Annotated in this window: 65 protein-coding genes (2 of these 65 running past the window's edge); 31 read left to right on the forward strand and 34 right to left on the reverse strand. The window is 61.1% G+C overall.

What is annotated here, in order from left to right:
- Positions 1-25 carry the 3' end of a hypothetical protein gene (locus Q1A91_RS16355; protein WP_299879823.1) on the forward strand. 602 nt of this gene lie to the left of the window's left edge, so only the last 25 of its 627 coding nucleotides appear in the window; its start codon lies beyond the left edge, outside the window; the stop codon is at positions 23-25.
- An 88-nt stretch (positions 26-113) separates the two neighbouring features.
- Here the strand turns inward: Q1A91_RS16355 and Q1A91_RS16360 are convergent, their stop codons facing one another.
- On the reverse strand, positions 114-566 hold the full coding sequence (locus Q1A91_RS16360; RefSeq protein ID WP_299879826.1) for a DUF4174 domain-containing protein: 453 nt from the start codon (positions 564-566) through the stop codon (positions 114-116).
- A gap of 168 nt (positions 567-734) precedes the next feature.
- On the opposite strand from Q1A91_RS16360, the gene Q1A91_RS16365 reads away from it, so the two are divergent.
- From Q1A91_RS16365 to Q1A91_RS16390, 6 genes are read left to right on the forward strand one after another with little or no spacing between them, the layout of a single operon-like run.
- Entirely contained in the window at positions 735-1,688 is a 954-nt protein-coding gene (locus Q1A91_RS16365) for a hypothetical protein (RefSeq protein ID WP_299879829.1), read from the forward strand.
- Positions 1,645-3,774: a methylmalonyl-CoA mutase gene (scpA, locus tag Q1A91_RS16370; protein WP_299879832.1), complete on the forward strand. Its 2,130-nt coding sequence runs from the start codon at positions 1,645-1,647 to the stop codon at positions 3,772-3,774. The genes Q1A91_RS16365 and scpA overlap by 44 nt, the downstream gene beginning before the upstream one ends.
- Positions 3,758-4,258: a GNAT family N-acetyltransferase gene (locus Q1A91_RS16375; RefSeq protein WP_299879835.1), complete on the forward strand. Its 501-nt coding sequence runs from the start codon at positions 3,758-3,760 to the stop codon at positions 4,256-4,258. The genes scpA and Q1A91_RS16375 overlap by 17 nt, the downstream gene beginning before the upstream one ends.
- Positions 4,259-4,289: 31 nt before the next feature.
- Positions 4,290-4,970: a molecular chaperone DjiA gene (locus Q1A91_RS16380; protein ID WP_299879837.1), complete on the forward strand. Its 681-nt coding sequence runs from the start codon at positions 4,290-4,292 to the stop codon at positions 4,968-4,970.
- Complete coding sequence (locus Q1A91_RS16385; RefSeq protein ID WP_299879840.1) at positions 4,970-5,995, forward strand: endonuclease/exonuclease/phosphatase family protein; 1,026 nt, start codon at positions 4,970-4,972, stop codon at positions 5,993-5,995. The genes Q1A91_RS16380 and Q1A91_RS16385 overlap by 1 nt, the downstream gene beginning before the upstream one ends.
- 19 nt (positions 5,996-6,014) lie before the next feature.
- Positions 6,015-6,383 (forward strand): hypothetical protein, encoded by a 369-nt coding sequence (locus Q1A91_RS16390; protein WP_299879843.1) that lies wholly within the window; start codon positions 6,015-6,017, stop codon positions 6,381-6,383.
- A 10-nt stretch (positions 6,384-6,393) separates the two neighbouring features.
- Here Q1A91_RS16390 and ppx read toward each other — a convergent pair whose 3' ends face one another.
- The 6 genes from ppx to Q1A91_RS16420 form a co-directional block, all read right to left on the reverse strand.
- A complete protein-coding gene (gene ppx / locus Q1A91_RS16395) occupies positions 6,394-7,983 on the reverse strand; it encodes an exopolyphosphatase (protein ID WP_299879845.1) in 1,590 nt (529 codons plus the stop codon).
- Positions 7,984-8,056: 73 nt separating this feature from the next.
- The gene (locus Q1A91_RS16400; RefSeq protein WP_299879848.1) at positions 8,057-10,240 is read right to left on the reverse strand and encodes an RNA degradosome polyphosphate kinase; all 2,184 of its coding nucleotides are present in this window, start codon (positions 10,238-10,240) and stop codon (positions 8,057-8,059) included.
- Between the two features lie 41 nt (positions 10,241-10,281).
- Positions 10,282-10,977 (reverse strand): chromosomal replication initiator DnaA, encoded by a 696-nt coding sequence (locus Q1A91_RS16405; RefSeq protein ID WP_299879850.1) that lies wholly within the window; start codon positions 10,975-10,977, stop codon positions 10,282-10,284.
- The gene (locus Q1A91_RS16410) at positions 10,974-12,044 is read right to left on the reverse strand and encodes an AI-2E family transporter (protein ID WP_299879853.1); all 1,071 of its coding nucleotides are present in this window, start codon (positions 12,042-12,044) and stop codon (positions 10,974-10,976) included. The genes Q1A91_RS16405 and Q1A91_RS16410 overlap by 4 nt, the downstream gene beginning before the upstream one ends.
- 125 nt (positions 12,045-12,169) lie before the next feature.
- Entirely contained in the window at positions 12,170-12,691 is a 522-nt protein-coding gene (locus tag Q1A91_RS16415; RefSeq protein WP_299879856.1) for a hypothetical protein, read from the reverse strand.
- Between the two features lie 192 nt (positions 12,692-12,883).
- Positions 12,884-13,399 (reverse strand): fasciclin domain-containing protein, encoded by a 516-nt coding sequence (locus Q1A91_RS16420; protein ID WP_299879859.1) that lies wholly within the window; start codon positions 13,397-13,399, stop codon positions 12,884-12,886.
- Positions 13,400-13,577: 178 nt separating this feature from the next.
- Here Q1A91_RS16420 and proS point away from each other — a divergent pair, with 178 nt between their 5' ends.
- The 6 genes from proS to Q1A91_RS16450 all read left to right on the forward strand — a co-directional run bounded on the left by proS (position 13,578) and on the right by Q1A91_RS16450 (position 19,519).
- Positions 13,578-14,918, forward strand: coding sequence for a proline--tRNA ligase (gene proS, locus Q1A91_RS16425; RefSeq protein ID WP_299879862.1), 1,341 nt, complete (start codon positions 13,578-13,580; stop codon positions 14,916-14,918).
- Positions 14,919-14,992: 74 nt separating this feature from the next.
- Positions 14,993-15,949 carry a serine hydrolase gene (locus Q1A91_RS16430; RefSeq protein ID WP_299879865.1) on the forward strand — a complete coding sequence of 319 codons (957 nt, stop codon included), beginning with the start codon at positions 14,993-14,995 and terminating at the stop codon, positions 15,947-15,949.
- On the forward strand, positions 15,946-16,455 hold the full coding sequence (locus tag Q1A91_RS16435; protein ID WP_299879868.1) for a DUF2937 family protein: 510 nt from the start codon (positions 15,946-15,948) through the stop codon (positions 16,453-16,455). The genes Q1A91_RS16430 and Q1A91_RS16435 overlap by 4 nt, the downstream gene beginning before the upstream one ends.
- Before the next feature lie 32 nt (positions 16,456-16,487).
- Positions 16,488-17,783: a lipoprotein-releasing ABC transporter permease subunit gene (locus tag Q1A91_RS16440; RefSeq protein ID WP_299879871.1), complete on the forward strand. Its 1,296-nt coding sequence runs from the start codon at positions 16,488-16,490 to the stop codon at positions 17,781-17,783.
- Entirely contained in the window at positions 17,776-18,459 is a 684-nt protein-coding gene (locus Q1A91_RS16445) for an ABC transporter ATP-binding protein (protein WP_299879874.1), read from the forward strand. The genes Q1A91_RS16440 and Q1A91_RS16445 overlap by 8 nt, the downstream gene beginning before the upstream one ends.
- Before the next feature lie 79 nt (positions 18,460-18,538).
- On the forward strand, positions 18,539-19,519 hold the full coding sequence (locus tag Q1A91_RS16450) for an Ldh family oxidoreductase (RefSeq protein ID WP_299879877.1): 981 nt from the start codon (positions 18,539-18,541) through the stop codon (positions 19,517-19,519).
- Here Q1A91_RS16450 and Q1A91_RS16455 read toward each other — a convergent pair.
- From Q1A91_RS16455 to Q1A91_RS16465, 3 genes are read right to left on the reverse strand one after another with little or no spacing between them, the layout of a single operon-like run.
- Entirely contained in the window at positions 19,516-19,950 is a 435-nt protein-coding gene (locus tag Q1A91_RS16455; RefSeq protein WP_299879880.1) for a DMT family transporter, read from the reverse strand. The two genes, Q1A91_RS16450 and Q1A91_RS16455, sit on opposite strands and share 4 nt — an antisense overlap.
- A 10-nt stretch (positions 19,951-19,960) precedes the next feature.
- Entirely contained in the window at positions 19,961-20,647 is a 687-nt protein-coding gene (locus Q1A91_RS16460) for a hypothetical protein (protein WP_299879883.1), read from the reverse strand.
- 42 nt (positions 20,648-20,689) lie between these two features.
- Positions 20,690-21,091: a PaaI family thioesterase gene (locus Q1A91_RS16465; RefSeq protein WP_299879886.1), complete on the reverse strand. Its 402-nt coding sequence runs from the start codon at positions 21,089-21,091 to the stop codon at positions 20,690-20,692.
- 437 nt (positions 21,092-21,528) lie between these two features.
- On the opposite strand from Q1A91_RS16465, the gene Q1A91_RS16470 reads away from it, so the two are divergent.
- On the forward strand, positions 21,529-21,921 hold the full coding sequence (locus Q1A91_RS16470) for a c-type cytochrome (RefSeq protein ID WP_299879889.1): 393 nt from the start codon (positions 21,529-21,531) through the stop codon (positions 21,919-21,921).
- Positions 21,922-21,971: 50 nt separating this feature from the next.
- Here Q1A91_RS16470 and Q1A91_RS16475 read toward each other — a convergent pair whose 3' ends face one another.
- Both Q1A91_RS16475 and parE read right to left on the reverse strand, forming a co-directional pair.
- Entirely contained in the window at positions 21,972-22,739 is a 768-nt protein-coding gene (locus Q1A91_RS16475; RefSeq protein ID WP_299879892.1) for a hypothetical protein, read from the reverse strand.
- Positions 22,736-24,697, reverse strand: coding sequence for a DNA topoisomerase IV subunit B (gene parE, locus Q1A91_RS16480; protein WP_299879895.1), 1,962 nt, complete (start codon positions 24,695-24,697; stop codon positions 22,736-22,738). Before parE ends, Q1A91_RS16475 begins: the two co-directional genes overlap by 4 nt.
- Before the next feature lie 147 nt (positions 24,698-24,844).
- Between parE and Q1A91_RS16485 the strand changes: the two genes are divergently transcribed.
- Positions 24,845-25,522 carry a dimethylsulfonioproprionate lyase family protein gene (locus Q1A91_RS16485; RefSeq protein ID WP_299879898.1) on the forward strand — a complete coding sequence of 226 codons (678 nt, stop codon included), beginning with the start codon at positions 24,845-24,847 and terminating at the stop codon, positions 25,520-25,522.
- On the opposite strand, the gene Q1A91_RS16490 is transcribed toward Q1A91_RS16485, so the two are convergent.
- From Q1A91_RS16490 to Q1A91_RS16500, 3 genes are all read right to left on the reverse strand, one after another.
- Complete coding sequence (locus Q1A91_RS16490; RefSeq protein ID WP_299879901.1) at positions 25,523-25,903, reverse strand: type II toxin-antitoxin system death-on-curing family toxin; 381 nt, start codon at positions 25,901-25,903, stop codon at positions 25,523-25,525.
- Positions 25,900-26,148: a hypothetical protein gene (locus tag Q1A91_RS16495; protein ID WP_299879904.1), complete on the reverse strand. Its 249-nt coding sequence runs from the start codon at positions 26,146-26,148 to the stop codon at positions 25,900-25,902. Before Q1A91_RS16495 ends, Q1A91_RS16490 begins: the two co-directional genes overlap by 4 nt.
- 169 nt (positions 26,149-26,317) lie before the next feature.
- Positions 26,318-27,232, reverse strand: coding sequence for a DMT family transporter (locus Q1A91_RS16500; RefSeq protein WP_299879907.1), 915 nt, complete (start codon positions 27,230-27,232; stop codon positions 26,318-26,320).
- A gap of 141 nt (positions 27,233-27,373) precedes the next feature.
- On the opposite strand from Q1A91_RS16500, the gene Q1A91_RS16505 reads away from it, so the two are divergent.
- The gene (locus Q1A91_RS16505) at positions 27,374-27,982 is read left to right on the forward strand and encodes a carboxymuconolactone decarboxylase family protein (protein WP_299880535.1); all 609 of its coding nucleotides are present in this window, start codon (positions 27,374-27,376) and stop codon (positions 27,980-27,982) included.
- 159 nt (positions 27,983-28,141) lie between these two features.
- Here the strand turns inward: Q1A91_RS16505 and Q1A91_RS16510 are convergent, their stop codons facing one another.
- Positions 28,142-29,026 (reverse strand): alpha/beta hydrolase, encoded by an 885-nt coding sequence (locus Q1A91_RS16510; protein WP_299879910.1) that lies wholly within the window; start codon positions 29,024-29,026, stop codon positions 28,142-28,144.
- 134 nt (positions 29,027-29,160) lie between these two features.
- Between Q1A91_RS16510 and Q1A91_RS16515 the strand changes: the two genes are divergently transcribed.
- Positions 29,161-30,540, forward strand: a complete 1,380-nt coding sequence (locus Q1A91_RS16515) for an MATE family efflux transporter (RefSeq protein WP_299879913.1) — start codon at positions 29,161-29,163, stop codon at positions 30,538-30,540.
- A 240-nt stretch (positions 30,541-30,780) separates the two neighbouring features.
- On the opposite strand, the gene Q1A91_RS16520 is transcribed toward Q1A91_RS16515, so the two are convergent.
- The 5 genes from Q1A91_RS16520 to Q1A91_RS16540 all read right to left on the reverse strand — a co-directional run bounded on the left by Q1A91_RS16520 (position 30,781) and on the right by Q1A91_RS16540 (position 34,681).
- A complete protein-coding gene (locus Q1A91_RS16520) occupies positions 30,781-31,488 on the reverse strand; it encodes a calcium-binding protein (RefSeq protein ID WP_367278689.1) in 708 nt (235 codons plus the stop codon).
- On the reverse strand, positions 31,485-32,480 hold the full coding sequence (locus Q1A91_RS16525) for a calcium-binding protein (RefSeq protein WP_299879916.1): 996 nt from the start codon (positions 32,478-32,480) through the stop codon (positions 31,485-31,487). The genes Q1A91_RS16520 and Q1A91_RS16525 overlap by 4 nt, the downstream gene beginning before the upstream one ends.
- Before the next feature lie 222 nt (positions 32,481-32,702).
- Positions 32,703-33,104, reverse strand: coding sequence for a hypothetical protein (locus Q1A91_RS16530; protein ID WP_299879919.1), 402 nt, complete (start codon positions 33,102-33,104; stop codon positions 32,703-32,705).
- Position 33,105: 1 nt separating this feature from the next.
- Positions 33,106-33,477, reverse strand: coding sequence for a bleomycin resistance protein (locus Q1A91_RS16535; protein ID WP_299879922.1), 372 nt, complete (start codon positions 33,475-33,477; stop codon positions 33,106-33,108).
- A 1-nt stretch (position 33,478) separates the two neighbouring features.
- On the reverse strand, positions 33,479-34,681 hold the full coding sequence (locus tag Q1A91_RS16540; RefSeq protein WP_299879925.1) for a pyridoxal phosphate-dependent aminotransferase: 1,203 nt from the start codon (positions 34,679-34,681) through the stop codon (positions 33,479-33,481).
- A gap of 102 nt (positions 34,682-34,783) precedes the next feature.
- On the opposite strand from Q1A91_RS16540, the gene Q1A91_RS16545 reads away from it, so the two are divergent.
- The 3 genes from Q1A91_RS16545 to Q1A91_RS16555 are packed head-to-tail and all read left to right on the forward strand — an operon-like array spanning position 34,784 to position 36,004.
- On the forward strand, positions 34,784-35,182 hold the full coding sequence (locus Q1A91_RS16545; protein WP_299879928.1) for a helix-turn-helix domain-containing protein: 399 nt from the start codon (positions 34,784-34,786) through the stop codon (positions 35,180-35,182).
- Positions 35,175-35,444 carry a succinate dehydrogenase assembly factor 2 gene (locus Q1A91_RS16550; protein ID WP_299879931.1) on the forward strand — a complete coding sequence of 90 codons (270 nt, stop codon included), beginning with the start codon at positions 35,175-35,177 and terminating at the stop codon, positions 35,442-35,444. Before Q1A91_RS16545 ends, Q1A91_RS16550 begins: the two co-directional genes overlap by 8 nt.
- A gap of 59 nt (positions 35,445-35,503) precedes the next feature.
- A complete protein-coding gene (locus Q1A91_RS16555) occupies positions 35,504-36,004 on the forward strand; it encodes a winged helix DNA-binding protein (RefSeq protein ID WP_299879934.1) in 501 nt (166 codons plus the stop codon).
- Here the strand turns inward: Q1A91_RS16555 and Q1A91_RS16560 are convergent.
- From Q1A91_RS16560 to Q1A91_RS16585, 6 genes are read right to left on the reverse strand one after another with little or no spacing between them, the layout of a single operon-like run.
- Positions 35,998-36,735 carry a DUF1194 domain-containing protein gene (locus Q1A91_RS16560; protein ID WP_299879937.1) on the reverse strand — a complete coding sequence of 246 codons (738 nt, stop codon included), beginning with the start codon at positions 36,733-36,735 and terminating at the stop codon, positions 35,998-36,000. The two genes, Q1A91_RS16555 and Q1A91_RS16560, sit on opposite strands and share 7 nt — an antisense overlap.
- Positions 36,732-37,445 (reverse strand): DUF1194 domain-containing protein, encoded by a 714-nt coding sequence (locus tag Q1A91_RS16565; RefSeq protein ID WP_299879940.1) that lies wholly within the window; start codon positions 37,443-37,445, stop codon positions 36,732-36,734. Before Q1A91_RS16565 ends, Q1A91_RS16560 begins: the two co-directional genes overlap by 4 nt.
- A complete protein-coding gene (locus Q1A91_RS16570) occupies positions 37,442-38,119 on the reverse strand; it encodes a DUF1194 domain-containing protein (RefSeq protein WP_299879943.1) in 678 nt (225 codons plus the stop codon). Before Q1A91_RS16570 ends, Q1A91_RS16565 begins: the two co-directional genes overlap by 4 nt.
- Before the next feature lie 35 nt (positions 38,120-38,154).
- Entirely contained in the window at positions 38,155-38,589 is a 435-nt protein-coding gene (locus Q1A91_RS16575) for a VOC family protein (RefSeq protein ID WP_299879946.1), read from the reverse strand.
- A gap of 45 nt (positions 38,590-38,634) precedes the next feature.
- Positions 38,635-39,975, reverse strand: a complete 1,341-nt coding sequence (locus tag Q1A91_RS16580; RefSeq protein ID WP_299879950.1) for a surface lipoprotein assembly modifier — start codon at positions 39,973-39,975, stop codon at positions 38,635-38,637.
- Positions 39,975-40,871, reverse strand: coding sequence for a hypothetical protein (locus tag Q1A91_RS16585; protein WP_299879953.1), 897 nt, complete (start codon positions 40,869-40,871; stop codon positions 39,975-39,977). The genes Q1A91_RS16580 and Q1A91_RS16585 overlap by 1 nt, the downstream gene beginning before the upstream one ends.
- 234 nt (positions 40,872-41,105) lie before the next feature.
- On the opposite strand from Q1A91_RS16585, the gene thyX reads away from it, so the two are divergent.
- The 8 genes from thyX to Q1A91_RS16625 all read left to right on the forward strand — a co-directional run bounded on the left by thyX (position 41,106) and on the right by Q1A91_RS16625 (position 45,981).
- Complete coding sequence (gene thyX / locus Q1A91_RS16590) at positions 41,106-42,011, forward strand: FAD-dependent thymidylate synthase (protein WP_299879956.1); 906 nt, start codon at positions 41,106-41,108, stop codon at positions 42,009-42,011.
- Positions 41,981-42,502 carry a hypothetical protein gene (locus Q1A91_RS16595; RefSeq protein WP_299879959.1) on the forward strand — a complete coding sequence of 174 codons (522 nt, stop codon included), beginning with the start codon at positions 41,981-41,983 and terminating at the stop codon, positions 42,500-42,502. Before thyX ends, Q1A91_RS16595 begins: the two co-directional genes overlap by 31 nt.
- A 424-nt stretch (positions 42,503-42,926) precedes the next feature.
- Positions 42,927-43,289 carry a type II toxin-antitoxin system RelE/ParE family toxin gene (locus tag Q1A91_RS16600; protein WP_299879962.1) on the forward strand — a complete coding sequence of 121 codons (363 nt, stop codon included), beginning with the start codon at positions 42,927-42,929 and terminating at the stop codon, positions 43,287-43,289.
- Positions 43,264-43,575 carry a HigA family addiction module antitoxin gene (locus Q1A91_RS16605; protein ID WP_299879965.1) on the forward strand — a complete coding sequence of 104 codons (312 nt, stop codon included), beginning with the start codon at positions 43,264-43,266 and terminating at the stop codon, positions 43,573-43,575. The genes Q1A91_RS16600 and Q1A91_RS16605 overlap by 26 nt, the downstream gene beginning before the upstream one ends.
- A 78-nt stretch (positions 43,576-43,653) precedes the next feature.
- Positions 43,654-43,980: an arsenate reductase family protein gene (locus Q1A91_RS16610; RefSeq protein WP_299879968.1), complete on the forward strand. Its 327-nt coding sequence runs from the start codon at positions 43,654-43,656 to the stop codon at positions 43,978-43,980.
- Positions 43,977-44,300, forward strand: coding sequence for a TraR/DksA C4-type zinc finger protein (locus Q1A91_RS16615; RefSeq protein WP_299879971.1), 324 nt, complete (start codon positions 43,977-43,979; stop codon positions 44,298-44,300). Before Q1A91_RS16610 ends, Q1A91_RS16615 begins: the two co-directional genes overlap by 4 nt.
- Positions 44,301-44,426: 126 nt before the next feature.
- Positions 44,427-45,611, forward strand: a complete 1,185-nt coding sequence (locus tag Q1A91_RS16620) for a cytochrome P450 (RefSeq protein ID WP_299879974.1) — start codon at positions 44,427-44,429, stop codon at positions 45,609-45,611.
- Positions 45,612-45,693: 82 nt separating this feature from the next.
- Entirely contained in the window at positions 45,694-45,981 is a 288-nt protein-coding gene (locus Q1A91_RS16625; RefSeq protein WP_299879977.1) for a hypothetical protein, read from the forward strand.
- Between the two features lie 52 nt (positions 45,982-46,033).
- Here Q1A91_RS16625 and Q1A91_RS16630 read toward each other — a convergent pair whose 3' ends face one another.
- Positions 46,034-46,240, reverse strand: a complete 207-nt coding sequence (locus Q1A91_RS16630) for a cold-shock protein (RefSeq protein WP_299879980.1) — start codon at positions 46,238-46,240, stop codon at positions 46,034-46,036.
- Positions 46,241-46,418: 178 nt separating this feature from the next.
- On the opposite strand from Q1A91_RS16630, the gene Q1A91_RS16635 reads away from it, so the two are divergent.
- Positions 46,419-46,739, forward strand: coding sequence for an arsenate reductase family protein (locus Q1A91_RS16635; protein ID WP_299879983.1), 321 nt, complete (start codon positions 46,419-46,421; stop codon positions 46,737-46,739).
- A 14-nt stretch (positions 46,740-46,753) separates the two neighbouring features.
- Here Q1A91_RS16635 and Q1A91_RS16640 read toward each other — a convergent pair whose 3' ends face one another.
- From Q1A91_RS16640 to thrS, 5 genes are all read right to left on the reverse strand, one after another.
- Entirely contained in the window at positions 46,754-47,299 is a 546-nt protein-coding gene (locus Q1A91_RS16640) for a DoxX family protein (protein WP_299879986.1), read from the reverse strand.
- Positions 47,296-48,054: a DNA-binding domain-containing protein gene (locus tag Q1A91_RS16645; protein ID WP_299879989.1), complete on the reverse strand. Its 759-nt coding sequence runs from the start codon at positions 48,052-48,054 to the stop codon at positions 47,296-47,298. Before Q1A91_RS16645 ends, Q1A91_RS16640 begins: the two co-directional genes overlap by 4 nt.
- Positions 48,051-48,914 carry a DUF692 domain-containing protein gene (locus Q1A91_RS16650; protein WP_299879992.1) on the reverse strand — a complete coding sequence of 288 codons (864 nt, stop codon included), beginning with the start codon at positions 48,912-48,914 and terminating at the stop codon, positions 48,051-48,053. Before Q1A91_RS16650 ends, Q1A91_RS16645 begins: the two co-directional genes overlap by 4 nt.
- A gap of 62 nt (positions 48,915-48,976) precedes the next feature.
- Positions 48,977-49,282 (reverse strand): DUF2282 domain-containing protein, encoded by a 306-nt coding sequence (locus Q1A91_RS16655; RefSeq protein WP_299879995.1) that lies wholly within the window; start codon positions 49,280-49,282, stop codon positions 48,977-48,979.
- A 262-nt stretch (positions 49,283-49,544) separates the two neighbouring features.
- Complete coding sequence (gene thrS, locus Q1A91_RS16660) at positions 49,545-51,491, reverse strand: threonine--tRNA ligase (protein WP_299879998.1); 1,947 nt, start codon at positions 51,489-51,491, stop codon at positions 49,545-49,547.
- A 204-nt stretch (positions 51,492-51,695) separates the two neighbouring features.
- Here thrS and Q1A91_RS16665 point away from each other — a divergent pair, with 204 nt between their 5' ends.
- Both Q1A91_RS16665 and Q1A91_RS16670 read left to right on the forward strand, forming a co-directional pair.
- Positions 51,696-52,511 carry a creatininase family protein gene (locus tag Q1A91_RS16665; protein ID WP_299880001.1) on the forward strand — a complete coding sequence of 272 codons (816 nt, stop codon included), beginning with the start codon at positions 51,696-51,698 and terminating at the stop codon, positions 52,509-52,511.
- A gap of 157 nt (positions 52,512-52,668) precedes the next feature.
- Positions 52,669-52,914 (forward strand): hypothetical protein, encoded by a 246-nt coding sequence (locus Q1A91_RS16670; RefSeq protein ID WP_299880004.1) that lies wholly within the window; start codon positions 52,669-52,671, stop codon positions 52,912-52,914.
- Positions 52,915-52,993: 79 nt separating this feature from the next.
- Here the strand turns inward: Q1A91_RS16670 and Q1A91_RS16675 are convergent, their stop codons facing one another.
- Positions 52,994-53,121, reverse strand: the 3' end of a protein-coding gene (locus Q1A91_RS16675) for an MAPEG family protein (protein ID WP_299880007.1). It continues 310 nt past the right edge of the window; 128 of the gene's 438 nt are visible here — the last part of the coding sequence; the start codon falls outside the window, past its right edge — the gene reads right to left on this strand; its stop codon occupies positions 52,994-52,996.

The following is a 53,121-nucleotide window of genomic DNA, read 5'->3' on the forward strand; positions in this document are numbered from 1 at the left end:
CCCGTCCGACCGGTCAGGGGAATAGGGATGTATGTATCCTTGTCCATTTCTGGTCTCCGTTGGTGGCTTCTTTCATCTCATAACATAGAGATGACGGTGCCTTGGTACAAGGTCTACTGCCCGGCAGCTTCCTTGCTGTCGCGGATTTCGCGTTGCCGCATGGGCATTTTGTCAATGCTGCGCGAAATCTCCCGCACGGACCACGGGAAGGGTTTGCGCAGCTTGATGCCGCCATCCTTGCCCACCAGTACCAGCATGAACCCACGGGGCCGCATTTTCAGCCTCAGCGCACTGCGCGCTGCCGGATCCGTATCGGTCAGGACAATCACATCACGTTCCAGAAGATCATCTTCGCGGGCCTGCAACAGTGACATCTGCTCAATAAAGGCGGGGTCGTTTTCGCTGTCGGCAAAAACAACCACAGGGCGCTTTTTCCAGCGGAACTCGCTCAAATCTTTCATATCTGCGGGCATAAACAGCGCGACCGGGGGCGAGGCATCGCTGGCCTGTGCGGTGCCAGCCGCGCCCATGAGGGCACTAAAAACAAGTGGTATCAAGCGTTTCATCATCACTCCTGTTGTGCATGATATAGCCATGTTGCGCCAAAAAGCGATGCACAGACATGTGCTTTTTTTCATTAAGTCACCTGTAAGAGGTTTTGTCGCATGAAGGGGCCAACCCTCAGCATCCGGCCGACCGGGGCGGCCGTTCCAAGACAGGCAGGATCCGCACAAATGGATGTGACTTTGCATATTGGTGCCCACCGCACCGGCACGACCACCTTTCAACATGGGGTGCGTCAGCATCTTGCGGCGCTGCATGAACACGGCATTGGTGTCTGGGGGCCTGAGCGGACGCGCAAATCCGTGTTTCCGGGGTTGTTCCAGAATTCCACCGCGCCGCGCAAACGCAACCCGGCCCTGCGCGCGCAGGGCCGCGCGCGTATGCTTGCCGCCCGTGCGGAGCAGGACGGCCTCAAACAGCTTCTCGTCAGTGATGAGAACATGCTGGGCAGCTGTGCGCACAGCCTGCGTCACCGCGCGCTGTATCCCGCAGCGGGGGAGCGTATGGCGCGGGTCTCTGCGGCTTTTGCGGGGCGGATCAACCGGATTGTTCTGTCTGTGCGGGCGCAGGATGTCTGGTGGGCCTCAGCGATGGCGCTGGTGGTGGAGCGGGGCCATCCGGTGCCGACGCCCGCGCGCCGCGCGGCAATCTGCAACAGCGCGCGCACATGGCGCGACGTGATCACCGACATCTCCTGCGCTGTGCCGGAGGCGGAGATTTGCGTGCTGCCATTTGAGCATTTCGCAAACCGGCCCCACGCGGTGCTGAGCGCGGCTGTGGGGTTTGATCTTCCCTATGCCAAGGCCCACAAGGTGCCGCGTCTGAATGCGTCCTGGGATCTGCGCAAACTGCGGGCGCTGGTGGCAGAGCAGGCGGGCGATCTGACCCACCTGCCGGATCTGGATGGAAGGTGGCAGCCGTTCACCCCTGAACAACAGGCCAGACTGGCCGAAGACTATGCCGACGACATGCATTGGCTCATTGCCGGTGCAGACGGTCTGGCGACCCTGACAGAAGACACGCTCCGGCGCAAAGTGGAGACACATCCACACCCCGGACAGATGACAAAAGGACATGGATATGACGACCGACAAGGACAATTGGCGCAGTCTGGCGGAGGGTGAGCTGCGCGGGCGCAGCCCTGATGACCTGACCTGGCACACGCTGGAAGGCATCCCCGTGCAGCCGCTTTACACGGCTGAGGACACGGCCGGATTGGACCATTTGGGCGGCATCCCCGGTCAGGCCCCATTCACACGCGGGGTGAAAGCCACGATGTACGCGGGCCGTCCCTGGACGATCCGGCAATACGCCGGCTTCTCCACAGCCGAGGAATCCAACGCCTTCTACCGCCGCAATCTGGCGGCGGGTCAGCAGGGGGTGTCGGTCGCCTTCGATCTGGCCACCCACCGTGGCTATGACAGCGACCACCCCCGCGTTGAAGGGGACGTGGGCAAGGCCGGTGTGGCCATCGACAGCGTGGAGGACATGAAGATCCTCTTCGATGGTATCCCGCTCGACAAGGTCTCGGTCTCCATGACCATGAATGGCGCGGTGATCCCGGTTCTGGCCAGTTTCATTGTGGCAGGGGAAGAGCAGGGGCATGACCGGTCGGTGCTGGCGGGCACAATCCAGAACGACATCCTCAAGGAATTCATGGTCCGCAACACCTATATCTACCCCCCCGAACCTTCGATGCGGATTGTGGCGGATATCATCGAATACACCGCCAATGAGATGCCAAAGTTCAACTCCATCTCCATCTCCGGCTACCACATGCAGGAGGCGGGCGCGAACCTTGTGCAGGAGCTGGCCTTCACGCTGGCCGATGGCCGCGAATACGTACGCACGGCGATTGCCGCAGGCATGGACGTGGACAAATTCGCACCGCGCCTGTCGTTCTTCTTCTGCATCGGCATGAACTTCTTCATGGAAGCTGCCAAGCTGCGCGCCGCGCGCCTGCTGTGGTCCCGCATCATGGATGAATTCAAGCCGCAGAACCCCAAATCCTCCATGCTGCGGACCCATTGCCAGACCTCTGGGGTGAGCCTTGCGGAGCAGGATCCCTATAACAACGTGGTGCGCACCGCCTATGAAGCGATGAGCGCGGTTCTGGGCGGCACGCAGTCGCTCCACACCAACTCGCTGGATGAGGCGATTGGTCTGCCAACGGATCACTCGGCGCGCATTGCGCGGAACACACAGTTGATTTTGCAGGAAGAAACCGGCGTGACCAATGTGGTCGATCCATTGGCCGGGTCCTACTACGTTGAGAAGTTGACCGCCGATCTGGCTGATGCCGCATGGAAGCTGATCGAAGAGGTTGAGGAGATGGGCGGCATGACCAAGGCCGTTGCCTCCGGCATGCCCAAGCTGCGCATTGAAGAGGCGGCAGCGCAGCGACAGGCCAACATCGACAGGGGCGACGAAGTTGTTGTGGGTGTGAACAAATATCGCCGGGATGAGGAAGATCCGATCGACATCCTCGACGTGGACAACATGGCTGTCCGGGACAGCCAAATCGCGCGGCTCAAGACCATCCGCGCCACCCGCGATGAGAGCGCCTGCACCGCAGCGCTCGAAGAGCTGACGCGCCGCGCACGGGACGGCGGCAATCTGTTGGAAGGCGCTGTTGCGGCAGCGCGGGCACGGGCCACTGTGGGGGAAATCAGCATGGCTATGGAAAACGAATTTGGCCGCCACCGGGCAGAAGTGAAAACCCTCGCCGGGGTTTACGGGGCCGCATATGAGGGTGATGCGGGCTTTGCGGACATCCAGAAAGCGGTTGATGACTTTGCCGAAGACGAAGGTCGGCGCCCGCGCATGCTGGTGGTCAAGATGGGGCAGGACGGGCACGACCGGGGCGCCAAAGTGATTGCCACCGCCTTTGCCGACATCGGTTTTGACGTGGATGTGGGCCCCTTGTTCCAGACCCCTGCGGAAGCCGCACAGGATGCGGTGGACAACGACGTGCATGTCATTGGCATTTCCTCTCAGGCGGCGGGGCACAAGACGCTTGCGCCGCAGCTGGTGCAGGCGCTCAAGGACGCGGGTGCGGAGGATATTCTGGTGATCTGCGGCGGCGTTATTCCGCAGCAGGACTACCAATACCTCTATGATGCTGGGGTGAAGGCGATCTTCGGGCCGGGTACGAATATCCCGGCAGCGGCGCAGGATATCCTCAAGCTGATCCGTGCCGCGCGCAGCTGATCTGATCCTCCGCGACGCCCGACAGCAGGACCTGCCTGCTGTCGGCGCCTTGTGGAATGCGATGATTGCAGACACCACCGCGACCTTCACGACCGTGCTGAAAACCGATGCGGACATGCAGGCGCTTCTGACCCGCAGCGCGGATGCGTTTTTGGTGGCAGAGCGGGAGGGCGCGGTGCAAGGGTTCATCACATGGGGGCCGTTTCGCGGCGGCCCCGGCTATGCCCACACGGCGGAACACACGATCATCACGGCACGGCAGGGGCGCGGTGTGGGGCAGGCCTTGATGCAGGCCGCTGAAATCCGGGCCAAGGGGCAGGGCATTCATACCCTCGTTGCTGCCATATCAGGTGAAAACACCGCAGCCATGGCCTTTCACACCCGGCTGGGATTTGCCAAAACCGGGCACCTGCCGCAGGTGGGCCGCAAACAAGACCGCTGGCTTGACCTGATCTTGATGACAAAGACCCTCGATCTGCCCTGACTTTCCTGTTTCAGCCAGATAGGATGCGCTCATGTCGATTTGGACCCGCATCACCGAAGCACTTTCTGCGCTCACGTCTGGCGAAGGGCTGGCGGCGGTCTTTGACCGTCTGCGCACCCCGCCTGAACGCTCTGTCGCCTTCACCATTGCGGTGATTGCGCTGGGGGCGAAGATGGCCAAGGCGGATGGCCTGGTCACCAAGGATGAGGTTACCGCCTTTCGCGAGGTCTTCCAGATTGCGGAGGCAGACGCCGGGCAAGCGGCGAAAGTGTTCAACCTTGCGCGGCAGGATGTGACCGGTTTTGACGACTACGCCCGGCGGATTGCCACGATGTTCGAAGGCCAGCCGCAGATGCTGACCGACCTGATGGAAGGGCTTTTCCACATCGCGATGGCTGATGGGTTCTATCACCCCAATGAAAACGCGTTTCTGGAAGAGGTTTGCGATATTTTCGGTCTGGATGAGGCGGATTTTGCAACGCTGAAGGCGCGCTTTGTGCCCAACAGCTCCCCTCTGCCGCATTCTGTGCTGGGCATCCCGCCGGATGCCACGCGGGCGGACGCGCGCAAGGCATGGCAGAAGCTGGTGCGCGCCAATCACCCCGATGCGCTGATTGCCCGTGGCCTGCCGCCAGAGGCGATCCGTCTGGCCGAGAAACGCATGATCGACATCAACCGCGCCTGGGAAACCCTGTCCGGCAAAGCCGCCTGATGCGGCTTGCGACCTACAATGCCGAATGGTTCACGTCACTTTTTGATGATGATAATCAATTGTTTGAGGATGACGGCTGGTCTGCGCGCTATAACGTAACCCGCGCCCAGCAGACGCAGGCGCTTGGCGTGGTGTTTCAAGCCATGGATGCCGACGCGGTCCTGGTGATTGAGGCGCCTGACACCAGCAAGAAACGCTCAACCGTGCAGGCGCTTGAGACCTTCGCGGCGCGGTTTGATCTGCGCACAACCCATGCCGCAGTTGGTTTCTCCAACGAGACGCAGCAGGAAATTGCGCTGCTCTATGATCCCGAAAAGCTGAGCGTGCGCCATGATCCGCAAGGGGTGTTCACCGGCCCGGAGGGGGCCAGTGGCGCGCCCCGGTTTGATGGGGCGCTCAGGATTGATCTGGATATTGATGCCACCGAAGACCTTGTGGTCTTTTCCAAACCCCCGCTTGAACTGGCGGTTGAGACTGCATCCGGCTTTGCCTTCTGCCTGATCGGCGCGCATCTGAAATCCAAATCCCCCCATGGTGCCACCACGCCTGCCGAAGTGCTGAGCAAACAGGTCGCGAACCGGCGCAAACAATTGGCGCAGGCGATCTGGCTGCGGGGGCGGATTGAGGAACATCTTGCCGCGCAGACCCCGCTTATCGTTATGGGCGATCTGAACGATGGTCCGGGGCTGGACGAATTCGAGAGCCTTTTTGGCCGCTCCTCGGTTGAGATTGTGTTGGGGCATGGGCGGGACAATGCGCTCTTTGACCCTCATGCGCGGCAGGCGTTGTCGCGCAAGCTGGGGGCCATGCCGACCTCCGCCCGGTTCTGGATCCGCCATGAAAAACGGTATCTGCAAGCCCTTCTGGACTACATCATGGTCAGCGACCCCCTGCGCGCCCGCGCGCCGCGCTGGCGCATCTGGCATCCGCTGGATGATCCCGATTGCTGGCAAAGGGCTGACCTGCGCGACGCGCTTGTCACCGCCTCCGATCATTTCCCTGTCACGCTTGATTTTGACGCCTGACCTCGCAATTTCGCGGCAAATGTCCTATCTTCTGACCATGAAACACGCATTTGCCTTTTTCCTGATGCTGCTGCCGGGTCTTGCCGTGGCCGAGGAACACCGCGGGCTCACGCTGATGGAGCGGGGCGCCCAGATGTTCATGGAAGGCATTCTCAAGGAAATGGAACCGGCCATTGATAACTTTGGCGATCTGGCGGACCAGATGGGTCCCGCGTTCAAGAACTTCGCCGAAGAGATGGGACCGCGCCTTGGGGCCTTGATGGAAGAGGTGGAGGATTGGAGCCTTTATGAGGCGCCCGAAATCCTGCCCAACGGGGACATTATCATCCGCCGCAAGCCGGATGCGCCCAAGGAAACGCCCGAAGAAATGCCGCAGGTAGAGCTTTAGCGTCCCGCCCCTAGGCCTCTGCGCGGGCCTTCCGGCGGGTCTTGATCTCCACCTCGGCACCAAGGGATGCGGCCAGCGAATTCAGCCGCGCTTCCGCCACTTCGCCAAACAGGGGCAGCATGTCCTTGGTCAGCACCAGTTGCAGGATCTTCTTTTTGGGGAACCAGCGCAGTTCGCCCCGGTCCTCATCCTTGTTCATCCACAGCATCGCGCCAAATCGCATGGCTTTGCCCAGTATTTCCGCCTCGTGCCGGGTCTTTTCGTCGATCATCTCATAGAGTTCTTCGAAGCGGGTGTTCTCGCGCTTGTTGGAGTAGCGGTGCAGCAGGGCCAGCCCCAGAAAGATCCGTTCAGCGTGTTTCAGCCCGCCCAGATTGGCGCGGGTGGCGTTGTCAAAACAAACCTCTGCCCGGTAATCGGGATGCGCGCGCCAGCTGACGTCGTGCAAGAGGCACGCCGCCTTGATCAGCCGTTTGCGGGGCGCCGGGGCAGATTTGTAGAGCGGTTGGATGAAGGTGTTCAGGATCTTGCCAAATCCGGGCGTGCGCGCGTCCTTGGCTTCGGCGAAGCGGCAGGCCTCGATCAGCGGGTCACGGTCACGCAGACGCTGGGGCATCTGTTCATAGAGCATCCCTTCGCGGATGCCGTAGCTTGAAACGGCGATGTCCTTGGGGCGGAAGGTCTTGACCAACCGGCTGAGGACCGTTGCGGCGTAGGGCACCAAGGCCATCCGCGCGCTGGAGACGCCTGCAATCTGGCGCAGCTCCTCAATATTGGATTTTCTGATGAATTTGACTGTCGCGCTCACGGCGCGTGGCGTCATGCGGTATTCGTGCAGCACATGCAGCGGATAGCCACGCCGCATCATGTCAATCCGTGCAATCGCCCGCCAGGAGCCACCGACAAGGAACAGCCGATCCCGTTGCGGGCCCATCCGGTCGGCGAGTTTTTTCATCACCTCTTTGACATGCGCCTCACGCGCCTTGGCGCCGCCTTTGAGGTCACGCAGTTTCAGCGGGCCAAGTTCCGACGTCACCCGGCGGCCCACGCGCCCGCCGGAAATCTCCGCCAGTTCCATCGACGATCCGCCAATGTCACAGACCAGACCATAGGCACCGGGCCAGCCCAGCAGCACGCCTTGCGCTGACAGTCGGGCTTCTTCCTCACCGTCAATGACCCAGATGCGCAGGCCGGTCTGGTCACGCACTTCCTTGCAGAATGCGGGACCATCGGTGGCATCGCGCACCGCAGCCGTGGCCACGCAGGTCAGCTCGCTCAGGCCCATGCCATCTGCCAGTTTCTTGAACCGGTGCATCGCGGCCAATGCGCGTTCGCGCCCACTGGGGGACAGGTGCCCGGTTTCGGCCATGCCTGCTCCCAGCGCGCACATGATCTTTTCGTTATAGAAGTAAGCAGGCGACCGCGCCGCGCCGTCAAACACCACCAGCCGGACAGAGTTGGACCCGACATCCACCACACCAACCCGCGACAGCCGCCGGGCGGAGGGATCTTCAAACAGCGGTTTGCCAAACAGCCCCAGATCAGCAACCCCGGTTTCGGGGACCGGGACGGGGGCAGAAACAGGCGGGTGATCGTCCATAGCGGGTCCTTGGTCTATGGGGCGTGCGGGGGCAAAATGGGGCAGGGGCGGCTTTGGGTCAATTGTTAACCTCTCAGTAGCCTGAATCCTCGGTATGGGTCAGCTTGGGCACATCGGATGCCCCCGCAGACCCGCGACCTGACAGGGACGGGTTCTCCATGAAGAACCGGTGGCAGCTGAAGGCAAACTGCCCCTCGGCCACGGGCGGGCGTTCGAATTTGCCATCGGGTGTCATCACCCAGCTTTGCGCCACATCCGCAAGGTTGGCTGCCATGATCTGATTGGTGATCTGTGCCTTGACGGTGGCGTTCTCAATCTCCACCAGCGTCTCCACCCGGCGGTTGAGGTTGCGGCCCATCCAATCGGCGGAGGAGATGAACACACGCGCCTTTTTGTGCGGCAAGCCAGACCCATTGCCAAAGCACACGATGCGCGAATGCTCCAGAAACCGGCCGACGATGGATTTGACGCGGATATTGTCCGACAGCCCCGCCACGCCGGGGCGCAAACCGCAGATGCCGCGCACCACAAGGCTGATCTGCACGCCAGCTTGACTGGCGGCATAAAGCGCGTCGATCACCTCACTGTCGATCAGCGAATTCATCTTGGCCCAGATCGCCGCCGGTTTGCCTGCCGCCGCATGGCCAGCCTCCGCCGCGATGAGCTCCAGCAGGCGTGGTTTCAGCGTGGTGGGAGAGATGGCAAGGTTATCAAGGCTTTGTGGCTGCGCGTAGCCTGACAGGTAGTTGAACACCTTCGTTGCATCACGTCCCAACCGCTGATCACAGGTAAAGAGCGACAGATCGGTGTAGATGCGCGCCGTGATCGGGTGGTAATTGCCCGTGCCGTAATGCGTGTAGGTCACCAGTTGCGTGCCTTCGCGCCGCACCACGGTGGAGATTTTGGCGTGGGTTTTCAGATCGAGGAACCCGTAGACCACATGCGCGCCCGCCCGTTCCAGCCGCCGCGACTGGTGGATGTTGGCCGCTTCGTCAAACCGCGCTTTCAACTCTACCAGCGCCGTCACGGATTTCCCGTCTTCAGCGGCCTCACACAGCGCTTCCACAATCGGGCTGTCACGCGACGTCCGGTAGAGTGTCTGTTTGATCGCCACCACATTCGGATCGCGCGCCGCCTGCGCCAGAAACCGCACAACCATGTCGAAGGTTTCATAGGGATGATGCAGCAGCATGTCTTTCTGCCGGATCGCCGCAAACATGTCGCCGTCGTGATCTGTCACCCGTTCCGGCACACGGGGCGTGAACTGCGGCCACAGCAGGTCGGGGCGGGCATCTGTCACCAGCTCTGACAGGTCATCAATGCCGATCATGCCATCGATTTCGATGATGTCGATGTCGGGCACGCCCAGTTCTTCCATCACCACGGCCTTGAGCTTTTCCGGCGCACCGGGCGACATGGTCAGCCGCACCACTTCGCCCCGGCGTCGGCGCTTCAGGGCCACTTCGAATTCGCGCACAAGGTCTTCGGCTTCTTCCTCCACTTCCAGATCGCTGTCGCGCAACACGCGGAATTCAAAGTGGGATTTCAGCCGATAGCCGGGGAAGAGCGCAGGGATATGCAGCACCAGCAGGTCTTCAAGCGGCAGATACCGCAAGGTGCCGGGCTCCGCAGGGAGGGAGACAAAGCGGTCGATCTGTGCGGGGATCGGCAGCAGGGCCTGCAGGGGGCGTTTGTCAGAGGTGCGTTCCAGCTGCAACGCCAGCGCAAAGCCGGTGTTGGGGATAAAGGGAAACGGGTGCGCGGGGTCAATGGCCAGGGGGGAGAGAACCGCGAACACCTGATTGAGGAACACGTCGTCCAGATGGACGCGGTCATCGTCGTTCAGATCGGCAAGCCGTTCCACCATGATGCCGTTGTTGTCCATCTCTGCCAGCAGATCGACCAGCACGCGCTGCTGGGTCATCATCAGGCTGCGGGCGTTTTCATTGATCAGCACCAATTGGTTGGCAGGCGTCAGGCCATCGGCCGCAGGGGTGGTGTTGCCTGCATGTGCCAATTCGCGCAGGCCTGCGACCCGAACGGTATAGAATTCATCAAGATTATCCGCAGAGATCGACAGGAACCGCAGCCGCTCCAGCAGTGGCACACGGGGGTTTTCCGCCTCTTCCAGCACACGCCAGTTGAACCCCAGCCAGCTTAGTTCACGATTGAAGAACCGGCCGGGGCCGGTGAAGTCGAGATCGGGCAGCTCCCGGGCAACCGGAAACGGCGCCTTGAGAAATTCGGCGTGAGACATGGCAGTGGTATGCCTTTGACGTGTAACGGTTTTACGAAGTCTCAATTATCGCCCGCTGGCGGGGTATTGTCCAGCGCGTCAAAGACATCGGCGGCCAATGCGCGGGTCACGGGCCGCTTGCCTGCAAGGCTGGCTGCATCCAGTGCCTGGGTCAGCGCAATTGCCGCGGCATAGGAACGGTCCATGCGGCGCAGAAGATAGGGGATCAGGTTTGCAGATGTGCGCAATTGGCGATCATCCAGCAGTTTGGCCAGCAGTACCGTCAGCAGGACATCGTCAGGTTCCTCGATTGTGATGGCCGTTGTGCCCTCAAGCCGGCTCACCAGATCAGGCAGGCGCAACCCCCAGGCCGCGACCGGCCCGGTGCCCGTCAGCAGCAGGTTCCGGCCATTGGCCAGCACCAGATTGTGCAGGTGAAAAAGCGCCGTCTCTGCCGCTGCATTGCCTGCGATGCGGGGCACGTCTTCGACCGCCACATGCCCTTGGGCGAGGGTGGGGACTTCCGTCTCCGTCAGCGCGGTTGCTTGCAGGATCGTCGCGCCGGAGGCCGCCGCCCAGACATGGGTGAGGTGGGTTTTGCCCGACCCTGTCGGCCCGCTCAACACCAGTTTGCCGCCTGCCCAATCGGGCCAGCGGTCAATCATCGCCAGCGCGACATGGTTACAGGGGGCGGCAAAAAACGCCTCTCGCTCCAATGCGGCACGGCTTGGCAGGTCAAGCCCAAGTTGTTTGGTCACTCGGGGTCCGCGTCGTGGCCGACGCCCTTGTACAGCAGGCTATCGTGGTATTGATTCACGCCAAAACGGATCAGCACGCCAAGGGCCGCCGCCAGCGGCACGGCAACCAGCATGCCGACAAACCCGAAGAGCGTGCCAAAGACTGACAGGGAAAGGATCAGCCACACAGGGTGCAGCCCGATCGAACTGCCCACCAGTTTCGGGGTCAGCACATTGCCTTCGATGGTCTGACCCAGCACAAAGATGCCCGCCACCAGACCAATCGACACCCAGTCCCCCCAGAACTGAAACAGCGCCAGCCCGATGGCCAGCGCGCCCCCCAGCAGGGCACCCAGGTAAGGGATGAAAGTCACAAGGCCTGCAATGAACCCGACCACCAGACCAAATTGCAGCCCGACGATCATCAGCGCGATGGCGTAATAGGTCCCAAGGATCAGGCAAACCGTGCCCATGCCCCTGATGAAAGACGCCAATGTCTGGTCAATCTCACCTGCCAACCGGCGGATGGTCGGCGCATGGTCCCGTGGCAGCAGCTTGTCGATGCTGGCCACCATCCGGTCCCAGTCCAGCAGCAGATAAACGCCCACCACAGGCACAATGACAAACAGAACAATCACGTTCAGCACGGAGGCAAAGGACGACAGGGCCGTTTCCAGCAATTGACCACCCCGTTCCTGCACCGCGACGCCAACAGAGTTGAGCGAGGTCCGCAAGGTAGAGGTTTCATCCAGCAGCGACGGGAAACGTTCGGTCAGGAACCCGCCCAGATCGCGGGCCAGTTGGGGGGCTGTCTCAAACAGGCTGACGGTCTGGCTGATCAATGTCGGGATCACCAAAAGCGCCATGATCACAAACAGCAATACCGCCACAATGGTGATCACGGCGGTTGCCAGTGCACGGCTCAGTCCCAACCGCTCCAGCCTGTCGGCCACGGGATCGAGGAAATAGGCAATCGCCCCGCCCAACAGGAAGGGCAACAGAACATCGCCCATGAACCACAAGGTGATCATCAGCACTGCGGCAGCAATGCCCCAGTATTTCAGTTGATCGCGGATTGGCAGGGCCATGGGATGCTCCATCTTTGGATGGACTTCACATCGCCCATGGGGCGCGGTCTTTCAAGGGCAGGTTGCGGAAAAGAACCCCGATGCCTGCACACCACGCATGTCTGACGCGGGTGGCGCCGTGCTGGTCAGCTTGCCTTCAACTGCGCCGAAAAACCGCCATCGGCAGGCGTCCCGGGCAGATCCGGCGCATGGATCAATGCTCTGCCAAAGCCGTCATCGTCGTTCACACCATACATGTTGTAGATGATCTTCCAGACGTCATCGTGCCGGGTCAGCATGACAAAGGTCGATGGCATATTGTGCACCAATTCGTTCCCATTGAAGAGCAGTGCATCGAACACGCCTTCAATGTTGTCTTCGTCCTTGTAGACGGCATATCGGCAGGACCGGACCAGCCGGTTCACGTCCTGGCTCTTGTGAAAGGTGCGCACGGAAAGGAACAGCGCCTTCAGGTCATCAGCCGTCTTTACGTTTTTCGGCCCCTCGAAGGTCTCAATCACCTGGGGCAGCAGAAAGTGGGGCAGAAAGGTTTCAAAGTCGCCGTCAATCAGGGCCTGACCGGTCCGGCTCAATACGTCATCCACAATCTCGGATGCTGGTGGGAAATCTGTCATGTCGGTCCTCAAATACTCAATAACTTCTGTCATCTGCAACGGCGAGAATGCGCCGGCGGGACTGTTTCAAAAATTATAACATGAGCCCAAGGATAATGGGCCTCAACAACGTAAGGTTGAACACGGGCACATGGCCGAATTATGGCACCCCGGCTGAAAGATTGTGTTGAATATGTAAAAGGCCCCCGCGAAGGAGGCCTTTCGGTGCTTGAGGATGTCTGAGCTTTAGTGGCAGGCGGGGCGGGTGCCGGGCAGCAGCACCTTGTCGACCACGTGGATCACACCGTTATCGGCCATGATGTTGGCGATCACGACGGTGGCCGTCTCACCGGTGCCATCCGCGATGGATACGCCAGCACTGCCTTTGGTGATGCACAGACGCTCGGAGGCGAGCACGGGCTTGAAGTAGTTGGATCCGTTGGGGATCATCTCGGCTGTCAGCTTCCGGTCATCGACGTGGTACAGCAGCACATCGGTCAGTTGGCCTTTGTTTTCCGGCTTCAGCAGTGTCTCAACGGTGCCTTCGGGCAGGGCCGCAAAGGCGTCGTTGACCGGGGCATAGACGGTGAAGGGGCCGGGACCTTGCAGGGTTTCAACCAATCCTGCCGCAGAAACAGCCGCCACCAGAGTGGAGAAACGCTCATCCGCAGAGGCGATGTCGACAATCGAGTTGGCCGATGCAGCGGTGCCGAATGTCAGGGCTGTGGCAGCGACGGCTGTAAGTTTACGCAAGTTTTTCATATCCAGGTCCTTTTCCATACTGCGTGTGCATTTTGCACACGCTTGATATGAGAGGGATACGCGGCGGATCACCAACTGGATCAAAAGTTTTTTGATCTCTTTGAATTGCCGGGTTCTGCCGTTGCGGCGGTCAGACCTTTGGCCTAATCAGGTGCAACCCAAATCAAGGAGCCGCCCCATGCGATTGTCGCGTTATTTCCTGCCTGTGCTCAAGGAAAACCCTGCCGAGGCGCAGATCGTCAGCCACCGGTTGATGCTGCGCGCGGGGATGATCAAACAAGCAAGCGCGGGGATCTATTCGTGGTTGCCGCTGGGCTTCAAGGTGCTGCGCAAGATTGAGAACATCGTGCATGAAGAACAGGCGCGGGCCGGCCATCTGGCGATGCAGATGCCCACGATCCAGTCGGCGGACCTGTGGCGGGAAAGCGGACGGTATGATGCCTATGGCGAGGAGATGCTGCGCATCACCGACCGGGGCGGGCGGGACATGCTGTTTACGCCCACGGCGGAGGAACTGATCACCGACATCTTCCGCGCCCATGTCAGCAGCTACAAGGACCTGCCGCTGACGATGTACCAGATCCAGTGGAAGTTCCGCGATGAAATCCGTCCCCGTTTCGGGGTGATGCGGGGCCGTGAATTCCTGATGAAAGACGGCTACAACTTCGATCTGACCAAGGAAGACGCGCTGCATGCCTACAACCGGCATCTGGTCAGCTACCTGCGCACCTATGAGCGGATGGGCCTGCAAGCGATCCCGATGCGCGCGGATTCAGGGCCCATTGGCGGCGATGACACCCATGAATTCCTTGTTCTGGCTGAAACCGGTGAATCGGAGGTCTTCTATGACAGCGCCGTCACCGATCTGACTTTCGGCGACCGCCAGATCGACTATGACAGTGTCGAGGACTGCGCTGCTGTGATGGAGGAGTTCACCCATCTCTATGCCCGCACCGATGAGACCCATGACGAAGCGCTTTTCAATCAAGTGCCGGAAGAGCGCCGCCGCACCGCGCGGGGTATCGAGGTGGGACAGATTTTCTACTTCGGCACCAAGTATTCCGACCCGTTGGGTGCAACCGTGCAGGGCTCGGACGGGAAACCCGTGCCGGTCCACATGGGCAGCCACGGCATTGGCGTCAGCCGCCTTCTGGGCGCGATCATCGAAGCCAGCCATGACGACAAGGGCATCATCTGGCCCGAAGGGGTCACGCCGTTCCATGTCGGCATCGTGAACCTACGGCAGGGCGATGACGAAGCCGATGCGGCCTGCAAGGCGCTCTATGACAGCATTTCCGCGTTGGGGATGGAGCCGCTCTATGACGACCGCAAGGACGGGGCCGGGGCGAAGTTTGCCACGATGGATCTCATCGGTCTGCCGTGGCGGATCACCGTGGGGCCACGGGGGCTCAAGAACGGTGTGGTTGAACTGACTTCCCGTCGCACCGGCGAGAGCGAGGAACTGCCGCCCGAAGATGCGGTCGTGAAGCTCACGCAGATTTACGCCGGGATGCTGTGACCGCGCGGCGCGCCTTTTGATTGGGGCGCGCCTTTCTGCTAGACTGCGCAAAACACGCAGGCAGGAGCAGTGCCTTGACCTTCAAACTCTTTGCCGCTGCGCTGTGTTGCGCGGCACAAACCGCATGGGCTGACATCCCCGAGAAGCTGGAAGCAGCCTTTCAAGGCTGGGTGGCCGACGTGGGGGCGGATGCCGCCGTGATGACCATCTGGCAAAAGGGGCAATTTCACCGCGATGTGGCGATCGGAATGGAGGCCAATGCCCCTGTCGAACTGGCCAGCCTCAGCAAAGCGGTGACGGCGCTTTGTGCCGCACATCTGATTGAGACCGGCGATTGGACGGCCGAAACCACCAGCCTGTCTGTTCTGGGCTATGGTCCTGATGCGCTCTCGGTTGGCGCTTTGATGACACACAGCGCGGGGCTGGGGCCGGATGACACGCAAGGTCAGATGCCGATCTGGCTGGATACACAGGCGGACCGGTCTGCCGATGCTGCCGCCACCGCGCTGACCCGCACGCCCCAGACGGCCAAGATCGGGTCATACGCCTATAACAACGAAAACTATGCGATTCTGGCGGCGATGATCAGCGCACAAACCGGAGAACCGCATACCACCTACTGCAAAGACAATGTGTTGTCGGCGGCGGGCGCAACAACCGCGATGCCTTCTGACCGCACGGCCAGCATGGCAGGCTGGGGCGGCTGGAAGATGAGCGTGCAGGACTACGCCCGTCTGATGCACTGGGCATACGGCCCGGAGGGCAGGATCGGCAGCGCCCCGCAGGACTGGCCCCAAGCCGACATGGGGGGTGGCGCGTTCTACGGTGTTGGCATGACCCAGCGCGCCTTTCAGGGCAGCATGAACTACAGGCACTTTGGCGCGTTGTGCTTTCCGGGGCGGATGAATGTCGGGACCTATGCGGTCAGTTGGATGACGGAGTGGCGTGTGGTTGTGTTCTATGACCGCTGCCTGCCGTGGGAGGATATGGTGCGTCTCGACAATGTGCTGGCAGCGGCGGTGCTCCAATGATCCTGCGTGCATTGACACTGGCTGGTGGATTGATGGGGGCGGCAGCGTCTTCGCAATTTCCCGAGTATTCCCAGCAGTATACCCAACGTCTGGGCGGTGCGGTGGATGCGCTGGCCGAAGTCGTGGCGGATTTTGATGCTTCAGCGGCAACTGTGGGGTTAAGCCGGGATGAAGCCTTGGCGCAGATGACCGGCACCGCCTTTCTGGACCGTCGCCGCATCGACATGCAGACGACCTTCGCCCGCCACGCGCGGCTGCAAGACGATCTGGTGACCATCCAGAACGCAGGCCCTTTCATGCGCGCCTATCATGCCAGCCGTCTGACTGATGGCCAGATCGCGCAGGCGGCATTTGCCGCCTATCAACCCGCCTTGCCGCTGAACTTTGCCGGGGTCACGTTTGCGGGTGCTGGTTTTGTTGCAGGGGCAGGGGCGCTGGGCCTTGTGTTGCGCCTTCTGTCATGGCCATTCCGCCGCCGCCCCGGACAAGATGCCAAGGCGGCTTGACCCCGCTGAAACCAGACCGCATAGGAGCCGTCATGGCCAACCCCACCGCCCGCACGGCACCCTTTGCCCCGTTTGAATGGATGATCGCCTGGCGCTACCTGCGCGCGCGCCGTGCCGAAGGCGGTGTCAGCGTGATGACATGGATCAGCCTGATCGGGATCACGCTGGCGGTGTTTGCCTTGATCGCCACGCTCTCTGTGCGCTCGGGCTTCCGGGCGGAATTTGTCGGCACCATTCTGGGCGCAAACGCCCATGTCACCGTCTACCAGTTTGGCGAAGTGCAGCCCAACGGCCAGCTCGACCGCCGCATCGCGGAGTATGAGGAACTGGCCGAAAAAGTGCGTGCCGTGCCCGGTGTGACCCGCGTCGCACCGCTGGTTCGCTCGCAGGTGATGGCCAACAAGGGCCAGCAGAACGCCGGGATCGAGGTCTACGGGATTGCACCGGTTGATCTCAAAACCATTCCCCGCATTGCCAATCCGGAGACAGCTTTGGGCGATATCGACCGTTTCGCGGACGGGATCGCCATCGGCAGCGGTGTCGCGCGGTCCTTGCAGGTGACGGTGGGAGACACGATCCGGGTGATTTCGCCCAACGGGGTGAAGACGGCCTTTGGAACCTCCCCCCGTGTGAACGGGTACGAGGTTGTGTATATCTTTTCGGCAGGTCGGTACGACATCGACCGCACCCGCGCTTACCTGCCCATCACGGAGGCGCAATCTTTCTTTAATCGAGAGGGGTTCGCAGACGAACTTGAAGTGATGGTTGAAGATCCCGAAGCTGTGGATAGCCTGACCTATCCTTTGTTGGAGGCGATGGGCGGCCCTGCGCAGGTCTGGACCTGGCGCGATGCTTCGGGGTCGTTCCTCAGCGCGCTGGATATCGAGGATCGCGTGATGTTCGTGATCATGAGCGTGCTGGTCCTGATTGCGGCGATGAACATCGTCTCGGGCCTGATCATGCTGGTCAAGAACAAGGGGCGTGACATCGGCATTCTGCGCACCATGGGGCTGACCGAAGGGTCGGTTTTGCGGGTGTTCTTCATCTGCGGGGCGTTCACCGGGATCATCGGCACGGCGTTGGGGGTGATCCTGGGCTGTCTCTTTGCGCTTTATGTCGATCAGATCTTTGCCTTTGTGAACTACCTCTCCGGTGGCACCGCCTGGGACGCCTCTGTGCGCGGGATCTATTATCTGCCCGCCAAATTGCAGCTTGGCGATGTCCTGTCCGCCGTGGCGCTGTCGCTGGGGCTGTCGTTCATCGTTACCATCTTTCCCGCCCGCCGTGCCGCACGGATGAACCCGGTGGAGGCCTTGCGGTATGAGTGATCCTGTGCTGCGCCTGACCGGCATCACCAAAGCCTATAACACCGGCAAACCCAACGAAGTCACCGTGCTGCGCGGCATTGATCTGAGCGTTGCACCGGGCGAAGTTGTCGCCCTTGTGGCGCCCTCGGGTGCGGGAAAATCCACTCTGCTGCACATTGCGGGACTGCTGGATGCGCCCGATGCCGGCCGGGTGGAGATCGCAGGCACCGACATGACGGGGCAGGGCGACCGGCGGCGCACGGCTGTGCGGCGGGGGGATGTCGGCTTTATCTACCAGTTCCATCACCTGCTGCCTGAATTTACCGCGCTGGAAAACATCGTGTTGCCGCAGCTGGCCAATGGCACCGCGCGGAGTGCGGCCGAAGACCGCGCGCGCGACCTGCTCGACAAGGTGGGGATCGCCGCGCGGGCGGATCACCGGCCCGCGGCCCTGTCGGGGGGGGAACAGCAGCGGGTCGCCTTTTGCCGCGCGCTGGCCAATGCGCCGCGCCTGCTGCTGGCGGATGAGCCGACCGGCAATCTGGACCCGTCCACCTCGGATCAGGTTTTCGCACGTCTGATGGATCTTGTCCGGGACACTGGCTTGTCTGCGGTCATCGCAACCCACAACCTTGATCTGGCGGCACGCATGGACCGACAGGTCCGGATGGAGGCCGGACGCCTGCACCTCGTGTAATGGGTGCTTGACGGCGGTGCGGCGGCTTTGCAAAGGTGCACCACAGCCCGCCATGAGGGCGCAGTAACAAAGGCACGCCATGGCGCAGATCTCTCTCCAGACTATCCACGACACCACGCAAGCCGCGCTGATGGCGCATGGGGCAGATGCCTTTCCCGCAGCCGAAGTCGCGCGCGCCGTGGCCGCAGCCGAAGCCGTCGGGAACAAGATCTGCGGTCTGTACTACGTCGAAAGCTATTGCCAGCAGTTGCGCTCGGGCCGGGTGAAGGGGGATGTGATCCCCACCGTGGACACACCGCGCCCCGCTGTGGTGCAGGTGGACGCTGGTTTTGGCTTTGCGCAACCCGCCTTTGCCTATGGCCTGCCCATCGCGCTGGATGCCGCACGGCAATCCGGTGTTGCCACGCTGGCGGTGTGCCACGCGCATACCTGCACATCGCTGGGATATTTTACCGAACAGATTGCCCGCGCGGGGTTCATTGGCATGGGGTTCACCAATGCCTCTCCCATCGTGGCCGCACCCGGTGGCAAGACCCGTGTGATCGGCACCAACCCCATCGCGTTCTCCGTTCCTGACGGGCAGGGCGGGATTGCGATGCAGTTTGATCAATCCACCACCACCGTGGCGCTTGGCAAGATCACCATGGCCAAGGCCGCGGGCCAGTCGATCCCCGAAGGCTGGGCGCTGGATGCGGATGGTAACCCCACCACGGATCCCGAAGCCGCGATCAAGGGCTCGCTGATCTCCACGGGTGGCTACAAGGGCTGGGGCTTTGGCCTGATGGCCGAAGTGCTGGCGGCGGGGCTGACCAGCTCTGTCCTGTCGCGCGATGTCAAACCGCTCAAGGCGCCCGAAGGCGCGCCCCATGATCTGGGGCAGTTTTATCTGGTCATTGACCCCTCAACCGCCGGGGATTTTGCCGAAAAGCTCGCCGCGCTCACGGAGGCTGTGGGGCAGGACGACGGTGCACGTATGCCGGGGCAGGGCAAGGTCAAAGCTGATCCGGTGGCGGTCGAAGACAGCGTCTGGGCCTCGATCGAGGCGCTGGCCAAGGGTTAAACCTGCTGCGTCAGCCAGACACCCGTTGCCATCAGCGCAATGCCACCCGCCCGTGTCAGGCTGAGCGGTGAGACCTGCGCGCCGAAAAGGCCGAAGTGATCAATCGCGGCGGCGGACAGCAACTGCCCCAACAACACGAAAAACACCGCGTTGCCCAGCCCGAAATGCGGCGCGATATAGGTGATGGTGAGGACGTAGAAAGCAATCAACGCTCCTGCCAGAAAGAGGTGTCTGGGCGCGGTCGCCAGCTTGCCCCATTGGTGCGGTCCCGTGACCAAAGCCACAACCAGACAGCTCAGAAATGCCACGACGAACAGCACTGTGGCGGCCGCCGCCGGTGCACCGATGGTGCGGCCCAAGGCGGCATTCATGGCCGCCAGCACCGGGATGCCGATGCCTGCCAGCAGCATGATGAAAGCATATTGGGCCATCAGAGCGTCCTCATCCGCAAATCCCCTCCAGTTCGACCCCGTCCCAGGGCAGGCGCACATCTGACGTCCGGGTCTGCGGGAGCGTGGAGACAGGCATTTCCTGTGCGATCAGGTCATGCAACCGCTTGGTGCGCGGCGCGTCCGGAGCCAGCGCGCGGCAGCATACGTATTCCTCCACGATGGAGCCTTGCTGCTCAAACCCGAAATCCAGAAACTTCGGATCGCCCTCAATATCAAAAAGATAGGGGTCGCGTTGAAACCCGTGTTCCGTGGCCGCGCGCAGGGGGGAATAGCCGGTGACCTTGCGGTTCTGCCACTGCCAGACGTGGGTCGCCTCATGCGCCAGCAACATCGCGGCAATCAGGCCGATCTTTTCAGGATAGGCAGGCATGTAGTCATCCAGATACCAATCCTTGTCGAACAGCACCGTGTTGAACAAGGCAACAGCCGCCGGTTTGGTGGTGACAATGGCTTCGGTCTGGGGCGGCAGGATCAGCTCGCGACAGGTGGTGCGGGGCCGTGGTTTGCGCCGAAACGTCACCGACCGCGTCGGCGCGCCGTCGTTCACCCGCATCCGGTCAAGGTTCAGGCTCGGCCCGTGCACTGTCTCCAGAAAGGCGCGCTCATTGGGGGTCAGGGGGCGACCGCAGACGGTCAGCAACAGGAAGGACAGCAAAAGAACAAGGACACGGGTCATGGGCACAGTAAGGCGCGCGCCGCGCGGCGGCGCAAGGGGGAATCAGCGCGCAAAGGTGGCTGTTGCAAGGGCCACTGGTTTGCCGCCGGGCAGGGCGGTCAGGGCGCAGCGGGTGAAGACCATGCTGCGGCCCGCGCGGGTGACTTCTGCCGTGGCGGTGATGCTGTCACCGGAGGCCGGACGCAGGAACTGCGTGTCCAGCGTGACCGTGCCCACCGGTTCCATCTGTCCAAAATGCCCGCCGCAGGCCAGCACCATCGCCGTGTCCGCCAAAGCCGTCAGCGCCTGGCCCGAGACGATCCCGCCCGTGCGGTTCAGCGCGTCGGTGATCGGGATTGTCAAAACGGTCCGGTCTGCGCTGATCTCCATCACGGTGGGCTGTAGGGCCAGCACCCAGGGGGCGAAGTTGTCTTCCAGAAAGGTTTGGGCGGTTTGGGGTGTCATGGGGGGCTCCGGCAAGGGCAAGATGGGGGCTGCACCTCGTAGGATGGGTGATTTCACCCATCAACCTCAACCCCGAAACCTCACCCCCGATGTTTCACGCCTCTGACGTCTCCGTGTGAATTCGTGACCGTTCGGTCCCTTTTTGTGTCACCCCAATGCCCCCATCTCTATCAGATCGCAGGGGCGAACTGCTCCCGCGGCGCACACCGCAGCGGAGGCACCGCTGCCTGGAAAGGAAACGCTATGATCCGTGTACTTGCCCCCACCGCCTTTGGTTTTGCCGCCTTGATGACCGTCTGGTGCCTGACCGCACTGACCTACATGATGTGACCCTTCGACCATCCTCCCGAAAAAGGCGCGCTCCGATTGATCTGGATCAGAGCGCGCCTTTTTTGCTGCGTGCAGGCTTCTTGCAGCCCAATGCACAGGAGTGACCCATGAAAATTCTCACAACCCTCGCCCTCATCTGCGCCCCTCTTGCGGCTCTGGCCCAGGACGCGGAGGTGGGCGAAGCCCTCTACCAGACCCACTGCGCCGCCTGCCACGGGATCGAAGCCACAGGCAACGGCCCCATGGCGCCGATCCTGACCCTGCAACCGCCGAACCTGCGGACGCTTACGGCGCGCCATGATGGCGTGTTCCCCGTGGTGCGCGTGGTGACACGCATCGACGGGCGCGATCCGTTGGTCGCCCATGGCTCGCCGATGCCGGTCTATGGGGATTTCTTTGAGGGGGACGATACGGCGCTGAAGGCGGAGACCGGGCAGCCGATCATGACGAGCCGGGCGATTGTGGATTTGGTGGCGTATTTGGAGGGGGTGCAGGAGTAGGGTGCGCATTTATTGCGCACCTTCTAACCTGCGTTTTATCTCTAGTACCATCAGTCGATCTCGTAAATGAGAGCAGATAATCGAGAAAGCGGAATGAAATTAAACGCAGTTCTCGAAGCGTTCGTAAGGATCCCAACTAAACGCAACTCTAATCCGACAACACTTTCGACAATTGCAAACACAGGACCACCACTCATCCCATTAGGATCGAAGTCAATTGGGGCTTCTGGAATAAATGAAAGTCGGTCTCGAAGTAAGGGTTCAGTTTCCACACCCCAAACAACATTTGGCCCAATCGCGTATGTGTTCATATCATAGTCAATGATGTTTCGATGGCTTGGATATCCGACAGCCGCGACCAGAACAGGTTTTGGCGTCGGAGCATCTATGTCAAACTTCGTCAGTTCAAACCAATTCGATCTCGCTAGTTTCCCAGCCATGACGAGGTCGGTGAATTCATAAGCTAAGCAATCAAAACTACTCTCGGTGCCACAGGTTTCTTCAGGAAATATTGCTCGGTGGCTTGATATGAAGGTCTTCCTACACTCTGCCGTCAATATCAGTTCATCGAACCCGTAGCCTGGAATTCTTGACTGATGCAAGCTTGTGAGCACGAAATGCTTGTCGCCAAATCTGCAACGGGTGAGCGAGCCGGATTTGCTAAGTCCATATTCTTCCAATTCATGTGCATTGAATATCGCCGGATCAGCAAAGCGTTCGATGTATTCACCAAGACTATTGGCTGGGACCTGTAAACCGCCATGAGAAATAGATGTAGATACTCTTGAACCAACAATTGTTTCAAATATACCCCTCAAACATCCAACTCCTCCACATACTTCGCATTCTCCTGAATATACGCAAACCGCAGCTCCGGCTTCTTCCCCATCAGCCGCTCCACCAGATCCCCGGTCTCCCCCGGCAGGTCCTCATCCACCGTCACCCGGATCAACTTCCGGGTCGCAGGATCCATCGTGGTCTCCTTGAGGTCCTTCGCATCCATCTCCCCCAAGCCTTTGAACCGCTGCAAATCAATCTTGCCTTTGCCGCCCAGACCCTTCTCCAGCCAGTAATTCTTCTCCGCATCATCCGCCACATAGAGCCGCTTGGCCCCCTGCGTCAGCCGGAACAGCGGCGGGCAGGCCAGATAGAGATGCCCGTGGTCAATCAACGGCCGCATCTGCGTAAAGAAGAATGTCATCAGCAGGGACGCGATATGCGCGCCGTCCACATCCGCGTCTGTCATGATGATGATCTTGTCATAGCGCAGATCGTCCAGATTGAACTTCGTGCCCATGCCACAGCCCAAAGCCTCGCACAGGTCATTGATCTCCGCATTGGTGTTCAGCTTGCCCGAGGCCGCGCCCAGCACGTTCAAAATCTTGCCTTTCAGCGGCAACAGGGCTTGGGTCTTGCGGTCGCGTGCCCCTTTACCAGAACCACCGGCAGAATCCCCCTCCACGATGAACAACTCCGTCCCTTCGCGGTCCTTCGAGGTGCAATCGGTCAGCTTGCCGGGCAGGCGCAGCTTCTTGGTGGCGGATTTGCGCGCGGTTTCTTTCTCCTGCCGCCTGCGCATCCGCTCTTCCGCGCGCAGGACAAGGAAATCGAGGATCGCTCCCGCGGATTTCGTATCCGCCGCCAGCCAGTTGTCAAAGTGGTCGCGCACCGCACCTTCGGTCATTTTCTGCGCGGATTCCGTGCTCAAACGATCCTTCGTCTGCCCTACAAACGCCGGGTCCGCGATGAAGCAGGACACCAAGGCACAGCCGCCAGACATCAGGTCCTCCCGCGTGATCTGCCCTGCCTTGCGGTTGTTCGCCAACTCCCCATACGCCTTGATGCCCTTGAGGATCGCCGCCCAGAACCCGGCCACATGGGTGCCGCCTTCGGGCGTGGGCACGGTGTTACAATAGGATTGGATGAACCCGTCCCGCGAGGGGGTCCAGTTGATCGCCCATTCCACTTTGCCTGCCGCGCCAAACTTCTCACCAAAATCGACCGAGCCGGAAAATGCCGCCTCCGAATAGGTCGTGGCCCCTGATAGCGTCTCCGTCAGATACTCCGACAAGCCGCCCGGAAAATGGAACGTCGCCTCCTGCGGCGTATCCCCATCGGCAATCTCCGATTTCCAGCGGATTTCCACGCCTGAGAACAGATAGGCCTTCGACTTCACCGATTTATAGAGCAACGCAGGCCGGAAGCGGTGGCTGCCGAAGATCTCCTCATCCGCGTGGAAGGTCACCGTTGTGCCCCGCCGGTTCGGGGCCGCGCCCACCTTCTCCAGCTTGCCCAAAGGCACCCCACGCGAAAACCGCTGTTCATAGACCTCTTTGTTGCGCGCAACCTGCACCACCATGCTGTCGGACAATGCGTTGACCACAGACGATCCAACCCCGTTCAAACCGCCGGAGGTCTGATAGGCCTTGCCCGAAAACTTGCCGCCTGCGTGCAGCGTACACAGGATCACCTCCAAAGCGGATTTGTCGGGAAACTTCGGGTGCGGATCAATCGGAATGCCACGCCCGTTGTCGCGGATGGTGATCGCGTAGTCAGCGTGCAATTCCACTTCGATCCGGGTGGCATGACCTGCCACCGCCTCATCCATGGAGTTGTCCAGCACCTCCGCCACCATATGGTGCAACGCGCGCTCATCCGTGCCGCCGATGTACATGCCCGGCCGCAGGCGCACGGCCTCCAGCCCCTCCAATACCTCGATGGAGGAGGCGTCATACTTCTGCGGCTCGGCACCGTCTCCTGACAGCAGATCATTCATGCGCGATGGCCTCATCATTGTTGCTTTTGTTGGACACAGACTATGCCAGAGCGGGCAGGGTGGGGGAAGGGCAGATCGGTGGCGAAAAGGGCTTTCCTTTTGCGTCTTTCAGCGTATCTAGCGCGATGAGATGTGCATGAGGCCGCCATGACCGATCAATCCCAGCCCCCCGTCGTTGAAACCCTGCGCAGCCTGCCCAACTGGCGCTACATGTTGCAGGAATGTGATGAGCTTTACCGCTACCTGCCCGCAGGTGGCAGTGACCGGATCAGGGGCCATCAGCGCAAGGTGCGCGAAGCGATCAGCAGGCTGCTCAAGCGCAATGGCGAGGTGCGTTTGCAGCCGCGTGCGGAGAAACCTGTCACCGCCCATCTGCGCCGCGCGCTGGATGAGGGGCGGCAGGGGGTGTTGGCCCCTGCCGTACGGGCGCTCGATGCCGTGGCGCCCTGCCTCAGCTGGCAGTATGGGTATGAGAAAGTGCCCAAGGGCCTGCAAAACACCTTCGCCTATGCAGAGATCGCGGGCACCAATGGCCCGATCCTCAGTGATGAGATCATCCTTGGCGTTGTCCTTTTCGCCCCCGGCTGTACATACCCCGCGCATGCGCACAAGGGGATTACCGAAAGCTATGTCTGCATGTCCGGTGCGGTGTCAGAGAACCATCAGGGTGTCTATGTGCCCGGCTCGATGATCTTCAACCCGCCCGATCATTTGCACCGCATCACCGTGGGCGACCGGGAGCCTGCGCTGCTGGTTTACGCGTGGATCGGCGACAAGGCCGATCTGCACAATCAGAAGATGGTGTTTACCCGCAGCCGGAAGTGATCAGCCAGCGGCCTTTCGGCGCAGCCAGGCAGCCAGATCGTCTTCGTCCATGCGCCGCTGTGCCACTTCGCGGATCAGGTCGCCGGCTTCAACCGCCGCATGATCCAGTTCGACGCCGTTCAAGGCAAGGCAAACGTCCATGGCCTGATGCGCTGTGCGCTTGTTGGCGTCGTTGAAGACATGCCCGGTGGCGATGGCCACACAGTAGGCGGCCGCCAGATCAAAGACATCTGTAATCATGCCGTAGACAAGCCGATTGTCGACCCGCCCCAGCGCGCCGTCCAATGACTTGTCTCCCGCCATGCCCTGCAATTCGCCGGGGTTCAAAACCGCGTCGTGAATGGCGTCTACCATCCCGGCATCCAAAAGAACGTAGGTCATTTGTCTTTGAGGTAATCAAGCACGGGCTGGTTGATGTGGCGGCGGCTTTCAATCGCCTCCATCACCTCATCCAGTGTCGCGTAGCGTGGCTCTTCCTGCAATGTCGCCTCCGTCGGCACAAAATACCCCACACATCTGGAGTTTTTCATGATCGCAACCGGTTTTCCGCCGGAACGTTCCAGCACCTTATGCGGCTCGCGCATCTCGGTCATGGTGGCGATGTGGTTGGTCAAAATGCGTGTCATGGGGTGTGCTCCATAATGTGTATTTCAATATACACACCCCCGCCAAATCTGCAACCCCAACGCCCCACCTAGAGCAGCCGACCCAAAACCTGAGGCACTCAGTTGCGCAGAAAGGCCCCGGCTGCGCCGCGACGCTTGGTCCTGGGAAAATTCTGTTTGGCTGAGGGCCTCAGGTTTTGGGTCGGCTGCTCTCGGCCGGAGTCGGCCTCCGCCGCCGCACCGAAATCAGCAGCCCCAGGGTCAGCACAACCAGCGCAAGAACGCCAACCCAGCTCAGCGTTTCGCCCAGGATCAATGCCCCCAGCAACGCGCCGCCCCCCGGCACAGCCGCCAGAATGGACGAGGTGTTGGCATTGCCAATCGCGCGCGAGGCATGGGCGATGAACAAAAGCCCCATCAGGTTCGGCACAAACCCCTGATACACCGCCTGCACCAAAAGCGGCCCCATCGGCGCCTCCGCCAGTCCGGAGGGCAGCCATAACGCCCAGACCGGCAGATAAAGAACCGCGTTCACAATGGTGCCGCAAAAGATGATCTGCATCGGGCCCAGCGCCCAGCGTTCGGACAGGATCATGAAGGTGGCAAAGAACATCGCGCCAATGACAAACAGAATGTCCCCGATCCACGCATCCGCCCCCGCCTTGGCGCTGCCTTCCCATGACAGCACCGCCGCCGCCACAAGGATCAACCCCGCGCCGATCACCTGTCGTACGCCGGGCCGCAGGCGAAACAGGACAATGCCGAACAGGATACTGATCAAGGGCAGCACCCCGTTCATGAAAATCCCGCCATGAGCGGCGGGGGCATACAGAAATCCCGAAAAGACGATGAGAATGTAAATCGGCCCCAGAACGAAGGCCAAAACCGCGATCCTGTGCAGCGCCATCCCCCGCCATGGCTTGTAATAAAGACACAACGGCAGCGCCACGATGGCCGCAAGCCCATAGCGCATCGCGGCCAGATCATAAACCGTCAGCCCGCTGTCTTCGGCCACACGGCTCACGATCAGCCAGAACGACCAGACCAGAACGATGCTCCACGCAGCAGCGAAACCCGTGACGGTTGGGGAAGGGCGGGAAAACATCTGCGGGCACTCGGCTCAAAAGGCAGGGACCTGTGCCCCCGCCCAGCAGTAGAGGGCCTGCACGGGGCTGGCAACCCGGTTGGGTTCGGTCTCAATGCCCGTTATACCTCACCCAAACCCTATCGCATGGAAATGACCCTCATGGCCTGGATCAAGACAATCCCCTTCGACGCCGCCACCGGCAAGCTGCGCGACCTTTACAAGCGCGTCACCGGCCCCAACAACAATGTCGACAACATCATGATGATGCACTCCCTGCGGCCTCACACGATGGAGGCGCACATGGCGGTCTACAAATACGTCCTGCACCACCGCGACAACACCATCCCCAAGTGGTTTCTGGAGGCCATCGGCGTCTGGGTTTCAGCGCTCAACAGCTGCCATTACTGTGTGGAACACCACTTCGCCGGTATGAAACGCCTGCTCCAGGACGATCCGCGCAGCGACGCCCTGCTCAACGCCATCAAAGCCCAGGACATCGCCGCCATGCCGCTGGACGCGCGCGAACACGCCGCCATGCGCTACGCCCAACACCTCGCCCAATCACCGGGCGATATGGCGCAATCCGACGTCGAAGCGCTGCGCATGGCCGGCTGGGAGGATGGTGAAATTCTGGAGATCAATCAGGTGACCGCCTACTTCTGTTATGCCAACCGCACTGTGCTGGGCCTTGGCTGCTCGACCGACGGCGATGACATCGGCCTCAGCCCCGGCAACAACGATGATCCCGACGACTGGAACCACCGCTGAGCAAATCACGACGTATCTTACAGACCGCCGGCCTTTTGCCCCAAACGGGTCCCCAACCCGACGTCAGGCCCAGGGCCCGTTACAAACCACCCAAGCCGCCCCTCTTTTTGGCCTTAAATATCCCAGTGCACCGCGCGCCCCACGCGCCTTGGGCCGCGTTCAACCCTGCGCGTCGAACCACCCCAAAATCGCCTGCGCGACCGCCGCTGGCTTTTGATGATGCAGCCAGTGATCTGCACCCGCAATCTCCACCCGTGTGAGGTCTGCGGCAAACGCCTCCAGGCCTTCCGTCGCCTCTGGCAAAAGCGCCCGGTCCTCCGTCCCCCAGATCAACAGATGCGGACAGCGCACCTGCAACCGGTCGACCGGCAATGCGGGGAGACCCGCCAGCGGCTCTCCCGGTTTGGCCACCGCAAGGGGGGAGGCGCGGTACCAGTTGATCATGCCGCGCAACCGTCCCTCCCGCGCCCATTCGGTCAGATAGGCCTGCCGCGTTTCTCCGCTGAGCCAGGACAGATCCATATTGGCCGAAAAGAGCGTCAGCAGCTTGGCAAATCCATCAGCGGCAAAGCGGTCTTCGGATCCTTCCGCCCTCAGCACGTGAATATACTGCGATGCCGCGGTCTGCGCACCGCCCGCTGCCAGCGCACGCTGGAAGGGCACCGGATGCACGCCGTTCATGATGATCAGACGGTCCACAAGGGCCGGATGGAACATCGCCAACCCATAGGCCACCGCGGCCCCCCAGTCATGGCCCAGCACCGTGACCGGCCCGTCCCCGATCAGCGCCACCATATCGCCCACCAGCTTGCCCGCTGCATAATCTGACACTGCTTCGGGCGCCCAGCTTTGACCGTAACCGCGCTGATCCGGCGCAATGCAGTGAAACCGCTCGGCCAGCAGCGGGGCAAGATCGCCCCAGGCGCCGCCGTATTCGGGGAACCCATGCAGCAACAGCAAGCGCGGCAGGCTGGGATCGCCCCAGCGGCGGATGTGAAAAGGGTGGCCATCAAGATCAATGGTTTCGGATCGGCAGTGGGTCATAAGGTCCTCCGCCCGCCAGCGTGACGTGGGGCGCGGGGCAGTGCAAGCGTTACATATGGTCATGCGGATGTCCCTTGAGGAGCGCAGCCACGCAGTGGCTTCCAAAGCCCGGCGCCGGGGCGTAGAGAGGAGGCATGACCACCTCCACAATGACATATCCGGGCCATTTGCGGGCGATTCTCACGCTGGGTCTGCCGCTGATTGGCGGGCACCTGGGGCAGGTGGCCATCGGGGTGACCGATACGGTCATGCTGGGCTGGTATTCGGTGGAGGCGCTGGCGGCGGTGACACTTGCCAGCACGTATTTCTTTGTGTTCTTCATCTTCGGCTCGGGCTTTGCGGCGGCGGTGATGCCGATGGTTGCCAGTTTTGCCGCCAAGGAGGATGAAGTCAGCATCCGCCGCGCCACGCGCATGGCGCTGTGGCTGTCCACGGCTTTTGGCATCGCCACATTGCCTCTGATGATCTGGTCCGAACCGATCCTGCGACTTCTGGGGCAGGAGGAGGCCGTGGCGACGACGGCGGGCGCCTATCTGGCGGTGGCCGGCTGGGGCATCCTGCCGGCGCTTCTGGTGATGGTGCTGAAATCCTATCTGGCGGCGCTGGAGCGCACGCAGGTGGTGTTCTGGATCACCATCCTTGCGGCGGGGGTGAATGTGCTGGCGAATTACGCGTTCATCTTCGGCAATTGGGGCGCGCCGGAGCTGGGGGCCGTGGGGGCCGCGGTGGCGTCGCTCTGCACGCAGATCGTGTCGCTCATTGCGGTGGTTCTCTACATCCTCATCGTGGTGCCGCAGCACCAACTCTTCGTCCGGCTGTGGCGCAGTGACTGGCAGATGCTGGTGCAGGTGTTCCAGTTGGGCTGGCCCATTGGCCTGACGATCCTGAGCGAGGTGGGGCTGTTTGCGGCCTCCGCCTTCATGATGGGCTGGCTGGGCACGGTGCCGCTGGCGGCCCATGGGATCGCGGTGCAACTGGCATCGCTGACCTTCATGGTGCATCTGGGGCTGAGCAACGTGGCCACCATCCGGGTGGGCAACGCCATGGGGCGGCGCGATCCGGCGCATCTGCGGCGCGGGGCGCTGGTGGTGACGGTGATGTCGGTCACCCTTGCGGTGCTGACCATTGGCCTCTTTGTCGGCTGGCCGGAGCCGTTGATTTCGCTCTTCATGCAGCGCGATGAACCGGCGCGGGCCGAGATTTTGCAGGTCGGCGTGGGGCTGCTGGTGATGGCCGGATTGTTCCAGCTGGTGGACGGGACACAGGCGATTGCGCTGGGTCTGTTGCGCGGCATGCAGGACACGCAGGTGCCCATGGTGATCGCCGCTTTCAGCTATTGGGTCATCGGGGTGCCCTGTTCGTATCTGTTGGGGTTTGTCTTTGGCTTTGAAGGGATCGGGATCTGGGCGGGCCTCGGGATCGGCCTTGGCGTGGCGGCGATCCTGCTCAACTGGCGGTTCTGGCGCAGCGGTGTGCGGGGGATGTCCACGCAGGCCGATGTGGCAGAAGGATAGCGGGTCTGGGCTGCGGGGCTCTCCATACCAGCAGGTCCGGTGCCCCCCTTGCCCCCGCAGGCTCTGCCACTGTGCTGCCCCTTTGCCAAGACAAATAGCGGTTTCCCGCGAAGGGCGGGTCCCTCCGCGATTTATCTTGGCAAAGCGCCATCCCATTGGCCGATCTTGCGCAGGCAAGGGCGGCTCCGGACCAGCAGGAGGGACGTGGGGCTGGCCCGGAGGCGCGCGGGTGGGGTGGCATCAGAGCATGAAGTCGCTCTCGGCCACCTCATTCACCCACGTCAGCAGGATCTCTGCATCGACGGCGCCGTTGCCATCGGCATCGATCTGCACGGTCTTGTCGGCAAAGAAGAACGAGCCCTGACCGCCACCGGCAAAGCTGCTGCCCGTCTGGAAGGTCAGATCGCCCATGTCGACCAGGTGGATCTTGTCGATGCCGCTGTCAAAGCCGCGCACTTCGTCGCGGGCAGCGGCGCCCACACCGGTGTCGCCGGTGCGGAAGACAAAGATGTCCGCGGCATCGGTGTCTTCCCAATCCAGCAGCAGATCCGCCCCAGCCCCGCCCACAATCCAGTCGGTCCCTTCGCCGCCGGTCATTGTGTCGTTGCCGCCGTTGCCCTGCATCCGGTCGTTGCCGTCCTGCCCGTGCAGGTCGTCATTGCCGCCTTGCCCCTTCAACAGGTCCCTGCCATCGCCCCCGGTGACGCGGTCATTGTCCGCCCCGCCCAGAACGGTATCGTTGCCGCCCCCGCCCGAGACCGTGTCGGCGCCGCTGCCGCCGGTGACAAGGTCGCGGCCATCCTCACCATAGAGCGTATCATCGCCGGTGCCGCCCGCGACGGTATCATCACCCGTGCCGCCGCCGATCCTGTCGTTGTCGTCATAGCCCTTGATCAGGTCGTTGCCTTCGTTGCCATAGAGCGTGTCGTTGCCCTTGCCCCCGGTCAGGGTATCGGCCCCGTGCCGCCAGCCACGAAGTCGTCGCCATTGCCGCCATCGACCAGATCATCGCCGTCATCCCCGTGCAGGCGGTCGTTGCCGTCCTGTCCGCTGACCGTATCATCGCCCGCACCGCCGCCGGCAAGGTCCTCGCCTTCCTCGCCCTTGATCATGTCATTGCCGTCTTCGCCCCAGATCGTGTCCCTGCCCATGCCGCCGAAAGCCCGGTCATTGCCGGCACCCCCGCCAAGGTTGTCGTTGCCGTCTTCGCCCAGCATCAGATCATTGCCGTCCTGACCCCAGAGCGTGTCATTGCCCAAACCGCCAAACATGACGTCATTGCCCTCATCCCCGCCGGATTTGTCGTCACCCGCACCGCCAATGACGGTGTCGTTGCCCGCACCGGCCCAGATGCTGTCGTTGCCGCCGCCTGCGTCGAAAATCTCATGGGCGGCATCGGCGAGGGCAAAACTGTAATGGCCCGAGTGCAGCGCCTCGCCGCCCTTGGTGCCGTAGAGGATGTTCTGCCCATTGAAGAAATAGTTCAGCCAGCCTGCGACATCATCCACCTCTTCATTGGCGTTGCCGTCTTCGTTGCGGAACCGTCCGTCGCGGTATTCAAACCCCACGTGGTAGACCGCATCGGCAACCGTATCGATGAAATCGCGGCCCTGAAAACGAAACGCGCCGCCGTCGCCCTGAACAAGGTGAAACCCGGTTTCCGTGTTGCCTTCGTCATCGCCGTGCCCGTCGACAAAATCGGCATAGAGCGCAGGGTTGGCGCGGATATGATCAGAGATCGCGCGCAGATCATCCGGGGTCAGGCGACCGTCAATGTTGACCCCGGTGGCGGTGATGGCAGTGGTGATCACATCGTTCATCAGTTCTGCCGCCGCCGCACCATCTTCGATGTCGGCGGGGGATATGTTGGCTTTCAGGCCGGGCTCGGCGCGGACCAGATCGGCGATGGCGCTGAGGCCCGGAATAAGGCGTTGTGGCATGGCTTTAACCTCCAGTTGAATCGCTTTTGATTATGGCTGAAGGGCATTCGCGCAGTGTGTTCGGGTTTGTGCAAAGGGGCTTTGTCGGCCACCACTGGGTCGGCAAGAACCCGTGCGCGGGCCGGCGCAAAGGCACCATAAAACCGGAGAAAAACCGCGCGTCCCGGCGGCGTGCGGCGCTGCGCGGGAATTGGCGCAGCGGCTTGCCGGAAATGGGCGGGATCAGTCCTTCAGCAGGCGGTCGGCCTTTTTGCGCACCAGGGTGCTGCGCAGGTCGTGCATGGCCAGCAGCAGATCGTCGGTGACCGCTTCAAGCTGGGCATCGCTGGCTTTGGACTGCGCCCATTGGGTGGTCAGGTTCAGATGATCCACCGCGCGGTAGATGTCGTCGATGTCGCGGTGCGCCAGCACCTCGCGGCGGTTTTCCATCCAGCCGCGGATGTGGGTCAGGTCCGTCTCCGTCAAAGTGCGGTCGCCGTGGGGTTTGATCTCTCCGTTGCGGATGTTGACCACGGCGATCTGGTCCATCTCGATCCGCCGCTGGCGGTTCTCGGTGTCCACGCGGAAGACGGCGGCGCCGTTGTCTTTGACGCGGTAGTAGTAGTCCGGCAGGTCGGAAGGCATCTCAGACGCTCCTGTTGTCAATGCAGCGCAGCAGCGTGCCGTCGCAGTCAATCAAGGCAAAGATCCTGATGCCATCGGGGGCCGGGACCGTCTCAAACGTCCGGGGGCGACCCATCGGGTCATCGGGCAGGTCCAGCGCCCGCCATGTGGCCAGCAGATCGTCGAAATCATCCACCCGGATGCAGGCGCTGAACCAGCTTTCGGCAGGGATCAGCTCGGGATGGGCGAAAAATTCAACCTCAAGCGGGCCGCGCTGAAGGATCATCCATCCGTCATCGAGGTAGCCCCGATCAAACCCCAACTGCCCATAAAAGGCTTCGGTCACATCAAAGTCCCGGCTGGGCAGGTTGGCCGTGATGCGGTCCGCCGCCATGTCAGGTCATGCCTGCGCAGAAGGTCGTGATCCGCGCGCAGGCTTCCGTCAGGGCTTCATCCGAGGTGGCATAGCTGACGCGGAAATTGGGCGACAGGCCAAAGGCCGCGCCAAAGACCACCGCAACGCCGGTCTCCTCCAGCAGGGCCGTGGCAAAGGTCTCATCATCGGTGATCTTGGTGCCTGCTGCTGTGGTCTTGCCGATAAGCCCGGCAATTGACGGGTAGACATAGAAGGCGCCTTCCGGTGTCAGACAGCTGATCCCGTCGATGGCATTCAGCGCCTTGACCACCAGATCGCGGCGGCGCACGAACATCTCGTTATGCACCGGCAGGAAATCCTGCGTGCCGTTCAGCGCCTCCACGGCGGCCCATTGGCTGATGGAGCAGGGGTTGGACGTGGATTGCGACTGCACCTTGCGCATCGCCTTGATCAGATGCTCTGGCCCTGCGGCATAGCCAATGCGCCAGCCGGTCATGGCATAGGCTTTGGAGACGCCATTGACGGTCAGCGTGCGGTCATAGAGGCGCGGTTCGACCTCTGCGGGGGTGCAGAACTTGAAATCGTCATAGGCGAGGTGTTCGTACATGTCGTCCGTCATCACCCAGACATGCGGATGGCGCATCAGAACATCCGTCAGTTCTTTCAGCTCATCCCACGTGTATCCCGCGCCCGTCGGGTTGGAGGGGGAGTTGAAGATCAGCCATTTGGTCTTGTCCGTGATGGCCGCTTCCAGCTGATCGGCGGTCAGCTTGAAACCTGTCTGAATGGACGCCTCCGCAATCACCGGCGTGCCACCGGCCAGCAGCACCATGTCGGGATAGCTGACCCAATAGGGGGCGGGAATGACCACTTCGTCGCCGTCGTTCAGCGTCGCCATCAGGGCGTTGTAAAGGACTTGTTTACCTCCCGAGGACACAGTGACCTGTGCGGGCTCATAGGAAAGCCCGTTGTCGCGGCTGAATTTTGCGCATATGGCCTGTTTGAGTTCTGGTATGCCATCGACAGCGGTGTATTTTGTTTTGCCTGCGGTGATGGCCGCGATGCCTGCGTCCTGAATGTTCCTGGGTGTGGGAAAGTCAGGCTCGCCCGCGCCAAGGCCGATCACATCCCGGCCTGCGGCCTTCAGCTCTGTGGCTTTGGTCGTGACCGCGATGGTGGGGGACGGTTTGACGCGTGCAAGTGTCGCAGAGAGAAAGTCCATGGTGGCCTCATTTTGGCAAAAGGTGCATGAGCCCTTCTAGGGGGCGCATTCGCACCGTTCAAGCTTCATCGGTCCATTGGGACCCGGTTCAGGAGAAGACAGATGGAAGACCACACAGATTGGTACGGCCCCGACGCCGCGACATTCGGCGACCGCATGGCGGCAGCCCGTGAACAGGCGGGGATGACGCAGGCAGGACTGGCCAAACGGTTGGGCGTGCGTCTGGCAACCCTGCGCGCCTGGGAGGAAGACCTGTCAGAGCCGCGCGCGAACCGTCTGTCGATGCTGGCGGGGCTGTTGAACGTCTCCATGATGTGGCTGATCAACGGCGAAGGTGAAGGGCTGGATGATCCGTCTGCCGACAGCAATCAACCGGCTGAATTGAGCGCGGTTCTGGCCGAAATGCGCGCCCTGCGCAGCGAAATGCACGAAAAGGCCGAAGCGATGGGCCGTCTGGAAAAGCGCCTGCGTCGGATGGTGCAGGAACCCGCCCATGCCTGAAACGGCAGAGCACCGGGTCAAACGGCTCGCCATGCGCTCCATGCGGCGCGGGATCAAGGAAATGGACCTGATCCTGTCCGCTTTTGCGCAGGCCAATCTGGCGTCCATGGATGACGCAGGCCTCACGCTCTATGACCGGATGCTCAATGAGAACGACCATGACCTCTACCAATGGGTCACCGGGCAGGTGGACCCGCCGACCGATTATGCGGGGCTGATCAACCGCATAAAGGCCCAGATTTCAACAGCCCGCACGGTTTAACCAAATATTCTGGTTTTTTGTTCAAAGTCCTCTCCGTCAACAGTTTTTGGAGAGCAATGATGAGCGTGCAGGAAAAGATCGCAGCGCCGCTGCTGGATAAGGGGTTCATGAGTGGATACCTTGAGGCCCTATCACTGGTGGAGCGGTTACACCGTCTGCTGCTGGACGTGATCAAGGATGAATTTGAACGGGTCGGGGTGTTGGAAATCAACGCCGTGCAGGCGCTGCTTCTGTTCAACATCGGTGAAAACGAAGTCACCGCTGGCGAGTTGAAAAGCCGCGGGTACTATCAGGGCAGCAATGTCAGCTACAACCTCAAGAAGCTGGTGGAGATGGGCTATATGCACCACCAGCGGTGTGAGATCGACCGCCGTTCGGTCCGTGTGCGCCTGACCGAAAAAGGCCGGGGCATCCGCAACGTCGTGGGAGAGCTGTTTGCCCGCCACGCAGACGGTCTTGAGGACAAGGGCGTGCTGGGGCCGGAGGGGATTTCCGAAATCACCACCTCCCTCAAGCGGATGGAACGCTACTGGACCGATCAGATCCGCTACATCTACTGATCCACGCTGGGCAGGGGCGGCAGGTCGGCCTGCGAAAAGACCAGCCCGTCCAGCTCCCGCAACAGCTTGCGCCGCATGGCGTCGGCGTAATCGGCAAATCCGATGGCGGTCTGCACAAAGGCATCCGGGCCCAGTATCACCTCGGCCCGGTAGTAAGAGGACAGCTCGCCAATCTCTGACTGGCGAATGTCCCCGATATTGGGATCATCGACTCCGATCACCAAACCGTTGATGGTGATCCCCTCCGCTTCCAGCGCGTCGCGTACATCACGGGGGCGGGGGCCAAGGTTGGATTTCCCGTCTCCCGACAGATCAAGCGTCCGTTTCCAGCAATCCGGCTGCTGCGCCAGCACTCCCGCGCCTTTCTGCATGGCCCGCCCCAGCGCGGTGCCGGGGGTGGCGTCTCGCCTCGTGGTCTGGCGCAGGGTTTCGATCACGATGTCCAGCGCGGCGGGGCTGCCGATCTCGGACCAGGGCACCAGTGTCACCTGATCCGCAGGCCCGCTCCACTCATAGACCGTGATGCGCACCGGCGCCTCCGGCATGGCCATCAGCTTTTGCCGCACCTCGGGGTGGTTCAGCGCATCCGCCAGCCCGCCCAATTGCAACCGATACTCCCGCGCATCCACCGATCCCGACACATCAAGCCCCAGCGCAAGCGCCTGCCTGCAGTCCGCCGCAGCCTGCGACGCGGCGCAGACATATAAGGCAAAACAGGCCGCGCGGATCATCCTGCGTCGTCCTGTCCTGCACCTCGCGGCAATGCCCCAATGCTGGGCGGAGACAGCTCACGCTCCAACTTGCGCCGCATCGCGCGCTCGTAATCCTCAAATCCGTTGGCCACGATCATGAAGGCGCCCGGCCCCCGGATCACCTCCCCCTGATAAAAGGCCAACAGCCCGACTTCGCCCTCAAAATCTGCCGCATTGACCACCAGACCGTTCACCGTGACCTCATCAAAGGGGAATTCGCGATAGGCGGCTTCGGGGCCGAACCCTTCGTTGTTCTGCCCGTCCCCGGCCATATCCAGCGTCTTGCGCAGGCAGGGCGGCGCGCGTTCCAGCAGGCGGGAGCCGTAGCCCAAGGCATATCCCATCGCAGTGGGAAACTCGGTATGGCTGCGCGTGCTGGCCGCGACCGTCTCTGCGGCGCTGACCAGCGCTGCGCGGCTGTCGATCATCGTCCAGTCCAGAATAAGCTGCTGCTGATAGCGCCCTGACCATTCATAGATCGCCAGCGCAACATGCTGATCCGCAGCGAAAAACGCAGCTTCCACTTCCGGAGACGTCAGTGCCGCAACCACGCCGCTGCGTTGGAGCGTATCCTCTCGCGGGTCCACCGAACTGCTGACATCCAACGCCAGAACCAGCGCCAACCGGCATTCCGCCACAGCCGGTGTCGCACAACACAGCGCCAATAGAATGCCTGCCAGTCGCATCATCCCGCTGTCTCCCGCTGTTCAAGCGCGCCAATGGCGGGTGGGGTCAGCTCCCGTTCCAGCTTTTGCCGCATGGCACGCAGGTAATCGTCGAACCCGTCGGCCACCACCATGAACGCGCCCGGACCATGCAGCACATTATCGCGGTAATAGGCGGTCAGCCGGTCCTCCGTCTGAAAATCCGCCGCATTGGCGACCACCAGACCGTTCACGGTGATGTCGCCAAAATCGGGCAGGGCATAGGCCATGGCAGGGCCGGGGCCTTCGTTGTTCTCCCCGTCACCGGCCATGTCGATGGTCTTGCGCAGACAGCCCGGCGCCCGCCCCATCATGCCCGCGCCAAAGGCCAGCGCTTCGCCCATTGCCGTGGGAAACTCCGCATAGCTGCGCTTGCTTGCTCCCACCACATCCGCGGCCTGCGCCAGCGTGGCGGGGCTGTCGATCACCAGCCAATCCAGCACGATTTCCTGATTGTATCGCCCGGACCATTCATAAACGGCCAGGGCAACCTTTTGATCGGCCATGAAAAACGCCGCTTCCACCTCCGGCGCGCGCAACGCCGCCGCCATGCCGCCGCGTTGCAGGATGTCTTCATCCACATCAACAGAGCTGGAGATGTCCAGCCCCAGCAGCAGCGCCAGACGGCACTCCGCCGCGGCGGTCGTGGTCGCAGTCATGGCCATCACGCAGCCCGCAAGAAGGGCTGCGCGCGTTACCAATGGCCTGTGTTTTCCATGCTGGCCCATGGCTCCGCGACGGGCAGGTTGTCGCCTTCCTGCAAAAGCTCGATCGAGATGTTGTCGGGGCTGCGCACAAAGGCCATCCGCCCTTCGCGGGGCGGGCGGTTGATGGTCACGCCATTGTCCATCAGGTGCTGGCAGGTCTCATAGACATTCTCGACCGTATAGGCGAGGTGCCCGAAATGGCGGCTGTCACTGGGCAGATCGTCATCGCCGTCCCAGTTGTAGGTCAGCTCCACGTCCGCATGGCCGTCATCCATGCCGGGCGGGCAGAGGAAAACAAGCGTAAACCGCCCGCCTTCGTGATCGATCCGGCGACGTTCCACCAGCCCCAGCAGCTTGTAAAATGCGATGGAAGCATCGAGGTCTTTCACACGCACCATCGTGTGCAGGTATTTGATTGGCATGGGGGTATGGTCCTTTGCGGCCAGTTGGTTTGGGGGCTTGGGCGCTCAGAACAAGGATTGGAACCCGATCTGCAGGCCAAGGTTTTGTGTTTCAAAGGCGGGCACATTCGAATCCGTCCGGCTCGCTTCGAGTGTCAACTTAGGCGCAAAGCCGTAGGTGTCAAAATCAACAAAGAGTAATGAGGCGGACAGGACCGCCCGTTCGTCTTGCCTTGGATCGGCTGTGAAGGTTGGATCGTCATACCGTCGCAACTCGGCGCGCATGCCTATCCGGGCAATGGCACCAAACACCTCATTTGGGTGGGTATAATCCACCCCAAGTTTCAACCGTGAATGGGTCAGGGCAGGGCTGTCCGTATCGACCCGGACCAGACCTGCATTCCATCCCAGTCGCCCCCCGTTTTTTAACGGTTTGCTCCATCTTCCGTCCAGTGTCCCGGTAAAGCCAGATGCCAGATCCGTGTCCTTGCGATCAGCATAGCCAAGGGTTGCGCTCCAGCTGAACCTGCGCCCCTCAGGCCGCTTGAAACTCTGGCGCCAGTTGACCCGCACTTCATCGGCCAGCGTATTGCTCCCCGACCAGATGCGACCAAGGCTCAGCGAGATGGTTTGCCGTGGTCGGTCCGGTCCGGAGGTGAAGTCCCGGCCAAAGGTGCCTTCAATACGTCGATAGGCCAGATCTGATTCATCCCGCACCGCAGTGCTGTCATCGCCGGTGAAATAGACAAGGCTCTCCGTCCAGCCAAACGCAAAAAAGTGCCGCTGGGTCGACTTCTCCGCAAAATTGTAGCGCAGCCTGACATCTGAGCGCACCTCGAAACCTGCGATCGGGTCCGCGGCGGTGAGGGTGATGTCGTTGTACGGGATCTTGTTGTCACGGGGTGCGTTGTTGATGTTGTCGCTGGGCCGGATCCCGAAAGAGAGGTTCACCGACCAGGGGTTGGTCCGGCGCAGATACGCATAATCCTGCGCAACCCTCTTTTTCAGCTGCGCATTGGGCGCAACCTGCGCCGCCCGCCGCAGCCACAGCTGCGCCCGTGTGCGCTTGCCATCCGCCGACAGCGACTGCGCCATCGCAAGGGCAGAGGCGTATCTGTCGAGCGGGTATTGGCTCACGGCCCAGGCCCGTCGTGCGGCCTTTTGAGCGGGGCCATAACGTCCGAGGCTCCGCAGGGCCTGCGCCTGTACAATCAGGCTGGGGCCATCGTCCGGATCGCGCTTTATCAGAACCGACGTCACATCAAGTGCGGCTTGCGGATGCCCGGACGTCAGCAACCGGGCCGCCACAATGCGGGCTTCCTCCGGGGTCAGGTCAGCTTGCTGTTGTGCGCCGCCGGTTGTTGCCAGCGACGCCACCAAGCCCAGCAGGAGGGCGAACCGTCGCATCACCGCGCCGCGATGAAGCCACCAACTTCCCGAACTTCGCCGTCTGTCGTCCCGCTGCCATCTTGCACAACGATATAGGCGGCCACCTCTGTGCCTCCGGCGCCGGCAACCACACCGGACCAGTCGCCTTCGCGCACCTGATCGCCTGTGGCGACGTCGATTTCAAAGGCTTCGGCTTCATCGATCGTGCCGTCGTCACGGTTAATCGTGGTGTCTTCAAGGACGATCTGAGTGCCAAGGCTGCCCAGTGCAACGCCGTTCTCATCGTAAATCACACGGTTGGTGACCCTGCCGTTGATCGCGCCGGTGACGTCGAAGTCTCCGAAGTCCGCCGTGACCTGCGCATCGCCGGTGACGAAGTTCGCATCATTGGCGCCGGTCGTATCGGTCGTGATCCGCACCCCGGCATAAGAACCGGTGAACACGTAGATCGCCCCGTCTGTGGGCAGGTTGGGCGCGCCGCCGACGATCCGCTGTGCGCCCGCGCCGCCGTAGCCGAACTCGTTATACTGGGTCGTATGGGCCGCCGCCACCTGTGTCTGGCCTGAATCCGACCGTCTGAAGACCGCGAAATACTCAATCTCGCCCGGCCCGTCCTGCAAGCTCTCATAGGCGCCCCATCCGTTGGCCAGCGCCGATCCCGGAACACGCACATAGACGTTGTTGTCATCATCGAAGGGCAGGTTGTTAAGCCGCAGCGTATCGCTGCCGCTGTCGTACTCGATGTTGTTGAGGCGCAGGAACTCCGCTTCGTTGTCCGCGAACACACTGCCGACCCGCTCATCCCCGCCGGGCTCCGTCGCATCACCGCCAGCATCACCGCCAAAAGGAGGCGCACCGCCCCCGCAAGCTGCCAGCCCAAACCCGAGCGCAAGGCCCATCCAAACACGTGTCACTATGATCTGCCCTCGAATATTCTTGTTGCCGCCATCCTCAAATCCCGACCCCGCAATGTCAACGTACCGCGTCCCTCCCGGACGGATTTGGCCCAAAGGTGCAGCCGAAAAACAATACCGTATATGGCGGTTCCGATGGGCCATCTGCGCATATATAGTAAGAAGCGAATCTCCCTCACCTCATGGGCAGGTTCACGCCGATCATTTCGTGACTTCCACCACAAGGATGCCCCCATGCCCCTGACCCCTGAGCAACAGGCCGAAATCGACACCCTGCGCGCGCGGACCACGCCCACCCTGCGCGCCACCGTGCCGGGGATGGAGGCGCATCTTTACAAAGCCTACGACGTGCTCGACCACGGCTTCATCCGCGTCATCGACTACATGGGCGACGACGCCGCCATCTGTCAGGCCGCCCGCGTGTCCTACGGCAAAGGCACCAAGAGCGTGCAGAACGACGAAGGCCTCATCCGCTACCTGATGCGCCACTGGCATTCGACCCCGTTTGAGATGTGCGAAATCAAACTCCACGTGAAGTTGCCCGTTTTCGTCGCCCGCCAATGGATCCGCCACCGCACCGCCAACGTGAACGAATATTCCGCGCGGTATTCGATCTTGGATCGCGAATTCTACATCCCCGCGCCCGAACACGTCGCCGCACAATCGGTGGTGAACAATCAGGGCCGGGGCGGGGTGCTGGAGGGCGAAGAAGCCGCCCGTGTGCTGGAGATTTTGAAGGCCGACAGCAACCGCGCGTATGACAACTACGAGGCGATGATTTCAGACGACGGCCAACAGGGTTTGGCTCGCGAGTTGGCCCGCATGAACCTGCCCGCGAATGTCTATACCCAGTGGTACTGGAAGGTTGATTTGCACAACCTGTTCCATTTTTTGCGGCTCCGGGCGGACGCCCATGCGCAGTATGAGATCCGGGTGTATGCGGATGCGATTTGTAAGGTCGTGGCCGATTGGGTCCCCGCGGCCTATGGCGCGTTCGAGGATTACCGGCTGGGGGGTGCAACTTTATCGGGTAAAGCGCTGGACTGTATCAAGCGTATGTTGAATGGTGAGGAGGTGACGCAGGAGACTTCGGGCATGTCCAAGGGGGAATGGCGGGAGTTTTCGGGGGTTATTGGGTGAGGCAAGAGTTGCTAAATGCTGCATTGATGGAGGCAATATCGAATCTGCGCTCACAGAAAGAAGACTTGAGAAACGTTAGATCACATTCCGCATTCTCTGCGACGGTCTCCAGTATTATCGCATCCGTATTTGCTTCAATGATAGCGGGTCAGGACTTGGAACCTCTCTTTTCCGGGCACACATTTCTCGGGGTCAATTTCATCTTTCTTGGTGCAGTGTGCCTTTTTGTATTGAGCTTGTTCTTTTCGATGCAAGTATTGACAAAGGTGCAGGACGTAACGTTCGAAGCAAACCCTACGGCTTTGTTACATTGGTCAAAATGGGATGATCACGCCAATAGCGGGTTAACCCAACTAGTTGAAGATTTGGTTGGTGACTTTGAAAAAAATGAAGAGGTAATACACGGTGTGATGGGGAATCTTCAACTTGCGTTGATTTTTGGTGCTGCCCAAATTATTCCTTGGACTATGGTTGTAGCGAACATGGTGTAAACATGGCTGACAAAAAAAAACCTCCCGCGCCTAAACCAACCATTGTTACAAAGCGAAAAGCTTCTGGCGCTGATAGCTCACGAACAATGTTTATGCGTGACAATACTGCAAGGCAGTCAAAACAGCCAAAAACCAGCAATGCGAAGACGCGCGTAGTTCCTCCAAAAAAGAAGTAGGATGATAGCAAATGGGAAAAGATCAGGTACCTCCACCACCGCCGTCAAGTATCCCAACAAAACGGACTGGAGCGGATGAAAATGGCAAACCTCGTCCTCGGTAGCAAACTGTAACATTCGTAGGATGGGTGCTCGCACCCATCACTTAACCGTCCCAAACCAAGCAAGCGTAGGGTGGGTAAAACCCACGCGCCCGCAACACCCGTAGGATGGGTGCTCGCCCCCATCACCCGACTGCCCCAGCCAAAATGGGTGAAATCACCCATCCAATTCACCAAACCTTGACATCAACGCCAATCCATGATACGTACCACGTACCACGTACCATCATGCTCAAAACCTTCGCCACCAAACACACCCAAGCCCTCCACCAGACCGGGCAACCCGCCCGTCAACACCGCGCCTTCGCGCGTCAAGCCAAACGCAAACTCGCCATGCTCAACGCCGCCACGGACGTACGCGACCTCACCAGCCCACCCGGTAACCGCTTGGAAAAACTTTCCGGAGACAGGGCAGGGCAATATTCAATCCGTATCAACGACCAGTGGCGTATATGTTTCCGCTGGGACCAAGGAGATGCCTACGATGTCGAAATCTGTGATTACCATTGACCCGATCCACCCCGGCGAAATCCTCAAGGAGGAATTCCTCGAACCCCATGGCCTCAGCGCCACCGCCTTTGCCAAGCGTCTCGGTGTGCCCGCCAACCGCATCACCCGCATCATCGCGGGCAATTCCAGCGTGACCGCCGATACCGCGCTGCTGCTTAGCGCCGCGTTTGATACCTCAGCCGAGTTCTGGTTGAATCTGCAAACCGGGTATGACCTTGAAACCGCACGCCGCGATGAAACAATCTTGCGCAAGGCGGATTCCATCGAAGCCATCGCCGCCGCGTAGGATGGGGGCTTGCACCCATCACGCAACCGTCCCAAACCAGATGGGTGAAATCACCCATCCTACCCGAAAGCCCCCCAAATGATCCTCTACGGCCTCCCCACCTGCACGATATGCAAAAAAGCCCTCAAGGCCCTCGAAGACGCAGGCCACAACCCCACCTTCCGGGACGTCCGCGCGGATCGCCTGACGGAAGCCGAGTGGGCCCCCCTCATCGCTGAATTCGGCGACACCCTTGTCGACCGCAAATCCCAAACCTACCGCAACCTCAACGCATGGATGCGCGAATCCGAGGCGGAGGCGCAGCTCATGGATCAACCCGCCCTGATGGCCCGTCCCGTCATCACCGATGGCACACGCTTCACCCTCGGCTGGGATGACGCCGCACAGGCCGTCTGGCTGGCGTGACCAATCCGCGCGACATTCTCAACAATCGCCTCGCGAACCTCGACGCCGAGGACACGGCCACCGCCGACGCCCAGAAACCCGTCACCCTCGATCAGCAATCCACCGGGCGGCTCACCCGGATGGACGCCCTCCAGAACCAGGCCATGGCCCAGGCGCAGGCCCGCCGTCGCGCTGCCGAACGGCAGAAAATCCACGCCGCCCTGCAACGCATCGAGGACGGCGAATACGGCTATTGCACCGATTGCGGGGAGGAGATCGCGCCCGCGCGGCTCACCGCCGATCCTGCAATTGCGCTCTGTCTGGAGTGTATGCGCGCCTGAACGCGCAACACCACCGTGCGTTGCCGGTGTACAGGTTGTGTACAGATTGTGCATAGGATGTGACGGTTAAGATCCGGTTAAAATCCCCCCGTTGCACCCCCCCGGTTTTGCGCCCAGACTTGGCCCATGTTTGACCTCGCCAATCCGCCCGAAGGGTTCACCGACAATCCCTTTCCCGACTATGACCGTCTGCTGGCCGAGGCGCCCATTTGCCCCCAGCCTGATGGCTCATATCTGTTTGCGCGGCATGCCGATCTCAGTGCGATCTATCGCGATGTGAAGCTGTATATTTCCGATAAAAAACAGGTGTTTGCGCCCAAATTCGGTATCGGCTCGCCGCTGTTTGAGCACCACACCACCAGCCTCGTTTTCAACGATCCGCCCCTCCATACCCGCGTGCGCCGCATCATGACGAGCGCGCTGACCCCGCGCGCGCTCCAACGGATGGAGCCGGGGCTGATCGCGACCGTTGACGCGCTGCTGGATGAAATGCCGCAAGATGCTGATCTGATTGAGAATTTCGCCTCCTCCATCCCCATTCAGATCATCGGGAACCTGCTCGACATCCCCATGGAGGACCGCGCGCCCCTGCGCGACTGGTCCCTCGCCATCCTCGGCGCGCTGGAGCCGAGCCTGAGCGCGGATCAACTCACCGCAGGTCATACCGCAGTGTCGGAATTCAAAACGTATTTACAAGGCCTTATCGCCCATCGCAGGGCGCATCCGGGTGATCCCGAAACCGACGTTCTGACCCGGCTGATCAACGGCGACGACGGCGCGCAACTGTCCGAGATTGAGCTCATCCAGAACTGCATTTTCATCCTCAACGCAGGCCATGAAACCACGACCAATCTCATCGGCTCCGCTTTGGCGCTCCTCCATGATTTCCCTGATCAAAAACAACGACTTATTGCGGATCCCGGCTTGATCAATACGGCGATCGAGGAAGTCCTCCGCTTCCGATCCCCCAACCAGTTCGGCAACCGCGAAACCGCGCAGGAGGTTGACATCGGAGGCCATCGCATTCCCGCGGGCACCAACCTGCACCTGTGCATCGGCGCGGCAAATCGTGACCCGGAAGCCTTTGATAACCCCACTGAATTTGACATTGCCCGCAAACCCAACCGTCACCTTGCCTTTGCCGGTGGGCCGCATGTCTGCGTCGGCCTGACCCTCGCCCGGATGGAGGGGCGCATCGCCGTGGAACGGTTCCTGAAGCGCTACCCCGCCTACCGGCTCACATCTCCCCGCATTGGCGGCGGTCGCATCCGTTTTCACGGCTACGCAGCGCTTCCCGCACAGACGCGCTGACCCAGAAAGAACTGGACTTGGCCCTAGGCGATGGGGCAAGATTTGCGCATCAAGCAGAATACCATAACAAGATGAGGGAAAAATGCGTCTCACAACAGCAGCACTCACCGCCGCAGGCCTGACGCTTGCCGCAGTCGCACCGCAGATGGCGGCCGCAGATGCCAAGATTTACCCGTATCACGGCGCAAACTACTGCCCCGCAGGGTTGCAGCCCATCACGATCTCAGGCGTGATCTGCTGCGGGACACCCAACCAGCACATCAGCTATGCACAGGCCAAGGCCCATCCAGCCAAGCGCCACCGCGTGGCAAAGGCGCAGTCGCATTCCGCCACAGCCCATTGCAAGGCCGGCCACAAGGGCTGCGACTGACCCCTCATCGGGCAGAGAGACCCGGCGCCGTCAGCGCGCCGGATTTCATGTGTTATAACAGGGTGATGTCTGCTGCCATCTGGCGGCCGTCACGGCCTTCCTGAAGCTCGAAACTGACCTTTTGATTGTCAGCCAGACCGGTGAGGCCAGAGCGTTCTACAGCTGAGATATGGACAAAAATATCGTTGCCGCCCCCTTCGGGCGCGATGAATCCATAGCCTTTGGTGGTGTTGAACCATTTGACGGTGCCTGTCGGCATAGTCTGCGTCCTTCTTGTCATTCCAGTGGTCCCGCCAGCGACGGGGCGGGGCGCAGGGATCTCTGCGGCCCACACAGAAAAGATTGCCCTCTTGGTTGAAAAATCAAGAAAGATGCGTGAAATCTTTCGTGAGAATCGCCCTCAGAACGGGGGCTGCGCGGAAATGTAGCAGGGTGATATGCAGATATACGGTTTGAAGAATTGTGATACGTGCCGAAAAGCAATGAAGGCTTTGCCGGGGGCGGTTCTTGTGGACGTCCGTGCCGAGGGTGTGCCGGACGAAGTGCTGGCGCGGGCCTATGAAGCCTTTGGTGACAAGCTGCTGAACACCCGTTCCACCACCTGGCGGCAGTTGGATGAAGCGGCGCGCGGGCTGCCACCGCTCGCAGTGATAAAGGCCACCCCATCGGTGATGAAGCGGCCTTTGATCGCTGTGGATAACCAGCTTTTTCTTGGATGGAACAGTGCTGTAGAAGCCGATGTTAAAGCATCACTTTAACAACCGTTCCGGGGTCATTGTGAGGTGGCTGGCTTTAATGCGCGGTCAACAGACAGCGGGCCTGCGCCTTTGAAAACCAGGATCAGGAACATCAGGACCCAGAAGGCCCGCTGATCCAGGATCGCCGCATCCGCGAAACGGTCGAACCATGCGCCAATGGCATCCGTCGCTCCGTGACCGTAGACGTCTGTCAGGCTTTGAACAACCACGAAGCCGATCATGCCCAAAGCCGCGATGCGGGTGAACAGGCCGATCACAATCAGCACTGGCAGAATGAATTCGGCCCAGGTGCCGCCCAAAACCACCAATGTGTGAAACAGGCTCAGTGCTTCGGTGTCATATCCTGCGGCTTCAATCGCCTTGGGGAAGATCTGGGCATAGGCGCCCACGGATGGGGTCCAGATGCCCGCGATACCATCGCCCAGTTTGGTCATGCCGGAGTTGAGGAAATAGAACAGCAAGACCCCGGCAAAGACGAGACGTGCGAGGGTTGGCAGAAGCCAATCGGCCCGCTCCAATCGGGAGGCGATCGCGGAATAGGCGGATATTAATGTATTCATTTCATTTCCTTAGCGGGGTCTTGTGCAAATGCTTGCGTGGTCAGTGCCAGTGTCAGGCTGGCTTCGAGGTCGAAGTCCGGGTGGGTCTGTAAAACGTGGTCGAGGGCTGCACCGAAGGATGTCCCGCTGGCCAGCGCCTCAAGCCAATCGGCGCCGCCGGGGGGCAGGGCGTGGGGCATCGGGTCAAAGTCGGGCCGGGTGATCAGAACGTCCTGGGCGACGGCACGCGGCTTGGGCGCACCGTCTTCGTTGTTGTAACGCCAGATGTCATGCAGCGGCCACCTGGAGCGCAGGATGCGGGTGCTGGGGGCAAGGCTGAACTGCTGCGCCATCAGGGTGTCGGGGGGCAGCGATTGCAACCGGCTTGCATCAAACGCCGGGGCGTCGGCGGCGTGGTAGGCGCGCCGGATCTGGAGGTCGAGGGCGGCGGCATCGGGAAGATACCCGATATGTGCCAAGGGTTCAAAAGCCCCCAAAAACGACGGAAAATCAGCGCCGTAGTGCATCATCAGCGGTGAAGTCGGCGGATGATTGCGGACATAGAGCGGGGCAAGATTGTCGAAGTTCTGCACGCCGATCAGTTTACGCACCAATGGAAAAGCGGTGCGCATCGCCTCAATCAGGGAGACGGTGACGTTGTTGCGGTAGACCGCGTATCGTTTGCCCGCAGGGGCGGCATCGCGGCCGATTAACCCTTTGGGAACAGGGGCAGAAGCGTCCAGCAGGGCTGCGCGGAATGCCGTCTGATCGGTCATTGGACCGCGACAAGCGCACCCAGCGCCTGTTCGGCGCGGCAGGCTTCATCCCGCAATATGGGCCAGTCGGGCACATCGGTGTCCCACTCCACCAGCACCGGCTTGGGGCCGGTTTGCGCCAGCGTGTAATCGAGCAGGGACCAGACAGGATCGACCACGGGTTTGCCGTGACTGTCGATCAGCAACGGATGGCCGTGTTCATCTGCGTCTTCGTCGTGTCCACCAACGTGCAATTCCCCGACGCGGTCGGTCGGGTAGGCGTCGATATAGGCTTGCGGGCTGAGACCGAGGTTTGTGGCCGAAATGAAGACGTTATTGACATCGAGCAAGAGTCCACAGCCGGTCTTGTGGGTAAGCTCGGAGAGAAAGTCCGTTTCGGACAAGCTTGAGTCTTCGAATGCGAGGTAGCTGGAGGGGTTCTCCAGCAGCATCTGGCGGCCCAGAACATCCTGCACCTCGTTGATATGCGCGGCGACATGGGCCAGTGTTTTGGGTGTATAGGGCAGGGGCAAAAGATCGTTCAGAAACTCCGCGCCATGGGTGGACCAGGCGAGGTGTTCGGAAAAGCTGGCGGGTTTGATCCAGTCGCAGAGCTTTTTCAGCCGCGCCAGGTGATCGCGGTCCAGCGGGCCTTCGCCGCCAATGGACAGGCCGACGCCGTGGATGGAAATGCCGAAGCGTTCGGACAGGGCCGCCAGCTGTGCCAGCGGTCGTCCGCCGTTGCCCATGTAGTTCTCCGCATGCACCTCGACCCATTCCACGGGGCCGGGATCGTCCTGCAAGGCGCTGAAATGCTGGGGTTTGTACCCGACGCCTGCGGCAAGGGGCAGGGATGGGAAACGCACTGCTGCGTCGAGCATGGGGTTGCTCCGATATGGCAGGAGGGGTGTCTCAGGCGGGAGTGCCGCCTGAGACGAATTGCTTATGCAGGCAGGTCGCGGTCCTGCGCTTCGAGGGAGCCTTTACGCTCCGTGCCGTCGGCCATGGCGGGCAGATCGATGCTCTCGCAGGTACCGGCGTCAACAAGCGTCCATGCGTTGCCCTGATAATCGGTCACGGATGTGCCCGCGCAGGTGGTGCCGGGGCCAGCGGCGCAGTCGTTTTCGCCTGCCAGGGACACGCCATAGCACTTCTCTTTGGAAGCGGCGTTGGCTGTTGTTGTGGTGGAGGCGGTCATTGCGGCGGCAACGGCACCCGCGATGGCGATGGATTTCATTGTGTTGGACATGATGAACTTCCTTTGATTGTCTGCGTTCTTCGGTTGGTAGGCAGAATAGAACACTCAAACGCAGCATACACCAGTCACAGGCGAGTGTGTCACGATCCTGTCAGCAAACCCGCCCATTTCGGTAAGAAACAGCCGGAGAGCACAAGGATTTCGAGAGGAATTGTTACAAACGCGCTTTTGTGCCGATGGCGCGTAGGGGCCTGCGTGAGAATTGTTACAATCGGATCAGGCGAGCGGGGGCAGGCAATGCCCCCGCATGGGATCAGCGCAGATCGGGTGGCGTGGCTTCCAGTCCCAGTGCGTTTGCAACATCCGCAAGCGGCTGGACAGAGGTCTGTTTATCCCCCAACCGCCGCACAGAGACGGTTTTCTCTTCCACCTCACGCCCGCCGACGGCCAGAATGACGGGCACTTTGCCGACGGAATGCTCACGCACCTTGTAGTTGATCTTCTCGTTGCGCATGTCCGCTTCGGCGCGCACGCCTGCGGCTTTGAGGGTTTCGACCACTTCGACAACGTAGTCATCCGCGTCCGAGGTGATGGAGGCGACAACGACCTGACGCGGGGCCAGCCAGAAGGGCAGCTTGCCTGCGTGTTCCTCGATCAGGATGCCGATGAACCGCTCGAACGAGCCAAGGCAGGCGCGGTGCAGCATGTAGGGCCGGTGTTTCGCGCCGTCCTCGCCGATATAGGTCGCGCCCAGCCGTTCGGGCAGGTTTGGGTCCACCTGAAAGGTGCCACATTGCCAGACCCGGCCGATGGCATCGGTCAGGTAGAAGTCGAGCTTGGGGCCATAGAAGGCGCCGTCGCCCGGCTCAAGTGTGAAATCACGCCCCGTCGCCTTGATCGCAGCTTCCAGAGCGCCTTCGACATGGTCCCAGCTTTCATCGGAACCAACACGCTGTTCGGGACGGGTGGCGAATTTGATCTCGAAATTCGTGAAGCCAAGATCGTCATAGACACCGGCGAGGTAGTTGATGAACTTGGCACATTCCGCCTCGATCTGGTCTTCGGTGCAGAAGATGTGGCCATCGTCCTGGGTGAAACCGCGTACCCGCATGATCCCGTGCAGCGCGCCGGAAGGCTCATACCGGCTGCACGACCCGAACTCCGCCAGACGCAGGGGCAGGTCGCGGTAGGACTTCAGGCCCTGATTGAAGATCTGCACGTGGCAGGGGCAGTTCATCGGCTTGAGCGCGTTGATCGCCTTTTCCTTGGCGTGTTCCTCTTCGACTTCGACGATGAACATGTGCTCCTGGTATTTGTCCCAGTGGCCGGATGCCTCCCACAGCTTGCGGTCGACAACCTGCGGGGTATTGACCTCCTTGTAGCCATCGGCGCGCTGTTTGCGGCGCATGTAGTCCTGCAAAGTCGTGTAGACGTTCCAGCCGTTGGGGTGCCAGAAGATCTGGCCAGGTGCTTCTTCCTGCATGTGGAACAGGTCCATTTCCCGGCCCAGCTTGCGATGGTCGCGCTTGGCGGCTTCTTCGAGCATGTTGAGATGCGCGCGCAGCTTTTCCTTGCCGGTGAACGCCACGCCGTAGATGCGTTGCAACATGGCTCGGTCAGAATCGCCGCGCCAATAGGCACCCGCAATGGACATCAGCTTGAAGGCATCCCCCGGAACTTGTCCGGTGTGTTGCAGATGCGGGCCCCGGCAGAGGTCCTGCCACTCGCCGTGCCAGTACATGCGCAAAGGCTCGTCGCCGGGAATGGCGTCGATCAGTTCGACCTTATAGGGCTCACCATTGTCCTCATAGAATTTCACGGCCCGCGCGCGGTCCCAGACTTCGGTGCGGACGGGATCGCGCTTGTTGATGATTTCCTTCATCTTCTTCTCGATCAGGCCGAGGTCCTCGGGCGTGAAGGGCTCGGCGCGGTCGAAGTCATAATACCAGCCGTCCTTGATCACCGGGCCGATGGTCACTTTGGTGTCGGGCCAGATTTCCTGCACGGCGCGGGCCATGATGTGGGCAAGGTCGTGGCGGACCAGTTCATTGGCCTGCTCTTCATCCTGCATGGTGTGAATGGCGATCTCGGCGTCGGCCTCAATCGGCCAAGCCAGATCATAATGCGCGCCGCCCACGGTGGCCGAGATGGCTTTCTTGCCAAGGGATTTTGAAATGTCCGCCGCGACCTCGCCCGCAGTGATACCTGCGTCGTAGGATCGTGCATTGCCATCGGGAAGGGTGAGAGAGATCTGTGCCATCTTGGGCGCTCCTCGTCAGTTTGGCGCCTACGAGACGCCCGGTTGCGGGTTATGTGCCGCGCCTCTTTGATCCTGTCGGGGACATGCGTCAAGGGGGGCTGCGGATTTGGCGGTGGGGAAAGGCCCGTGCGTGGCTATTCGGCCCGCTTGCCAATCTGGCGTCCGGCGGCCTTAGTGGTCCGCATCAATGGAAGGGAATGCCCCATGGCAGAGATAGAATGGCAGAAGATGCCCGCACATGCGTTGCGGGTTTTGGCGGGGCAGGATGCGGTGGTGATTCTGCCGATTGCGTCGATTGAACAACACGGGCCACACCTGCCCACAATGACGGACACCCGGCTGGGCCATGAAGTGGCCGTTCGCGCCGCGCGCAAGGTTCAGGGCAGCCAGCCTGTCGTCGTCGCTCCGGTTGTCTGGTCCGGCCTGTCGGAGCATCACATGCCCTTTGGCGGAACCCTGACCGTGTCCGCATCCACCTTCCGGGCCTTGCTGAGTGATCTGATTGCCGCAATCACCCGGCTGGGCTTTCGCAAGGTCCTGCTGTCGAATTCGCATGGTGGGAACATCATGGCGATGCAGCAGCTTTGTGATGAACTGTCACCCAGCTGTCCGGCCACATTGGTGGCGACGACTTATGCGATTGAGGGGGCTGCGCAGATCGGCACCTTGCTGGAGGATCAGGACGGCGTGCAGCATGCGGGGGAGGCGGAAACCTCCATGATGCTGGCCTGTGAGCCGGGGCTGGTGGACACCGGCGATCTGGCAGCCATCGGGACGCCGGGCGACGGGGGGCCGGGCTTTCTCAAAGCCGGGCAGGCGTCGTACCGCTGGCGGCCGTTCGCGCATACCACCTCTGACGGGGTGTCGGGAACGCCTGAGAAATCCACCGCAGAAAAGGGTGAAGCCTTGCTGGACGCAAGCGCACAGGCGATTGCGGCGTTGATTCTTGACCCCGAGACATGGGCCGAGCCGAAGGACATGCGGGACACCGGAACCGCCGGGGTGCCGTTCGCGACCTGACGCCCGTGCGGATGTGTCCGACAATCAGGCAAATGCACAAGATGTTAGCGCTGAGGGTGAATGTATACCTAGATATACGTTGACTGCGACACTTCCGGGTCTATTTTCGACATCAACAGCGCCCTGACGGGTAGAATCAAATTTTGAGGAGTGCCAGATGCCGAGCTTTAACCGCCGTTTTGATCTTTCGATTGCCGACGTGGAACTGATCGAGGAAGCGCTGCGTGCACGGGGCCGTGAATTGTGCCGGATGCGGCGCGCGTTGAGCGATGATACACCAGCCGATCTGGAGTCCATCCGCGTGGTGGAGCAGGATCAGCGCACCGGCGAGGAATTGCTGGGCCGCCTGCATGATCAGAAGATCTTCTATCGTCCCAAGGCGGAGACTTATGTCAGCGGCTGATCTGCCGTCGTGATCGTCATGCAAAACGCCCTGTCGCAGCGCTGCGACAGGGCGTTTTCTTTTGTCGTGAGAGCAGGGTTCAGACGATCCCCCGCGCGGTAAAGACGGAATAGGCCATCAGCAGGCAGCACACCCATCCCGCCGTGAAGATCAAAGGCCGTAGCGGGAAACGCGCAAAGGCGGTGATGTAGCCCACCGCATGGGCCA

It is taken from the genome of uncultured Sulfitobacter sp. (assembly GCF_947500075.1).
GTDB lineage: Bacteria > Pseudomonadota > Alphaproteobacteria > Rhodobacterales > Rhodobacteraceae > Sulfitobacter.

Excerpts from the sequence above, each read along its gene's own strand:
- Q1A91_RS16380 (WP_299879837.1), top strand. The coding sequence starts at position 4,290 with ATGTCGATTTGGACCCGCATCACCGAAGCACTTTCTGCGCTCACGTCT.
- Q1A91_RS16595 (WP_299879959.1), top strand. The coding sequence starts at position 41,981 with ATGGCGGGAGTTTTCGGGGGTTATTGGGTGAGGCAAGAGTTGCTAAAT.
- Q1A91_RS16610 (WP_299879968.1), top strand. The coding sequence starts at position 43,654 with ATGATCCTCTACGGCCTCCCCACCTGCACGATATGCAAAAAAGCCCTC.
- Q1A91_RS16470 (WP_299879889.1), top strand. The coding sequence starts at position 21,529 with ATGAAAATTCTCACAACCCTCGCCCTCATCTGCGCCCCTCTTGCGGCT.
- Q1A91_RS16445 (WP_299879874.1), top strand. The coding sequence starts at position 17,776 with ATGAGTGATCCTGTGCTGCGCCTGACCGGCATCACCAAAGCCTATAAC.
- Q1A91_RS16485 (WP_299879898.1), top strand. The coding sequence starts at position 24,845 with ATGACCGATCAATCCCAGCCCCCCGTCGTTGAAACCCTGCGCAGCCTG.
- Q1A91_RS16390 (WP_299879843.1), top strand. The coding sequence starts at position 6,015 with ATGTCCTATCTTCTGACCATGAAACACGCATTTGCCTTTTTCCTGATG.
- Q1A91_RS16500 (WP_299879907.1), bottom strand. The coding sequence starts at position 27,232 with ATGTTTTCCCGCCCTTCCCCAACCGTCACGGGTTTCGCTGCTGCGTGG.
- scpA (WP_299879832.1), top strand. The coding sequence starts at position 1,645 with ATGACGACCGACAAGGACAATTGGCGCAGTCTGGCGGAGGGTGAGCTG.
- Q1A91_RS16570 (WP_299879943.1), bottom strand. The coding sequence starts at position 38,119 with ATGACTGCGACCACGACCGCCGCGGCGGAGTGCCGTCTGGCGCTGCTG.
- Q1A91_RS16540 (WP_299879925.1), bottom strand. The coding sequence starts at position 34,681 with ATGGACTTTCTCTCTGCGACACTTGCACGCGTCAAACCGTCCCCCACC.
- Q1A91_RS16545 (WP_299879928.1), top strand. The coding sequence starts at position 34,784 with ATGGAAGACCACACAGATTGGTACGGCCCCGACGCCGCGACATTCGGC.
- Q1A91_RS16415 (WP_299879856.1), bottom strand. The coding sequence starts at position 12,691 with ATGACAGAAGTTATTGAGTATTTGAGGACCGACATGACAGATTTCCCA.
- Q1A91_RS16510 (WP_299879910.1), bottom strand. The coding sequence starts at position 29,026 with ATGACCCACTGCCGATCCGAAACCATTGATCTTGATGGCCACCCTTTT.
- Q1A91_RS16580 (WP_299879950.1), bottom strand. The coding sequence starts at position 39,975 with ATGCGACGGTTCGCCCTCCTGCTGGGCTTGGTGGCGTCGCTGGCAACA.
- Q1A91_RS16575 (WP_299879946.1), bottom strand. The coding sequence starts at position 38,589 with ATGCCAATCAAATACCTGCACACGATGGTGCGTGTGAAAGACCTCGAT.
- Q1A91_RS16620 (WP_299879974.1), top strand. The coding sequence starts at position 44,427 with ATGTTTGACCTCGCCAATCCGCCCGAAGGGTTCACCGACAATCCCTTT.
- Q1A91_RS16670 (WP_299880004.1), top strand. The coding sequence starts at position 52,669 with ATGCCGAGCTTTAACCGCCGTTTTGATCTTTCGATTGCCGACGTGGAA.
- parE (WP_299879895.1), bottom strand. The coding sequence starts at position 24,697 with ATGAATGATCTGCTGTCAGGAGACGGTGCCGAGCCGCAGAAGTATGAC.
- Q1A91_RS16555 (WP_299879934.1), top strand. The coding sequence starts at position 35,504 with ATGAGCGTGCAGGAAAAGATCGCAGCGCCGCTGCTGGATAAGGGGTTC.
- Q1A91_RS16435 (WP_299879868.1), top strand. The coding sequence starts at position 15,946 with ATGATCCTGCGTGCATTGACACTGGCTGGTGGATTGATGGGGGCGGCA.
- Q1A91_RS16560 (WP_299879937.1), bottom strand. The coding sequence starts at position 36,735 with ATGATCCGCGCGGCCTGTTTTGCCTTATATGTCTGCGCCGCGTCGCAG.
- Q1A91_RS16525 (WP_299879916.1), bottom strand. The coding sequence starts at position 32,480 with ATGCCACAACGCCTTATTCCGGGCCTCAGCGCCATCGCCGATCTGGTC.
- thyX (WP_299879956.1), top strand. The coding sequence starts at position 41,106 with ATGCCCCTGACCCCTGAGCAACAGGCCGAAATCGACACCCTGCGCGCG.
- Q1A91_RS16515 (WP_299879913.1), top strand. The coding sequence starts at position 29,161 with ATGACCACCTCCACAATGACATATCCGGGCCATTTGCGGGCGATTCTC.
- Q1A91_RS16495 (WP_299879904.1), bottom strand. The coding sequence starts at position 26,148 with ATGACACGCATTTTGACCAACCACATCGCCACCATGACCGAGATGCGC.
- Q1A91_RS16400 (WP_299879848.1), bottom strand. The coding sequence starts at position 10,240 with ATGTCTCACGCCGAATTTCTCAAGGCGCCGTTTCCGGTTGCCCGGGAG.
- proS (WP_299879862.1), top strand. The coding sequence starts at position 13,578 with ATGCGATTGTCGCGTTATTTCCTGCCTGTGCTCAAGGAAAACCCTGCC.
- ppx (WP_299879845.1), bottom strand. The coding sequence starts at position 7,983 with ATGGACGATCACCCGCCTGTTTCTGCCCCCGTCCCGGTCCCCGAAACC.
- Q1A91_RS16530 (WP_299879919.1), bottom strand. The coding sequence starts at position 33,104 with ATGCCTTCCGACCTGCCGGACTACTACTACCGCGTCAAAGACAACGGC.
- Q1A91_RS16410 (WP_299879853.1), bottom strand. The coding sequence starts at position 12,044 with ATGGCCCTGCCAATCCGCGATCAACTGAAATACTGGGGCATTGCTGCC.
- Q1A91_RS16455 (WP_299879880.1), bottom strand. The coding sequence starts at position 19,950 with ATGGCCCAATATGCTTTCATCATGCTGCTGGCAGGCATCGGCATCCCG.
- Q1A91_RS16630 (WP_299879980.1), bottom strand. The coding sequence starts at position 46,240 with ATGCCGACAGGCACCGTCAAATGGTTCAACACCACCAAAGGCTATGGA.
- Q1A91_RS16420 (WP_299879859.1), bottom strand. The coding sequence starts at position 13,399 with ATGAAAAACTTGCGTAAACTTACAGCCGTCGCTGCCACAGCCCTGACA.
- Q1A91_RS16505 (WP_299880535.1), top strand. The coding sequence starts at position 27,374 with ATGGCCTGGATCAAGACAATCCCCTTCGACGCCGCCACCGGCAAGCTG.
- Q1A91_RS16490 (WP_299879901.1), bottom strand. The coding sequence starts at position 25,903 with ATGACCTACGTTCTTTTGGATGCCGGGATGGTAGACGCCATTCACGAC.
- Q1A91_RS16360 (WP_299879826.1), bottom strand. The coding sequence starts at position 566 with ATGAAACGCTTGATACCACTTGTTTTTAGTGCCCTCATGGGCGCGGCT.
- Q1A91_RS16385 (WP_299879840.1), top strand. The coding sequence starts at position 4,970 with ATGCGGCTTGCGACCTACAATGCCGAATGGTTCACGTCACTTTTTGAT.
- Q1A91_RS16635 (WP_299879983.1), top strand. The coding sequence starts at position 46,419 with ATGCAGATATACGGTTTGAAGAATTGTGATACGTGCCGAAAAGCAATG.
- Q1A91_RS16365 (WP_299879829.1), top strand. The coding sequence starts at position 735 with ATGGATGTGACTTTGCATATTGGTGCCCACCGCACCGGCACGACCACC.
- Q1A91_RS16640 (WP_299879986.1), bottom strand. The coding sequence starts at position 47,299 with ATGAATACATTAATATCCGCCTATTCCGCGATCGCCTCCCGATTGGAG.
- Q1A91_RS16605 (WP_299879965.1), top strand. The coding sequence starts at position 43,264 with ATGTCGAAATCTGTGATTACCATTGACCCGATCCACCCCGGCGAAATC.
- Q1A91_RS16625 (WP_299879977.1), top strand. The coding sequence starts at position 45,694 with ATGCGTCTCACAACAGCAGCACTCACCGCCGCAGGCCTGACGCTTGCC.
- Q1A91_RS16450 (WP_299879877.1), top strand. The coding sequence starts at position 18,539 with ATGGCGCAGATCTCTCTCCAGACTATCCACGACACCACGCAAGCCGCG.
- Q1A91_RS16565 (WP_299879940.1), bottom strand. The coding sequence starts at position 37,445 with ATGATGCGACTGGCAGGCATTCTATTGGCGCTGTGTTGTGCGACACCG.
- Q1A91_RS16550 (WP_299879931.1), top strand. The coding sequence starts at position 35,175 with ATGCCTGAAACGGCAGAGCACCGGGTCAAACGGCTCGCCATGCGCTCC.
- Q1A91_RS16645 (WP_299879989.1), bottom strand. The coding sequence starts at position 48,054 with ATGACCGATCAGACGGCATTCCGCGCAGCCCTGCTGGACGCTTCTGCC.
- Q1A91_RS16535 (WP_299879922.1), bottom strand. The coding sequence starts at position 33,477 with ATGGCGGCGGACCGCATCACGGCCAACCTGCCCAGCCGGGACTTTGAT.
- Q1A91_RS16460 (WP_299879883.1), bottom strand. The coding sequence starts at position 20,647 with ATGACCCGTGTCCTTGTTCTTTTGCTGTCCTTCCTGTTGCTGACCGTC.
- Q1A91_RS16650 (WP_299879992.1), bottom strand. The coding sequence starts at position 48,914 with ATGCTCGACGCAGCAGTGCGTTTCCCATCCCTGCCCCTTGCCGCAGGC.
- Q1A91_RS16665 (WP_299880001.1), top strand. The coding sequence starts at position 51,696 with ATGGCAGAGATAGAATGGCAGAAGATGCCCGCACATGCGTTGCGGGTT.
- thrS (WP_299879998.1), bottom strand. The coding sequence starts at position 51,491 with ATGGCACAGATCTCTCTCACCCTTCCCGATGGCAATGCACGATCCTAC.
- Q1A91_RS16440 (WP_299879871.1), top strand. The coding sequence starts at position 16,488 with ATGGCCAACCCCACCGCCCGCACGGCACCCTTTGCCCCGTTTGAATGG.
- Q1A91_RS16465 (WP_299879886.1), bottom strand. The coding sequence starts at position 21,091 with ATGACACCCCAAACCGCCCAAACCTTTCTGGAAGACAACTTCGCCCCC.
- Q1A91_RS16655 (WP_299879995.1), bottom strand. The coding sequence starts at position 49,282 with ATGTCCAACACAATGAAATCCATCGCCATCGCGGGTGCCGTTGCCGCC.
- Q1A91_RS16600 (WP_299879962.1), top strand. The coding sequence starts at position 42,927 with ATGGGTGAAATCACCCATCCAATTCACCAAACCTTGACATCAACGCCA.